This window comes from Pantoea wallisii, from assembly GCF_002095485.1.
In the GTDB taxonomy this organism is placed as follows: domain Bacteria; phylum Pseudomonadota; class Gammaproteobacteria; order Enterobacterales; family Enterobacteriaceae; genus Pantoea; species Pantoea wallisii.
The window spans coordinates 57,067-114,737 of sequence record NZ_MLFS01000005.1 but is presented as its reverse complement, the minus strand read 5'-3'; the positions used below and the strand labels follow the sequence as shown (position 1 = coordinate 114,737).

General features: G+C 54.7%; 40 protein-coding genes and 8 pseudogenes (2 of these 48 only partly in view). 19 read left to right on the top strand and 29 right to left on the bottom strand.

What is annotated here, in order from left to right:
* The 4 genes and pseudogenes from HA48_RS03245 to HA48_RS03230 all read right to left on the bottom strand — a co-directional run.
* A protein-coding gene (locus tag HA48_RS03245; protein ID WP_128599754.1) for an RHS repeat domain-containing protein crosses the window boundary here: on the bottom strand, positions 1–1,949 show its 5' portion. The gene continues 985 nt to the left of window position 1, outside the view; the window shows 1,949 of its 2,934 coding nt (coding positions 1–1,949); it begins with the start codon at positions 1,947–1,949; the stop codon falls past the left edge of the window.
* A 435-nt stretch (positions 1,950–2,384) separates the two neighbouring features.
* Positions 2,385–3,698, bottom strand: coding sequence for a c-type cytochrome (locus HA48_RS03240; protein ID WP_128599753.1), 1,314 nt, complete (start codon positions 3,696–3,698; stop codon positions 2,385–2,387).
* A 1-nt stretch (position 3,699) separates the two neighbouring features.
* A pseudogene (locus HA48_RS03235) lies at positions 3,700–5,471 on the bottom strand (GMC family oxidoreductase).
* Positions 5,472–5,486: 15 nt separating this feature from the next.
* Positions 5,487–6,206, bottom strand: coding sequence for a gluconate 2-dehydrogenase subunit 3 family protein (locus HA48_RS03230; RefSeq protein WP_128599752.1), 720 nt, complete (start codon positions 6,204–6,206; stop codon positions 5,487–5,489).
* A 445-nt stretch (positions 6,207–6,651) separates the two neighbouring features.
* Here HA48_RS03230 and HA48_RS03225 point away from each other — a divergent pair, with 445 nt between their 5' ends.
* Positions 6,652–7,671 (top strand): LacI family DNA-binding transcriptional regulator, encoded by a 1,020-nt coding sequence (locus HA48_RS03225; protein WP_128599751.1) that lies wholly within the window; start codon positions 6,652–6,654, stop codon positions 7,669–7,671.
* 70 nt (positions 7,672–7,741) lie between these two features.
* Positions 7,742–8,008 carry a DksA/TraR family C4-type zinc finger protein gene (locus tag HA48_RS03220; protein ID WP_128599750.1) on the top strand — a complete coding sequence of 89 codons (267 nt, stop codon included), beginning with the start codon at positions 7,742–7,744 and terminating at the stop codon, positions 8,006–8,008.
* On the opposite strand, the pseudogene HA48_RS03215 reads toward HA48_RS03220, so the two are convergent.
* The 3 genes and pseudogenes from HA48_RS03215 to treR all read right to left on the bottom strand — a co-directional run bounded on the left by HA48_RS03215 (position 8,005) and on the right by treR (position 12,178).
* Positions 8,005–9,068, bottom strand: a pseudogene (locus tag HA48_RS03215) (diguanylate cyclase). The gene HA48_RS03220 and the pseudogene HA48_RS03215 overlap by 4 nt on opposite strands.
* A 173-nt stretch (positions 9,069–9,241) precedes the next feature.
* Positions 9,242–11,077, bottom strand: a complete 1,836-nt coding sequence (locus tag HA48_RS03210) for a methyl-accepting chemotaxis protein (RefSeq protein ID WP_128599749.1) — start codon at positions 11,075–11,077, stop codon at positions 9,242–9,244.
* A 150-nt stretch (positions 11,078–11,227) separates the two neighbouring features.
* Positions 11,228–12,178 (bottom strand): trehalose operon repressor TreR, encoded by a 951-nt coding sequence (gene treR / locus HA48_RS03205; RefSeq protein WP_128599748.1) that lies wholly within the window; start codon positions 12,176–12,178, stop codon positions 11,228–11,230.
* Between the two features lie 206 nt (positions 12,179–12,384).
* On the opposite strand from treR, the gene treB reads away from it, so the two are divergent.
* Genes treB through HA48_RS03185 form a run of 5 tightly spaced genes read left to right on the top strand, consistent with a single transcriptional unit; the run spans position 12,385 to position 17,497 of the window.
* Positions 12,385–13,806 carry a PTS trehalose transporter subunit IIBC gene (gene treB / locus HA48_RS03200; RefSeq protein WP_128599747.1) on the top strand — a complete coding sequence of 474 codons (1,422 nt, stop codon included), beginning with the start codon at positions 12,385–12,387 and terminating at the stop codon, positions 13,804–13,806.
* Positions 13,807–13,825: 19 nt separating this feature from the next.
* On the top strand, positions 13,826–15,481 hold the full coding sequence (gene treC / locus HA48_RS03195) for an alpha,alpha-phosphotrehalase (protein WP_128599746.1): 1,656 nt from the start codon (positions 13,826–13,828) through the stop codon (positions 15,479–15,481).
* A 5-nt stretch (positions 15,482–15,486) separates the two neighbouring features.
* Positions 15,487–16,329, top strand: a complete 843-nt coding sequence (locus tag HA48_RS03190; protein ID WP_341864962.1) for an MFS transporter — start codon at positions 15,487–15,489, stop codon at positions 16,327–16,329.
* A complete protein-coding gene (locus HA48_RS22855) occupies positions 16,329–16,649 on the top strand; it encodes an MFS transporter (RefSeq protein WP_341864961.1) in 321 nt (106 codons plus the stop codon). Before HA48_RS03190 ends, HA48_RS22855 begins: the two co-directional genes overlap by 1 nt.
* Before the next feature lie 44 nt (positions 16,650–16,693).
* Entirely contained in the window at positions 16,694–17,497 is an 804-nt protein-coding gene (locus HA48_RS03185) for a hypothetical protein (RefSeq protein WP_128599745.1), read from the top strand.
* A gap of 56 nt (positions 17,498–17,553) precedes the next feature.
* Here the strand turns inward: HA48_RS03185 and HA48_RS03180 are convergent, their stop codons facing one another.
* Positions 17,554–18,603, bottom strand: coding sequence for an NAD(P)-dependent alcohol dehydrogenase (locus HA48_RS03180; RefSeq protein ID WP_128599744.1), 1,050 nt, complete (start codon positions 18,601–18,603; stop codon positions 17,554–17,556).
* A gap of 104 nt (positions 18,604–18,707) precedes the next feature.
* On the opposite strand from HA48_RS03180, the gene HA48_RS03175 reads away from it, so the two are divergent.
* Entirely contained in the window at positions 18,708–19,106 is a 399-nt protein-coding gene (locus HA48_RS03175; RefSeq protein WP_128599743.1) for a winged helix-turn-helix transcriptional regulator, read from the top strand.
* A gap of 69 nt (positions 19,107–19,175) precedes the next feature.
* On the opposite strand, the gene HA48_RS03170 is transcribed toward HA48_RS03175, so the two are convergent.
* Both HA48_RS03170 and HA48_RS03165 read right to left on the bottom strand, forming a co-directional pair.
* The gene (locus HA48_RS03170) at positions 19,176–19,997 is read right to left on the bottom strand and encodes a Cof-type HAD-IIB family hydrolase (RefSeq protein ID WP_128599742.1); all 822 of its coding nucleotides are present in this window, start codon (positions 19,995–19,997) and stop codon (positions 19,176–19,178) included.
* Positions 19,998–20,134: 137 nt separating this feature from the next.
* Positions 20,135–20,773 (bottom strand): TetR/AcrR family transcriptional regulator, encoded by a 639-nt coding sequence (locus tag HA48_RS03165; RefSeq protein ID WP_128599741.1) that lies wholly within the window; start codon positions 20,771–20,773, stop codon positions 20,135–20,137.
* Positions 20,774–20,865: 92 nt separating this feature from the next.
* Between HA48_RS03165 and HA48_RS03160 the strand changes: the two genes are divergently transcribed.
* Positions 20,866–21,558, top strand: coding sequence for an O-methyltransferase (locus HA48_RS03160; RefSeq protein WP_128599740.1), 693 nt, complete (start codon positions 20,866–20,868; stop codon positions 21,556–21,558).
* Positions 21,559–21,630: 72 nt separating this feature from the next.
* Here HA48_RS03160 and zigA read toward each other — a convergent pair whose 3' ends face one another.
* The 3 genes from zigA to HA48_RS03145 form a co-directional block, all read right to left on the bottom strand.
* On the bottom strand, positions 21,631–22,857 hold the full coding sequence (gene zigA / locus HA48_RS03155) for a zinc metallochaperone GTPase ZigA (RefSeq protein WP_128599739.1): 1,227 nt from the start codon (positions 22,855–22,857) through the stop codon (positions 21,631–21,633).
* A gap of 152 nt (positions 22,858–23,009) precedes the next feature.
* Positions 23,010–24,116, bottom strand: a complete 1,107-nt coding sequence (locus HA48_RS03150; RefSeq protein WP_128599738.1) for an ABC transporter substrate-binding protein — start codon at positions 24,114–24,116, stop codon at positions 23,010–23,012.
* 156 nt (positions 24,117–24,272) lie between these two features.
* The gene (locus tag HA48_RS03145) at positions 24,273–25,025 is read right to left on the bottom strand and encodes an IclR family transcriptional regulator (protein WP_128599737.1); all 753 of its coding nucleotides are present in this window, start codon (positions 25,023–25,025) and stop codon (positions 24,273–24,275) included.
* A 380-nt stretch (positions 25,026–25,405) separates the two neighbouring features.
* Here HA48_RS03145 and HA48_RS03140 point away from each other — a divergent pair, with 380 nt between their 5' ends.
* The 6 genes and pseudogenes from HA48_RS03140 to HA48_RS03115 all read left to right on the top strand — a co-directional run bounded on the left by HA48_RS03140 (position 25,406) and on the right by HA48_RS03115 (position 30,219).
* Positions 25,406–25,798 carry a RidA family protein gene (locus HA48_RS03140; protein ID WP_128599736.1) on the top strand — a complete coding sequence of 131 codons (393 nt, stop codon included), beginning with the start codon at positions 25,406–25,408 and terminating at the stop codon, positions 25,796–25,798.
* 140 nt (positions 25,799–25,938) lie between these two features.
* Entirely contained in the window at positions 25,939–26,775 is an 837-nt protein-coding gene (locus HA48_RS03135; protein ID WP_128599735.1) for an ABC transporter substrate-binding protein, read from the top strand.
* Positions 26,776–26,828: 53 nt separating this feature from the next.
* Positions 26,829–27,566 carry an amino acid ABC transporter permease gene (locus HA48_RS03130; RefSeq protein WP_128599734.1) on the top strand — a complete coding sequence of 246 codons (738 nt, stop codon included), beginning with the start codon at positions 26,829–26,831 and terminating at the stop codon, positions 27,564–27,566.
* Positions 27,563–28,206: pseudogene (locus HA48_RS03125) on the top strand (amino acid ABC transporter permease). Before HA48_RS03130 ends, HA48_RS03125 begins: the two are co-directional and overlap by 4 nt.
* Positions 28,203–28,938, top strand: a pseudogene (locus tag HA48_RS03120) (amino acid ABC transporter ATP-binding protein). The pseudogenes HA48_RS03125 and HA48_RS03120 overlap by 4 nt, the downstream one beginning before the upstream one ends.
* A gap of 9 nt (positions 28,939–28,947) precedes the next feature.
* Positions 28,948–30,219, top strand: a complete 1,272-nt coding sequence (locus HA48_RS03115; protein ID WP_128599733.1) for an alanine racemase — start codon at positions 28,948–28,950, stop codon at positions 30,217–30,219.
* 153 nt (positions 30,220–30,372) lie between these two features.
* On the opposite strand, the gene HA48_RS03110 is transcribed toward HA48_RS03115, so the two are convergent.
* The 3 genes from HA48_RS03110 to HA48_RS03100 form a co-directional block, all read right to left on the bottom strand.
* Positions 30,373–31,068 carry an aspartate/glutamate racemase family protein gene (locus tag HA48_RS03110; RefSeq protein ID WP_128599732.1) on the bottom strand — a complete coding sequence of 232 codons (696 nt, stop codon included), beginning with the start codon at positions 31,066–31,068 and terminating at the stop codon, positions 30,373–30,375.
* A 250-nt stretch (positions 31,069–31,318) separates the two neighbouring features.
* Positions 31,319–31,540, bottom strand: a complete 222-nt coding sequence (locus HA48_RS03105) for a YdgH/BhsA/McbA-like domain containing protein (protein ID WP_128599731.1) — start codon at positions 31,538–31,540, stop codon at positions 31,319–31,321.
* Between the two features lie 97 nt (positions 31,541–31,637).
* Positions 31,638–33,701, bottom strand: a complete 2,064-nt coding sequence (locus HA48_RS03100) for an FUSC family protein (RefSeq protein WP_128599730.1) — start codon at positions 33,699–33,701, stop codon at positions 31,638–31,640.
* 241 nt (positions 33,702–33,942) lie between these two features.
* Here HA48_RS03100 and HA48_RS03095 point away from each other — a divergent pair, with 241 nt between their 5' ends.
* Entirely contained in the window at positions 33,943–34,890 is a 948-nt protein-coding gene (locus HA48_RS03095) for a sulfonate ABC transporter substrate-binding protein (RefSeq protein WP_128599729.1), read from the top strand.
* A 107-nt stretch (positions 34,891–34,997) separates the two neighbouring features.
* Here HA48_RS03095 and HA48_RS03090 read toward each other — a convergent pair whose 3' ends face one another.
* The 5 genes and pseudogenes from HA48_RS03090 to ssuD form a co-directional block, all read right to left on the bottom strand.
* Positions 34,998–36,215: an acyl-CoA dehydrogenase family protein gene (locus HA48_RS03090; protein ID WP_128599728.1), complete on the bottom strand. Its 1,218-nt coding sequence runs from the start codon at positions 36,213–36,215 to the stop codon at positions 34,998–35,000.
* Positions 36,216–36,218: 3 nt separating this feature from the next.
* On the bottom strand, positions 36,219–37,649 hold the full coding sequence (locus HA48_RS03085) for an MFS transporter (RefSeq protein ID WP_128599727.1): 1,431 nt from the start codon (positions 37,647–37,649) through the stop codon (positions 36,219–36,221).
* Positions 37,650–37,873: 224 nt separating this feature from the next.
* Positions 37,874–39,267 (bottom strand): annotated as a pseudogene (locus tag HA48_RS03080) (LLM class flavin-dependent oxidoreductase).
* 72 nt (positions 39,268–39,339) lie between these two features.
* Positions 39,340–40,750 (bottom strand): annotated as a pseudogene (locus tag HA48_RS03075) (FAD/NAD(P)-binding protein).
* Between the two features lie 11 nt (positions 40,751–40,761).
* Positions 40,762–41,933: pseudogene (gene ssuD, locus HA48_RS03070) on the bottom strand (FMNH2-dependent alkanesulfonate monooxygenase).
* A gap of 271 nt (positions 41,934–42,204) precedes the next feature.
* Here ssuD and HA48_RS03065 point away from each other — a divergent pair.
* Positions 42,205–44,139, top strand: a complete 1,935-nt coding sequence (locus HA48_RS03065) for an aliphatic sulfonate ABC transporter substrate-binding protein (protein WP_128599726.1) — start codon at positions 42,205–42,207, stop codon at positions 44,137–44,139.
* Between the two features lie 436 nt (positions 44,140–44,575).
* Here the strand turns inward: HA48_RS03065 and HA48_RS03060 are convergent.
* From HA48_RS03060 to HA48_RS03050, 3 genes and pseudogenes are all read right to left on the bottom strand, one after another.
* Positions 44,576–45,546, bottom strand: a pseudogene (locus tag HA48_RS03060) (ParB family protein).
* 7 nt (positions 45,547–45,553) lie between these two features.
* Complete coding sequence (locus tag HA48_RS03055; RefSeq protein ID WP_128599725.1) at positions 45,554–46,753, bottom strand: AAA family ATPase; 1,200 nt, start codon at positions 46,751–46,753, stop codon at positions 45,554–45,556.
* 1,680 nt (positions 46,754–48,433) lie between these two features.
* Positions 48,434–49,363, bottom strand: a complete 930-nt coding sequence (locus tag HA48_RS03050) for a RepB family plasmid replication initiator protein (protein WP_128599724.1) — start codon at positions 49,361–49,363, stop codon at positions 48,434–48,436.
* 475 nt (positions 49,364–49,838) lie between these two features.
* On the opposite strand from HA48_RS03050, the gene HA48_RS03045 reads away from it, so the two are divergent.
* On the top strand, positions 49,839–51,215 hold the full coding sequence (locus HA48_RS03045) for an aldehyde dehydrogenase family protein (RefSeq protein ID WP_128599723.1): 1,377 nt from the start codon (positions 49,839–49,841) through the stop codon (positions 51,213–51,215).
* Positions 51,216–51,268: 53 nt separating this feature from the next.
* The gene (locus tag HA48_RS03040) at positions 51,269–51,856 is read left to right on the top strand and encodes a nucleotidyltransferase family protein (RefSeq protein ID WP_244182789.1); all 588 of its coding nucleotides are present in this window, start codon (positions 51,269–51,271) and stop codon (positions 51,854–51,856) included.
* On the opposite strand, the gene HA48_RS03035 is transcribed toward HA48_RS03040, so the two are convergent.
* From HA48_RS03035 to HA48_RS03015, 5 genes are all read right to left on the bottom strand, one after another.
* The gene (locus HA48_RS03035; protein WP_128599721.1) at positions 51,810–52,802 is read right to left on the bottom strand and encodes an XdhC family protein; all 993 of its coding nucleotides are present in this window, start codon (positions 52,800–52,802) and stop codon (positions 51,810–51,812) included. The two genes, HA48_RS03040 and HA48_RS03035, sit on opposite strands and share 47 nt — an antisense overlap.
* A gap of 14 nt (positions 52,803–52,816) precedes the next feature.
* A complete protein-coding gene (locus HA48_RS03030; RefSeq protein WP_128599720.1) occupies positions 52,817–56,389 on the bottom strand; it encodes a molybdopterin cofactor-binding domain-containing protein in 3,573 nt (1,190 codons plus the stop codon).
* Positions 56,386–56,919, bottom strand: coding sequence for a (2Fe-2S)-binding protein (locus HA48_RS03025; protein WP_128599719.1), 534 nt, complete (start codon positions 56,917–56,919; stop codon positions 56,386–56,388). Before HA48_RS03025 ends, HA48_RS03030 begins: the two co-directional genes overlap by 4 nt.
* A 38-nt stretch (positions 56,920–56,957) precedes the next feature.
* Positions 56,958–57,419, bottom strand: a complete 462-nt coding sequence (locus HA48_RS03020) for a MarR family winged helix-turn-helix transcriptional regulator (protein ID WP_128599718.1) — start codon at positions 57,417–57,419, stop codon at positions 56,958–56,960.
* 79 nt (positions 57,420–57,498) lie between these two features.
* A protein-coding gene (locus tag HA48_RS03015; RefSeq protein ID WP_128599717.1) for a 2,5-dihydroxypyridine 5,6-dioxygenase crosses the window boundary here: on the bottom strand, positions 57,499–57,671 show its final stretch. Its footprint extends 880 nt past the window's final position; 173 of the gene's 1,053 nt are visible here — the last part of the coding sequence; its start codon lies beyond the right edge, outside the window — the gene reads right to left on this strand; the stop codon is at positions 57,499–57,501.

Below are 57,671 nucleotides of genomic sequence, written 5' to 3'. Positions count from 1 at the left end.
CGGTACCCGTAGTAATATAGCCCTGTTGCGTCACGCTCTTTGCCTGAGTAGCGCACCGTTTTGTAGTCCGCTTCCACCGCACTGCGCGCCGTCCATACCGCAGTTCCGCCGTACGAGTAATATTCTTCCATGCTGATGACGTTTCCGTCGCCGTCCAGCTCCAGTTGGCTGCTGCCCGTCAGGTTATCGTAACTGTAACGAATCTGGTCATTGCCTATACCTTCCGGTATTCCACTCTCCCAGTGCATTACCCGCACCTGCGCCCGGCCAGCTTCACCTATTGTAATAACCTGCAAGCCTGCCGTTTGCGTAGCGCCGGCTTTTGTCGTGCGCAGCTCCAGACCAGGCAAGTACAGCGCATACTGTGACTGTATACTGTTACTTGTTTTCTGCGTGCTTACTTTGAGAATGCGCTGGCTGCCGGCGTCGTAGCGGTAGCTTTCCCGGTCTCCGGTATCACCCTCACGTACCACCGGCGTCACCTTCAGCAGTTCGTTGCGCACCGTCCAGACGAGACTCTGTCCCGGCTGCAGCTGTTTCTGCTGCCCGCTCACCGTGAACAGCGTGTCCACATCTGAGGGATTTTTTGTCAACGTGCTCAACACCCCCCGGTTGCTGCGATTGCTGATGGTGATGTCTGTGGTGTAACTGTTGCCTGTCGCCGGTGCGCTGTGACGAATTTGCGTCAGGTTGCCTCCTTCATCATAGGTATAGCTGCGGGTATACTTTGTAAACGCTGAGCTGTCGGTGGGGAGGGGAATAGTGGCGGTCGGTGAGCTGCTGTCCTGCTGTCCTGCATTTGCCATCTCGCGCCCGGTGGCGCTAACCAGCTGGTACAGGCTGTCATAGACGTACACGTTCTCCGGCACCACTTTCTGGTTGCGCCAGAAGCGGGTCTTTTCCGCGTCATTGCTGATTTTCAGGACATTACCTACCGGGTCATACTCATAGCGCAGGTCCTGCATCACCTTCGCACCTGAGGCGTGGCCGGCAGGTCGCTCCGTCCGGATGCCGGTCAGGCGCTGCGTCTCCGCTTCATACGTGTAAGTGGTCACCACGCCGTTGCCGTGCTCTTCGCGCAGCTTCTGCCCGGCGGCCGAATACGTTAGGGACCTGACGATAACCTGTTCCGCGCCGCCCTTCAGGGTCAGCCAGCTGCCAGACAACAGACCGGCTATATCGTACGCCACCCGCTGAAGGTTACTCTCTGCATCTGTGGTGGTCAGCACCGCCCCATTAGCGTCCGCAATGCTCAGGGTGGTGTATGTCTCATCGTGCAACAGGCCGTTCCAGTCAGAGGCATCTTCTCCTTGCCAGTCAGCCACGATGTCAGGATTATCCGCGTCCTTCAACAGGCGCCGGGTGACGGAGAACGGCACGCCCGTCAGCGCTATGCTGATAGTCTGCGTCAGGCCGGCAGTATCGTAGTGGCTGACAGGCTGCCCGGAGAGATTCAGCGCCTTCTCCTCAACAGAGTTACCGGCATAGACGAAAAGCTCCGTAATGCGGGCGGCTCCACCGTTCACCTGCTCCGTAATACTTAACGGACGTCCGGGAAGGGTTGTGTCCTCATACTGCCAGGTGCGGGTTACCGCCTGACTTCTGTCCTCCATGCCAACACCGGCAGTGCTGATGCTGCTGACAGCCAGAAACGGTCGGCCGGCAGTATCGTTCAGCGCCACAGTAATGCCATTATCTACACCCTGTGACCGCAGAACGTTACCAGTCAGATCGGTCTGGCTGCTGAAGTTCGCCAGTCCGGTGTCGTGCAGGCGCGGATCAGCACTCTGTGTCAGAAAGCCGCGGACGTCATACTGATGGCGCGTGATGCGTTCACTGGTAACGTCCGGGGAGCCGGGATGGCGGTGGTACGCGATATCGCGCACGGTCAGGCTGCGGTTATCGAGGACCGCGACCGTCGGGGTTTTGCTGAACAGCGATGTGCTCATGATATTCTCCTGTTTATGTTGTGCAGCCGTTCAGGCTGCAAAGAAAATCATACAGTAGTCAGGGTAATCTCACCTAAACAGGCGCTATACGGGTGGGATGAAGAAAGACGCTGATAGTTAAATTTTATTTGAAGTTATTGTGAGTCAATCGAAATGGATTACAAACCGGCCAGGATAAACGCGAGCTCAATATTACTTAATATGAGCCGGTGAGGTTTTTCAATGTCACTTAATCTGAACCGAAAATGACGCTGATTGCGATTCGGAGTGATTTCGATTGCGGGCCGCTACAGCTAAGGCACTATTTTAACTAAGGAAGCCGGTTTCAAATGAGAGAAAATTCGCTTTTAGTACAAGAGTATTGACGGCAGAAAGCGTTGGCAGATTAGGTAAGAAAACGGCCGCCCGAATGGGCGGCCCGTAGAGATCGGCAGTTTAGTGCGCCGCCATTTGCGGAGGCAGCTTCAATACGGCACGCTTGCCAGCCACTTCATCGGCCTTCACCGGTTTCGCCGCATTGCCCCAGCTGTTGCGCAGGTAGGTTGATACCGCCGCAACCTGCTCATCGGAAAGCTTCCACGCAAATGATGGCATAGCGCCACTGGTGGGGTTCCCGGCCGTTACCGCACCGCGACCGCCCTGCAACACGGTCGTGATGATTGATGAGGCATCATCTGCCAGCAGCCCTGAATTGCCGGCCAGGCTTGCCGCGAGGTTAGGAATGCCCTTGCCATCATAGTTATGGCAGGCAGTACAGTTGGCAGCATAGACGTTCTCGCCCATTTTCATCTGCGCACTGTCTGCTGCCTCGGGCTGCGGGCGTTGCACGTCGGAAGCCGGAACCTCCTTCAGATATGCAGCAATGGCACGCAGATCCGTATCGGTCAGATGCTGCGTGGAGTTAGTTACCGCTTCCGCCATCGGGCCTGAGGCTACCGCTACGTGGTTGCTGCCCAGTTTCAGGTAGTCCACCAGCTGCTGTTCCGTCCAGCGGCCAATACCGGTATGCGGATTGGGCGTGATGTCCGGCGCATGCCACTCGCTGAGGTTACTGCCCTGCAGATAAGCGTCAGTATCACCGCCGAGCAGGTTTTTCGCAGTGTGGCAGGCAGCACAGTGCTCCGGCCCCTCGACCAGATAGGCACCCCGGTTCCACGCGGCGGATTTCGTTGGATCGGCTTTGAAGCCCTCGTTTTTGAAGAACAGCAGGTTCCAGCCCATCATCGCCAGACGAATGTTGTAAGGGAAGCCCAGGTTGGTTTCCGGCACGTGATAGTGGATAGGCTTAACGGAACGGATATACATCCAGAGATCGTGCATATCCTGATCGGTCAGCTTAACGTAGGCGTTATAAGGCATAGCGGGATAGAGATGTTCACCCTGCTTACCTTTGCCGTGCCGTACCGCGCGAAAGAAGTCTCGCTCGGTCCAGCTGCCAATACCGGTTTCGCTGTCCGGCGTGATGTTGCTGGCGTAGATCCCGCCAAACGGCGTACTGATGGAGTAACCGCCCGCCAGGGATAACTTACTCTCCGGCATGGTATGGCAGGCCGTGCAGTCACTGGCGATGGCGACATACGCCCGCCCGCGCGCAACGGCGTCAGCGTCTGCTGCACCCGGCGGCTGGCTGGTCAGCACCGTGTGGCTGGCCACGTCATCCGCGGAGGTATCCCCGTTCATCCACAGCATACCTGCGGCCACGGCTGCGGCGATCGCTGCCACACCCGCTATAATTTTGCTCTTTTTCATCTCACACCTTCACCAGCGGACCCGGGTTCTTCAGGTACTGTTCGATAATGGCTTTCGCCGTCCACAAACTCAGCGCACCAATGGTGCCTGTCGGGTTGTACCCGGCATTATTCGGGAAGGACGAAGCGCCCAGCACAAAGACGTTATGGGCATCCCAGCACTGCTGATAGCGGTTCAGCACCGAGGTTTTAGGATCGGTGCCCATCACCGCGCCGCCGATAGTGTGATCGCTGGCGAAGTTGTACGGTGAATAGGCGCCAGACGCGGAGTTAGTGCCGATGACAATGTCAGCCCCCATCGCTTTACCAATCTCCACACTCTTCTCTTCGATAAACTTCGCCGAGCGGCGATCGTTATCGTTGTAATCAAAGGTGACGCGCAGCAGCGGATTACCGTTGTCATCTTTGTATTCCGGATCGAGATCGAGGTAGTAATCCTCGTGCGAGAAGCTGGTGCCCTGACCGAAGATAAACGTCGCGTTCTGGAAAGCGTGGGTGTAAGCCTTTTTCCACTCTTTGCCCCAGCGCGGCGTGCCAGGCGGCAGCGCATCAGCGTTTCCGATCGGTCGCGCACCGCGTGCGACCACCAGAATGCCCGCACCTCCGATGAAGCCAAGGCCGGTGTGATCGAAGTTGTCCCCGTTCCAGTCGTCTACCTGGGAAGAGAGCGCTCCGGCGCCGATATACTGGTTGAGGTTCTCATCTTTAAAGAACAGGCTGGCACCGGAAACGGTCTGGAAGCTGTAAGCGCGTCCGACTACGCCGGTTTTGGTCACCGGGTTATAAGGTACGCCAATTTTGGATAGCAGCAGCAGACGCACGTTTTGCATCTGGAATGCTGACAAAATCACGATATCCGCCGGTTGTACCCACTCTTTCTTGTTCTTGTCGATATAGGTAACGCCGGTCGCGGTTTTTCCGTCTTCCGCCTTATTGACCCGAACAACAGCAGAGTCCGTCAATACCGTGAAGTTCTCTCGCTGCATCAGCGCCGGGATGACACAGGCATTCGGGCTGGATTTAGAGAAGTTGCCGCAGCCGTAGTAGAGGCAATAGCCGCAGTAGGTGCAGGGGCCCATGCGCACGCCAAGCGGATTGACATACGCCCGTGACGCCTGGCCTGCGGGCACCATAAACGGGTTCAGGCCGATCTTCTTTGCGCCTTCGGTAAAGATGTCGGTCAGACGCATGCTCTCCAACGGTGGCAGCGGGTATTCGCTGCTGCGGTTCCCTTCAAACGGGTTACCGCCTGGCACCGTTTCGCCGTTCAGCTTGCCGGCTTTACCGGAGACGCCAGCGATCTTCTCGAAGCGATCGTAAAAGGGTTCCAGCTCGTTATAGGTTACACCCCAGTCCTGCAGAATGACCCCTTTGGCGATCTGTGACTTGCCATAGCGCTGCACGGTCTGGCTATAGGGCTCAAAATCGAACGGCGTAAAGCGCCACGCCATACCGGCCCAGTGCGTACCGGAGCCGCCTACGTTGTAGCCCAGCTCGTTCAGGTTCCATTCACGGGTTGGCAGCGCGGTTTGCGCGATGTTATTACGGAAAGTGGTGGTTTCGACGGCTGGCGGCAGCAGCATGCTGCGGCGCGTATCCCAGCGCAGTTCATCGGTATCTACCGAAGGCGGGAAGTCAGTGGCGGTTTCAAACCATGGGCCACGTTCAATGGCAACGACATTCAAACCTGCACGGGTCAGCTCTTCCGCAATCAAAGAACCGCACCAGCCAGGCCGACGATGGCGACATCAGCTTTTGGACGGACGTTATTCATAATAAGGCTCTGGTGTTAAAGGGTGTTATCGATCAGGCTGGTTGGAATAATGTTGAGTTTCTGGCCCTTTTTCGGCAGCAGATCGCGGAAGTCATAGCGCGCGCCCGGGAAGCCGATCATTTTCCAGCTGGTCATCTCTTTATTGCCGCCGTAAATCGGATCGGAGAGGAAACCTTCTCGCACATTCTGGAGCAGCAGCTCAAAGAACACTTTTGTCTCCACGTCGGCACCCAGATCGAGACTGTTCTTCTCCATGGCCATCAATACCTGATCCTGCTGCTCGCCGCTCAGCGCAACAAAATCTTTGCCGTACTGCTTCTGCATGGCGTTATCCAGCGCCGCCAGCCCAAGCCGATATCGCTGCGCAGGGGTGAGCGGAGATTGCGGCCCCTGCTCAGGCGTACCCTTAACAAATTTACCCAGGCGATAGACTGCAACCGCATTGCCGTAATCCCCGGCCAGCTGGCGATCGATGAAAATTGCGCAGCCGGCGTCTTTACCGCTCAGGCTGGTTTCATCTGCCGGGATAAAGCGTTCGGCGATAGCGCCCACGGTGTCAAACTCATGCTGATTGAGGTACTGCAAACCACCTTTTTTTGGCGGCGCGGGCGGGGTCTGGATCGTGCCGGGTTCCCACGGCTGACCACCGTTTACCACCTCTGCTTTGCTCAGCCCGGGGATCGTGGTTGCCACGCCCAGCGCAGTGATGGAGGTGAGAAATTCTCTGCGTTTCATGTTTTCCCTGCCAATGAATTTTCACATTGCAAACCGGGCCAAATAACAGACGTATTTGTGCCTGGCGATTAATTAGCCAAATGAATAAGTATTTAAAAATACAGATGATGCCTTTTGGGCAATATTTATTATCTGATAAACAACGAGGTAAGATTCTTTACATTCAAATCATGGGATTAATTAAATTTTAACAACGGCGCAAAGAGTAAAGTCTCACCCTGCGCTTTAAAAGGTTTTTTTTGATGGTTTCCCATCATGGAATTTTTTAAGGATGGAAGAGAACGCGTGTAGAGTCGCGTTGCGTCTCGCAACATTTAACATCTTGTCAGCAGCGAGTACGTGCGCATAATACGGCGAAAAATAGCGCCCTTCTGTGATGTAAAACGCAAACAGCGTGGCTGGTTTAATCGGCAGGTTTTGATACCGGGGCTTAGAAGCAAAAAATATGAAGAAACTCACCCTGATAAAAGTGGCCGAACTGGCCGGGGTTGGGATCGCGACGGTGGATCGGGTACTTAACGAACGTGGCGGAGTGCGGCCGGAAACCGTACGTAAGGTGCTGCGCGCCGCACGTCAGGCGGGTTTGCAGCGTCTGCTGCCGGATGATACGCAGCATCCGTGGCGGATTGAGGTATTCCTCAGCAATAACGGCACCTGGTTTTTTCAGCAGCTCGCTGATGAATTTGCCCACATTGCCGACCGACTTGGCTATCGTAAAATTAAACTGTTTCGTACGCTGGTGGCGGAAAACCCGCCAGATAAACTGGCGGAAAAGATTAAAAAAAGTAGTGAATTGCGTGACGGAATAATTGTTTACGGCCATGACTATCCACTTATTCATGATGCGCTTAAACATTGCCGGGAAAAAGGGATTCCGGTTGTTACGCTGGTCTCAGATTTAGCCGAGGCCAGCCGATTTTGCCATGTCGGCATTAATCAGTATCAGGCCGGACGCACCGCTGGCTTATTAATGAGCCAGAGTATGGCTGCACCAGGTGACGTGATAATGGTTAGCGGCCGTTTTGATTTCAGAGCACATATTGACCGTATTTCCGGCTTTCGCGATGCCATCACGCAACGGGCACCCTGGCTTAATTTACGTGAAGTGCTGGCAGGTGAAGATGAGCAACATAAAATACGTTCGCTGCTTAATCGTACACTCCAACAAGCTCAAAATGTCGTGGGGCTGTATAACTCCGGCGATAATAACCGCGATATCAGCGCACTGTTGCAGCAGCATAAATTAAGCGGACGCTGCTGCTATATCACACATGAGCTGTATGACGTGACGCGCCAGCTGTTGCAGGACGGTTCGCTCTCCTACACCCTGGATCAAAATGCGCGTCAGCATGCTGTACTGGCTACCGATCTGCTTATCCGCCATCTTGAACACGGCTATCAGCCCGATATCTATCAGGATGGACGGGTTGAACTGCGTATCGTTACGGCGGAGAACATCGATTAGCGCACTCACCGCTCAACCCTTCGATGATGACGATCTATAGTTATAACCAGGCTCAGATATGGAGGCAGTTATGGCTGGCGGCTGGTCAGAAGATGGGGCAGTACAGAAACAGATAGACGCCACGGTAGACGACGCTATCGCCCGGGCACGCAGCCATCTGCGGCACGGGGAGAGCGCGGAGTTCTGCGAGGAGTGCGGCGAACCGATTCCGGAAGCGCGCCGCGTGGCCCTGCCCGGCGTACGCTACTGTGTGCAGTGCCAGAGCGCGCTGGATAAGAAAGAAGCGGCGCACAGCGGCTATAACCGTCGTGGCAGTAAGGACAGTCAGCTGCGCTAGGCGCAGGCTGACCACAGTTTTACCCCGTTACGGCCCGCGCGCTTGACGTCGTAGAGTGCCTCATCGGCGTAGCATAACCAGTCGCGTAGTGTCTCAGCACTGGCGGCTGGTGCAATACCAATACTGACCGAGCAACGAAAATCTGCCGATGCCGGCAAACGCACATGGGCAATTCGCGCTCTTAGCTGTTCTGCCAGCCGTATCACCGAATCGTCGGTGGCATCATGGACGATCACCCCCAGTTCATCACCGCCGAAGCGCGCCGGTATATCCAGCAGACCAACGTGATTGCGCAGCAATGCAGAGATTTCAGCCAGTAAGAAATCCCCGGCTTCGTGGCCCCAGGTATCATTGACCGATTTGAAGTGATCGACATCCAGTAACAGTAGATATCCCTGCTGTCGCCACGCCGCGTACTGAGAAACTCGCTCTCCAGACGGCGTTCAAACAGGCGCCGGTTTGGAATTTCCAGCCCGGGGTCCATCAGGGCAATGCGCTCCAGTTCGCGGTTACGCGTGCGCAGCTGCCAGGTCAGGTTATACGACGTAACACTTAACACCAGCATATAGCAGGTCGCGAGCGGCAATGTCAGCCAGACGGTCTGAAGTGAAAAGGAGAGGCGCACACCTGCGCCATCGGGCAGCCACACCAGAATAAACGCACACGTGAACGCTTTAATCGCGGCGACCAGCTGCGTTCCGCCACCTGCTGCATAACGATCCGACGCCAGCACGGCCATGATGATCAAGGACGGCATCGGGCTAAGCGCCATCAGCGCCACCCAGATGCCACCGAAGGCGGCGTCCAGCGTCAGATTTTGCCGCTCAATCGTTGTCGAATCTTCAGCACGCAGCGCGCGCTGATACGCCAGCCATGGCCAGAGAAACGCATTGAAAAATAACACGGCACTGAATGCCAGCCCGCGCTGCATCTCCAGCAACACCGACAGAATCGGGAAAAAACAGAGAATGGTACCAAGCTGACGCATGATGAACATACGGCGCACGAAACGCTGCGAACGCCGCTTCAGATGCTTATCATCGGGAGAGTAATAATTCATTCGGAAGAAAATTCAGATCGACAAGAGGCGCAGTGTATCGGGAAAAAGTAGCGTAGCGGCGAAATTTTTAAGAATTTTCTCGTTGTTCGGATACAACGGCGTAAAAATTAACGTTGGTACTCTCAGCCGCAGCGCTAACGCGACAGGTGCGTTAGCGCTGCGGCTGGCTGGTTTTAGCTGCCAGCACCTTGCAGACGGAACTGAGCAACCAGCCGCTCCAGCATGACGGCCTGCTCTTCAAGCGAGTGCGCTGAATGCGATGATGCACTGACCAGTGAGGCGTTTTGCTGCGTGGTGGTGTCCAGCTCCCCCACTGCCCGGGCGATCTGCTCAATGCCGCGGCTCTGCTCATCTGACGCGGCTGAAATCTCCTCCATGATCTCATTAACCCGCGCAATGCTGCTGAGAATGTGCTCCATGGTTTCACCAGCCCGCGCTACCTGCTGATGCCCGTTGCTGATACGTCCGACAGACTCGTTAATCAGCTGTTCAATGTCTTTTGCCGCGCCGGCACTTCGCTGCGCCAGATTGCGTACTTCACTGGCGACCACGGCAAACCCACGCCCCTGCTCGCCGGCACGCGCCGCTTCGACCGCCGCGTTCAGCGCCAGGATGTTGGTCTGGAAAGCGATACTGTTGATTACAGCGGTAATATCAGCAATTTTTTTCGAGCTATCGGAGATCTCACCCATAGTGCTCACCACATCGCGCACGGCGATTCCACCTTTGCTGGCGTTGCGTGTCGCTTCGGCAGCAATCTGGCTGGCCTGACGCGCATTGGCTGCATTATTTTTCACCGTAGCCGTCAGCTGTTCCATACTGGCTGCGGTCTCGACGACGGCAGCAGCCTGCTGTTCAGTGCGTGATGAGAGATCCAGATTGCCCTGGTTAATTGTACTGGCCGCCTGCGAGACGCTGCCAACGCTGCGCAAAACATCACCAATGACACTACGAAGCCGTTCATTCATGCGCCCCATTGCCGAGGTCAGCTGGCCCAACTCATCATGACGATCGGTCGCAAACTGCGAACTGAGATCGCCGCTGGCAATGCGCTCCGCCAATGCCAGATTGTGAAGAACCGGACGCGTAATCTGCCGGATGATGTACCACGCCACCAGCACGCCAAACAGAATGGCCAGCCCGCCAATCAGCAGAGAGAGCGCGGCAGATCCGTTAGCCAGTTCATTGTTGCGCGTTTTAACCAGCGCGATGATTTTTTTAATTGCCGCGCTGCTTTTATCACCCGCAACTTTTACCGTCTCTTCAGCTGCACGCAGCTGACCATAGGCGGTGGCCGCCTGCAGGCTGAGATCGTTAAATCGCTGAGTATCCTGCCACAGCGCAACAAACTCGCCCTGCTGCTCTATGGGCAGTTGTGCCAGCAGCGCTTTCATGCCCTGCTCCGCCTGCTGAACGTGCTTCTCAAGCTGGGTGCGCAGTGCATCAGAGACGTTAAAGCGGAGCGCCCACGCCTCTTCGCGCACGTTACTGATTGCAAACAGCTGTTCATAAATTTGATTCGTCAGTTCCGGTGCGGTCACTGGCGTACGGATGAGTTGGGTGTAACGCGCGGTCATGTCCTGTTGGCTCAGGGAATCCAGCTGCGCACGCAGACCGTTCAGCTGTTGCGTTGCCTGCGTCATGGCGCCAATACTTTGCCGGAAGCTTTCAAGATGCGTTGCGACTTCATTGACGAGATCGTTTGCGCCTGCGGTCCATGAAAGCTGTTGCGCTTCATGGGTAAGTTGCTGCGCGTGGGTGACATAATCCGCCATTACTTTGCCGGATTTGTCATCGCCATACAGATACTTCAGGCGGTTGATCTTGGCCTGAAACACTTCAATGTTGATGTCGTAAATCAGGTTGGTTTTTTGGTAGATATCATGAATCTGATTGAAGCGTTGTACGCTGAGCACGGTAGCCAGCGCGACTAAGAAGAGTACGATGCCAAATCCTGCCGATAATTTGCGGGTAATACGCATATTCCGTAACCGGGATACCAGTCCCATGTTTCCCTCACTTACTATTGTCGTTTTAGTTAAGTTGCAGAGGGGGTTATCGGAGCGAAACGCAAATTGTTTATTGGTGATTGCACAAAAAGTGATTGCAGAGTGTAACATGCTGCCGCTGAGCAGCACGTTATAGCGGGTAGCAAGCGATTACGCGGTGAAACTGCAGGGTAAAACGGTCTGGCGGATAGCCGTCGGGTCGGTCTGCATCGCCAGCAGCATCTCCAGTGCGGTCTTTCCTGCTGCCTCAAATCCCAGCCGGACCGAAGTCACTTCGGGATGCAGAAAGGTCATCAGCGGCGTGCTGCCGATACTCGCGACATCAATGTCCAGGCCGCGCTCTTTGATTAATTTCATGGCCCCCAGGGCAAGGGTATCGGTGGCACATACCAGCGCTTCGCTCTCTGGGGTGAGCAATTTTTCTGCCAGCGCATAACCGCTCTGATAACTCAAATCACCCAGCAGAGCCTGCGGACGCAATCCGTACTGCTGGCAACAGGCCAGATACGCCTGATAGCGCGCGCGTCCGGTGGTGAGATCCCCCTCTTCCACCCCGATAAAGCTCACGCTTTTTTTACCGCTGGCGTGTAACTGCTCCATCAGCAACGCGACCGCGCCCTGATCATCATACGTGATGGAGGCAAAACCCGGCCGCTGGCTGGCGATCATCACCAGACGATGCTGCCACTGCTCCAGTGAGATCGTCTCCATGCCGCTGAAGCCAAACAGGATGATCCCCTCAACGCGGCGGCTCTCCAGCACGCGCAGATGCTCCTCCAGCAGCTGCGGATTAAGCAGAGACTCCTGCAAAATCGCGTCATAACCCTGTTGATATGCAGAGGCCAGAATGGCACGGATGGCACGGTTTTCCGCCGCCGAGTCAAGGCGGGTCATGATGATGCCAATGATCTTTTCACGCTGAGAACGGAGTGCTCTGGCGGTCAGCGACGGCGTATAGCCATACTCCCGGATCACCGCTTCCACATGCTCACGCGTGGCCTGCTTCACCTTTGGACTTTTATTAATAACCAGCGAAACCGTTGACTTACCAACGCCACATAACGCCGCAATATCCTTTAGCGTGAGGTTCTTTCTTTTCATCGTGAGCCGTCAGATTAAGTGACTTCAATTAAAAACAGCATCTTAGCATGAGTTGCCTTTTTGTGAGGCCCGCAGGCAGGCTACACCCGGATGATTTAGTGTGATCGTAATCATTAATTGGAACGTTCCCTGTTTACAGTTTCACCACCTGATCACTACTATCTGCGCAAATTGGAACGATCCTATTTTTAAGCAAGGTGAAACTGATGGCCAGCAAAGTCAATGCAGGTGATGTGGAACAACTCATTAAACTGGTGGGCGGGCGAGAGAATATATGCGCAGTAACCCACTGTATAACAAGACTAAGATTCGTTTTATCCGATACAGAAAAGGCTGATATAAAAGGCATTGCTGATTTACCCATGGTGAAGGGATGCTTCAACAATGCTGGACAATTCCAGGTGGTCATCGGGCCGGATGTCGACAAGTGGTATGCGCTGTTATTACAGCAAACTGCGCTGCAGGCGGTAGATAAAGAGCAGGCTAAAATTGCCGCCCGTAAACAGATGAAGTGGCATGAGAGCCTGATTTCTCACTTCGCTGAAATTTTCTTCCCTTTACTGCCCGCGCTGATCAGCGGTGGCCTGATTCTGGGGTTTCGTAATGTTATTGGTGAACTCCCGCTGGATAATGGTCAGCCTCTTACCGCCAGCTCTGAAACCTGGAAAAGCATCAACGATTTTCTCTGGCTGATTGGTGAAGCAATATTCTTCTATTTACCGGTAGGCATTTGCTGGTCAGTGGTGAAGAAGATGGGCGGGACGCCTGTTCTCGGCATCGTATTGGGTATCACGCTGGTGTCGCCACAGCTGATGAACGCTTATCAGCTTGGTCAGCACCTGCCTGAGGTGTGGAATTTTGGCCTGTTCAGCGTGGCTAAGGTGGGCTATCAGGCTCAGGTGGTGCCTTCGCTGCTGGCAGGTATGACGCTCGCCTGGATTGAACGCTTCCTGAAGCGGGTAGTGCCGGATTATCTGACCCTGATCGTCGTGCCTGTGGTTTCGCTGTTACTGGCAACACTGCTGGCGCATGCGCTGATTGGTCCGTTTGGTCGTCTGATTGGTCAGGGCATTGCCTGGGCGGTGAGCTACCTGATGACCGGTTCGCTCGCACCATTAGGCGGCGCGCTGTTTGGCTTCCTCTATGCACCGCTGGTTATCACCGGCGTTCATCAGACCACGCTGGCGATTGATCTTCAGCTGATTCAGAGCAACGGCGGGACGCCGGTTTGGCCCATCATCGCGCTCTCCAATATCGCGCAGGCCTCTGCCGTACTCGGTATCATCATTGTGAGCCGTAAGGAGAAAGAGCGGGAGCTTTCAGTGCCAGCAGCCATCTCCGCGTATCTCGGCGTAACTGAGCCAGCCATGTACGGCATCAACATGAAGTATCGCTTTCCTATGCTGTGCGCCATGATTGGCGCCGCCTGTGCAGGGTTGATTTGCGGCCTGTCCGGGGTTATCGCAGGCGGCATTAGCGTGGGCGGTTTACCCGCTATTCTGGCCATTAAGCCCGCATTCTGGTCGGTCTACGCCAGCGCCATGCTGACAGCCATTGTAGTGCCACTGTTCTTAACAATCGCAGTGTACAAACGTAAACAGCTGGCTGGCCGTTTACAGGTTATCTGAAGCAAAGGAGGCAGTATCTATGCAGGAAGTACAATGGTGGCGTCAGGGCGTAATTTACCAGATCTATCCGCGCAGCTTTCAGGACAGCACGGGGAGTGGCATAGGTGATTTGCACGGTATTCTCCGCCGCATGGATTACCTTCAGTGGCTGGGCGTGGATGCTATCTGGCTTACCCCCGTCTACCCTTCTCCGCAGATTGATAATGGCTATGACGTGGCGGACTACTGTGCCATCGACCCGTTATTTGGTGACATCGCGGCCTTTGACGCGCTGATTGCCAGTGCGAAGCAGCGCGGCATTCGCGTGGTAATGGATATGGTATTCAACCATACCTCCACGCACCACCGCTGGTTTATCGATGCAGCCAGCAGCCGCGACAGCCAGTACCGCGATTTCTATATCTGGCGCGATGGTAAAGAAGGCACGCCGCCCAACAACTGGCAGTCAAAATTTGGTGGCAGTGCCTGGCAGTGGCATGCCGCCACACAGCAGTACTATCTGCACACCTTTGCGCCGGAACAGGCTGACCTTAACTGGGAAAATCCGCGCGTGCGTCAGGCGCTCAAAGAGGTGTGTCACTTCTGGGCTGATAAAGGGGTGGAAGGATTACGTCTGGATGTCATTAATCTGGTTTCCAAGCACCCGGGCTATCCGGATGATACGGAAGGGGATGGTCGCCGCTTTTACACTGATGGCCCGGCAATCCATGATTTTCTGGAAGAGATGAGCCGCGATGTTTTTCAGCCGCGTGGTTTGATGACCGTGGGCGAAATGTCATCCACCTCGTTAGAGCATTGCCAGCGCTACGCCCGGCTTGATGGTCGGGAGCTCTCAATGACCTTTAACTTCCACCATCTGAAAGTGGACTATCCAAACGGCAATAAATGGCAGCAGGGTGAACCGGACTGGCTGGCGCTCAAAGCGATCTTCACCGCCTGGCAGCGCGGCATGCATGGCCTGGCGTGGAATGCCCTGTTCTGGTGTAACCACGATCAGCCGCGCGTAGTTTCGCGGTTCGGCAATGACGGGCAGTACCGCGTCGCCTCAGCCAAAATGCTGGCGATGCTGTTACACGGTATGCAAGGCACTCCGTTTATCTACCAGGGCGAAGAGTTCGGCATGACCAATCCGCATTTTACCGCCATTGAACAGTATCGGGATGTGGAGAGCCTCAATGCATGGCAGCTGCTGCGTCAGCAGGGCGTTGAAGCGCGGGCCATTCTCGCCGTGCTGGCGGACAAATCCCGTGATAACGGCCGTACGCCGGTACAGTGGGATAGCAGCCACAACAGCGGTTTTACCACAGGCGAAAGCTGGATCGATCTGGCAGACAATGCAGCTGAAATTACGGTAGAGAAACAGCGTGACGACAGTGACTCAGTACTGCACTGCTATCGGCACCTGATTAAGCTGCGCAAAACGCTGCCGGTATTGCGGGACGGTGATTATCAGGATTTAACTGCGCAAAACAGAACCCTGTGGTGCTATCAGCGTCAGGCTGAGGGAGAGACGCTGCGCGTGATGGCTAATATCACGGCGGATACCCTTCCGGTGCCTGCGGAGATGGCCGCTGACGCAAATCAGTGGCGCTGGCTATATGGTAATTACCCTCAAATCCCGGAGGCCGGAACGGTGTTGCGGCCTTATGAATGTATCTGGTGGTTAAAAGGATAACGTATATGGCATTCATGGATGAATGCTTACACCGGGCGCGGCAGCAACGCGCTACGCGCACGGTATTTTTTATTGCCGGACTGGCAATGTCTGGCTGGGCACCGCTCATTCCCTTTGTTAAAGCACAGCACGCTGCCAGCGATGCAATGCTGGGGCTGCTGCTGTTCTGCATCGCTGCCGGTTCGATGTCGATGATGCCTTTCACCGGCAGACTGATACAGCGCTACGGCTATCGTCGCCTGATTCTGCTCAGCTGTGCCGGTTTTTGCTTTGACCTGCCATTAATTATTGCCGCCGATACGCTTGCCGTTACCGTCCTGGCCCTGCTGCTGTTTGGGGCGCTGAACGGTGTGCTGGATGTGACAATGAACGCTCAGGCAGTCGTGGTAGAGCGTGAGAGCGGCAGTGCAAAAATGTCCGGCTTTCATGGCTTTTATAGCATTGGCACTATTGCTGGCGCCGGGCTGGTCAGTTTTTTACTGAGCATGAACGTGGCTCCCCTGCTCGCGCTGGCGCTGATTGTCGTGCTGATCGTGATACTTAGCATAATTGCTGCGCCTGCGCTGCAGGTCCCCGTGCTGGCGACTGCCGATCAGGGCGGTACGCTGCTGGCGCTGCGTCATCCACCCGTGCTGATTATCGCCCTGCTGTGCTTTTGCCTGTTTCTGTGTGAAGGGGCGATGCTCGACTGGTCTGCCGTGCTGATGCATAACGTGCATCACATCCCATTAGAGCAAGCCGGCATCGGTTTCACCTGCTATTCACTCGCCGTTACGCTGAGTCGCCTGACAGGGGATCGCCTGATCGCCCGCTGGGGAAAACAGCCGGTGCTGCTTTCGGGCGCCTGATGGCTGCGATCGGTCTGCTGCTGGCGACATGGGGTGACCTGTTCTGGCTCAACCTGCTGGGGTTCATGCTTACCGGCCTCGGTATCGCTAACCTGGTGCCGGTGCTGTTCAGCGCGGCGGGTAATCTCTCACTGGCCGCTGCTGAGTACGCTATTCCCGCCGTCACGCTAATTGGCTACGCCGGTCTGCTTACCGGTCCGGCTCTGATTGGCTTCAGTGCCCAGTGGGCAGGACTGGCTCAGGTGTTCAGCCTGCTCGCTCTGCTGCTATTGGTAACGGGTACTGCGACCAGCCTGTTACTGCATTCGCTAAAGAAGTGACTCAGCGAGTGACTTCTGGATTTTCTCATCACAAGGAGTGATTTATGACGCAGTTATCGCAACCGGTGTTTAGCCTGCACTATGTTGGCCTCAATTTGAAAAAAGGGGTTACCGAAGCCGATTTTGAGCACTTTGTCCGCCAGCAAGGCGTGCATATTCCGGCCTATCCCGGCTGGAAGTGGAGCTTGTTAAAAGGTCTGCGCGGCGAGCGTAAAGCGCAATATCTCATGCTATATGAGGCGGAAAGCCAGCAGGCATGGGATATGTATATGGATAGCGAAGGTGCATTGACTCCCGCGGCACACGCATTCTGGCAGCAGCATCCGCAGGCACAATCGCTCATCAGCACATGGCGAAGCTTTGCCACGTTTGGGGAGTTGCCTGTGCTCTACTCCACTTTCCGTTTACTGGCTGAAAACCAGCATCGCTCACTGCCTGCAGGGGCTAATTTTCAGCGTATCGCCGATCGACCAGACGTACAGCGCGTGGTGGGCTTCCATCACCTGGCACTAAAAGCCGGCGTGCGGGCCGCCGAATTTGATGCTTTTATGCGGGATAATGTTCATCGCATTGATGACTATCCTGGCTGGAAGTTTCATATGCTTAAAGGCACTGGCGGTAGCCGCAGTGAGCAGTATGTGGTCATGCTGATTATTGAAAGTCTGGCTTCGCTCAACGCCTTTCATCCGGAGCTGGATGTCGCTACCGAACGTTCACTGCAATTTGTACGTGAACATCAGGAGAGCGAGCGTATGTATGACGAGTGGCGTGAACTGGCCTCGTTTTCGGGCGCGCCACAGATGTATACCGATTACCTGACGCTTGCTGGCAACCTTAATCAGGGGTAATACGCGCAAATATATCTGGCGATTTCAGCCTGAAATCGCCAGCCTGTAATGCTGCTTTACCAGCGTGTAGCCTGCATATCGATCACAAAACGATACTTAATGTCGCCTCTGAGCATGCGGGCAAAAGCCTGCTCAATCTTTTCGCCTGCAATCAGTTCGATATCTGCTGTGATGTTGTGCTTGCCGCAAAAATCCAGCATCTCCTGTGTTTCCTGAATACTGCCAATCGACGAGCCGCTAATGCTAAGACGACGGAAGACCATCGGCGTGACGTTCGGCGATTGATGAGGACGATCGGGAATGCCCACCAGCACCAGACGACCATTGGTTTTCAGCGTGGCGAGATAGGGGTCCAGATCGTGTGGCGCAGCCACGCAGTCGATAATGAAATCCAGCGAGGTCTGGCAGGCCGCCATCTGTGCGGCATCCCGCGAGACGACAACACGTGTCGCCCCAAGACGGCGAGCATCCGCGCCCTTCTCCGGCGAAGTTGTGAATAGCGTAACTTCTGCGCCCAGCGCACTTGCCAGCTTCACCGCCATATGGCCGAGCCCACCCAAACCGACCACGCCTACTTTATCGCCTGCCTGAACGTTAAAATGGCGCAGCGGTGACCAGACGGTCACGCCGGCGCACAGCAGAGGCGCAACGCCCGCCAGCGGCAGCGTTTCCGGTACTGAAACCACAAAATGCTGATCGACCACCACATGCTGCGCGTAACCGCCCCAGGTGCTATCACCGGTATACTTATCAATGCCGTTGTAGGTCGCGGTAAAGCCCGCTTCGCAATACTGCTCTTCCTGTTGCTGGCAGAAGTGGCACTCGCGACAGGAATCGACCATCACCCCAACCCCGACAATATCGCCCGTTTTAAAACTGCTGACATCTGCGCCGGTCTCTGTAACACGTCCAACGATCTCATGACCGGGCACCAGCGGATAACGGCTGACCGCCCACTCGTTACGTGCCATATGCAGGTCTGAGTGGCACACGCCACAGTAGAGAATTTCGATCTTCACATCCTGCGGCTGTACGGCACGCAGCGCGATGTGGCCGGATGAGAGTGGTTGTGCGGCATCATGCGCCACCAGAGCATTAATTTGCATGGAATCTCCAACGTAGACGGGGATAACGTAAGGCGGCAGACTATAGTGAACGCAGTGCAAAAATGATAGTAGTCACCATTTGGTAACCACAACAGGAGATCGCCATGCCAGCCTGGGTTGACGGCAAGTTATTCTTTTACGCGGATTCCCCCCCGCGCCGCCTGATGGACCTTTTCTCAGTAAAGTGGAGCACCATGGTGCTGCATGCGCTCTATCACTGGCCGGGCCACCGCGCACGTACCGGTGAGCTGCAGCGTAGCCTGCAGGGGATCTCAAAAAAGATGCTGTTTCAGACGCTGAAAGCGCTGGAGCAGCGCGGACTGATCGCGCGGCATGTTTACGATGTCATCCCACCGAAAGTCGATTATCGTCTGACGGAACTCGGAATGACCTTCGCGCAGCCGATTGAGCATATGTATCAGTGGGGACTGGAGAATCAGGCGGCGCTGGATGCGATGGAGGCGAGTTATCGCCTGGCAACGGAGGCACCAGACGAGGCATAACGGCGAAGAAGATGCTATCCGCGACGTGAGTGAAAGTTTATTCAGTCACGCCGCGGCAGGGATTGGTGCTTAACCAAAGGGCGTTTCACGCGCCAGCAGACGTGAGATGACGTTCAGTGCACCTTCGTCATTGTTACTTTCCGTTCTGTAGCGCGCGACTGCCGTAACCGGCGCAGCCGCATTGGCCATTGCGAAGCTGTAACAGGCCTGACGCAGCATTTCGAGGTCATTCGCGCTGTCGCCAATCGCCAGCACTTCACAATCGTCAATTCCCCACTTCTCCTGCAAGAGCGCAATGCCGTGCGCTTTGTGACAGCCGGGGATAATCAGATCGACAAAGCCAAAACCGCTCGAGACCGGATGCATGATGTTTTCGATCGCGCTGAGTTCACTGTGTAAACGCGTCATCAGCGCTTCGACGCCTTCATGCGCCAGATTAAGCGAAAATTTAAAGATGGTGTCATCGATATCATAAAGATTGTCGCGCTTTTCCAGCCGGCGATAGTGGTTTGCCAGCATAGCGACCACCTCGTCCGGCATTGAGGTGTGGACATAAGCGCCGTTACGTCCGCACACCACGGTGCTGATATCAGGCTCTTTTGCCAGAATATCGAGAATCTGGTGCACGCGTTCCTGAGCCAGCTCACCACAGAAAATCTCTTCATTGCTATCCGAGACCCAGGCGCCATTTTCGGCGACAAAAGCGATCTCATCTTTAATGTCGGGAAAGTAGTGCTGCAACTGGTAATACTGATTGCCGCTGGCGACCACAAAGCGGATACCCTTCTCTTTCAACAACGCGTACTGGCGCGAGAAGCGCTGCGTATTGTACTGCTTATTGTCATCAAGAAACGTTCCATCCATATCCACCGCAATCATCTTTACTGCCATTGTGCTCTCCCATCTCTGTTTGCCGTCAATCCATCCGGCGCTGCAAAAGGTTTTTATAAAGCTTACTCGCGGTGGGGATTATTGAGAATGTGAATAGTGAATTTGTTCACCGCTTTCAGAGCTTTCCAGTCCGTTTTTTACTGCAAATCCGCACCCTTTTCCCTGATCCAGGCACAGAACATCTCAGCCATATCGCTGGCATAGTCCTGGATCTCGGCTGCGCTGCGCGGTGATTCTGAAAAATGTTTGCCCACATTGCCCAGCGTACTGTTAATCAGATCCGCCGCACGCGCCAGGTCAGCGGCACTGCACTGCGGTAATAATTGCTGCAAAAACTCGCTGACTACGTTCTCTCCTGATGCGCGGGCTTCCTGCACTTCCGGCGCATCGCGGTACAGCGGTGCCGCATCGTTCAGTGCGGTGCGCATCGCCGCTTCTTCACATTCAGAGTGTAAAAATGCCAGCGTCAGCTGATGCAAACGCCGGCGCGGCGTCTCTTCAGCGTTGCGCAGGATCGAACCCAGTAGATCGCTGGTGCGCTCCCACTCTTCACGCTGTAGCCGAAAAAGAATAGCGGCCTTGTTAGGAAAATATTGGTAAAGCGAGCCAATGCTGACGCCGGCCCGCTCCGCGACGCGCGCGGTGGTGAAGCGGTTAGCTCCCTCCTGCTCTAAAACCTGAGTCGCTGCCTGCAAAATCGCGCTAACCAGCTCGCTCGATCGCGCCTGCTGCGGTTTTTTTCTTTGTGAAATCTTGGGGTTATGCTCTTCAGCCACTGCCGACTCCGGAATACGAATAGTGAAATGCGAATAATTAATCGTATTCTGTGTACAGAAAAAAAGCCACCGCCTTTACCGGAGAAAAATTGATGAATACCTTAACTTCAGCCCCGCTGGCACCGCTGCTGAACTACCTGTTTGAACTGGCTGACAACATGGCGCATCCAACCAACGAAGCGTTTCGCACCCTGTCCGATCAGGATCAGACGCGCCTGCTGCAGAGCAAAACTGACTATATTGCGCTTTATAGCCAGCTGAAGCATGTGCCACTGGCTGTCTCGCGGGAGACCGGTAAGTTGCTCTATATGCTGGCCCGCAGCAGTCGCGCGCGCAATATCATTGAGTTTGGCACTTCGTTTGGTCTCTCCACACTGCATCTGGCTGCTGCGGTACGGGACAACGGCGGCGGCCGGATCATTACCAGCGAGTTTGAACCGGGAAAAATTGCGCTTGCCCGTAATCATTTTGCCGATGCGGGCGTAAGTGATCTGATCGAAGTGCGCGCGGGTGATGCGATCGATACCCTGAGCTGCGATCTGCCCGCCAGCATTGATATGCTGGTGCTGGATGGCGCAAAAGCGATCTATCCGGAGATTCTGCAACAGGTACAGCCCTATTTACGCGCAGGGGCAGTGATTGTTGCCGACGATGCCGATTTCAGTCCGGAGTATCTGGAACGGGTGCACGGCAGCAGCAACTTCATCTCTCTGCCGTTTCATGATGGGGTGGAAGTCTCGATCTGGCTGGGATCGCAAGAGCGTTTGCTGCGCGCCGATGCGTAAAATCAGGGATGTTGCAGTGACGACCCTGTCGGGTCGCCACTCTGGCCGCTTTCACTTCGGGCAGCAATAAAATCAGGCCTGTGACTCAAACCACGGCTGGAACGGATCGGGCAACTGCGCCCAGCCATCTGGCCCCAGCGCCATCTCATCATCCGTCAATAACGCGTGCTCCAGCTGCTGGCGCAATGCGGTCTCATCCATTTCAATACCGATGATCACCATCTCCTGACGCGCGTCGCCGGTACTTTCATCCCAGTTTTCCAGGATGTACTGTACCGTCTCTGCATCCTGCGGCCAGCGATCTTTTGGCACGCCGGCCCACCACATTCCCGCCAGCCCATGGCGCGTCACGCCACCTGCCTGTGACCAGGAACCGGCATGGCGCGGGCGCGTGGCGAGCCAGAAGTAGCCTTTTGAACGTACGACACCCTGCATATGGTGGGTAATCACCTCGAAGAATCGCATGGGGTGAAACGGGCGACGGGCGCGAAAAACAAAGTTACGGATACCGTACTCTTCGGTCTCCGGGGTGTGCTCGCCGCTAAGCTCTTTCAGCCAGCCCGGTGCCTGAGCTGCCGCGTCAAAATCGAACAGCCCGGTGTTTAGCACCCGGGATAACGGGACCCTGCCGAATTCTGAGGTGATGATGTTGGCACGCGGATTGAGAGAGTGCAGCGTCGCCATCAGCCGCGCTTTCTCCTCTTCATTTATCAGGTCAGTTTTATTGAGAATCAGTACATCACAGAACTCAATCTGATCGACCAGAAGGTCCACCACCGTCCGTTCATCTTCCTCTCCTAAAGATTCGCCACGCGACTGAATGCTGTCGCTTGAGTCGTAATCGCGCAGAAAATTATAGCCATCAACCACGGTTACCATGGTATCGAGCGTCGCCACTTCAGCCAGGCTGTGCCCCTCTTCATCAGCAAATGTAAAGGTCTCCGCGACCGGCAGGGGCTCAGATATGCCGGTCGATTCAATCACCAGATTATCGAAGCGACCCTCTTTCGCCAGACGGTTGACCTCAAGCAGCAGATCTTCGCGCAGCGTGCAGCAGATGCAGCCGTTACTCATCTCCACCAGCTTCTCATCGGTACGTGACAGCTCTGCCCCACCCTCACGCACCAGCGCGGCATCAATATTGACTTCAGACATATCGTTGACGATAACCGCAACACGTAACCCTTCCCGGTTATTGAGGATGTGATTTAGCAGCGTGGTTTTTCCGGCCCCGAGAAAGCCAGACAGTACGGTAACGGGCAGTTTTTTAACGCCGTGACGGGCGACAGACAGTGACATTGCGACTCCTTAAATAATAACGTGCAGGCGTCAAATGACGCATTTGTTATGTTATAACATAACAATTACCGCTGTCATGAAAAGAGATCACAGTGATTGTGGGGATGATAAGCAGAATCGCGGTAAAGCGGGCCATTTGGCCCGCAGCGTGTTTATTGATTGTCCGGGTAACTCAGCGCGATAGCGTCGTCCGGTAAGTGAGTGAATGTCTTCACAATGGTATGGAAGTCATCCACCGGCCTGAGATCGGCAAACTGCTGTGGATAGAGGTCCTTCGCCAGAATCTCCATACCAATGATGTTGTAAGGGTGATTATAGAAGTGATGATACACACCATAGACGCGACCTTGTTTCACCGGCTCAATTTGAGCCAGCCCGGTGCGTTTAAGCAGGGTCTGGAAGACCGGCGTAATCGCCTGTGATGAAACACCGTAGCCAAACGGCAGAACATTACCGTTCGGACGTTTTGAACCGGTCATAATATAGACATCAGGCTTCATGGCGATGATCTTCTCCAGTGCGACAAAACCCGCATTGCCTGGCAGCAGTTCAGACCCGATGTTTTTACCGCCAACCGCTTCCACCAGTCCGCCCCAGCCGTTGTGGCTGTGGGTGAAGCAGCAATTATCACTGTTACCGGCAATCGGTTCGATAAACACCCGGGGTTTATCCGGCACGGCCGCCACCGCTTTCGTGATGCGATCAAACTTCTGCTGATAGAAATCCGTGTAGGCTTTCGCTTCACTTTCGCGGTTCAGCACTTTACCCAGTAGCGTGACGCTGGGCGCGGTATTTTGCGCCGGATGCAGTTCGTAGTCGACGAACACCACCGGAATATGCAGGCTGGTGAGTGTGTTCAGCACGCCGGACTGCTGCAGTGCCGGTTTAGCCCGCAGCTGCGCGATCATTAAGTCCGGTTTTTGTGCAAGTACACTTTCAAGGTTGACCTGCCCCTGATCGCTGAACCCCATATCAACGATTTTACTGGCCTGCGGCCAGCGGCTTTTCAGCAGATCCCAGGTTTGGGTGTCCTGCTTTTTGGGCAGATTATTCCACGCCACGACACGCCGGAAGGGGTTATCGCGATCGAGCAGCGCCAGCGTCAAGACGTCGCGGCCATCCTGCAGGATAACGTGTTGCGGCTCTTGCCTGATGGTTTGCGTATGGCCATCCATATCAGTAATAGTCAGCGGATAGGTGGTGGCTGCCGCCGCAGTGGAAGCCAGTAGTGCCATGGCCAGTAACAGGCGCGTTTTCATGCCAAAACTCCGTGGTAAAAATAATAGTTATTATTATTACTTACCTTAACACAGCCTCAACCCGTGAAGATTAAACGCGAAAACAACCGGTTGTAACGGAATACTACGAGCCAGCAGCTGAAAGAGATGTGCTAAGCGCAGCAAGCTGCGCCCGATTCAGGTAAAGTCGGATAACTTCTGCCCGGAAGTGATCAGCTCCTGCAATAGCATCTGTCGCCGTTCCTGCGGTGTATCGCGACTGACCATAAAGCAGATCGCCGCCACGGCTTGTCCACTGCGCGAGCGAATAGGCGCAGCCATACAGCAGGTAAAACTCTCCGATAAGCCTTCCGTCATGCAGTATCCCAGCTTGCCGGCAAGATGGATCTCATCAAGAAAGCGCTGTTTATCCAGTATCTGTCCACTGGCCAGTCGATAATCCTCTTCCGGGATCAAATCAAGAATAGCGCTGTCGGACCAGTTACTGAGCAGGAGACGGCCCGTCGCCGTCCAGGTGATGGGGACGCGTACACCGATATCAGAGGTAATTTTAAACGGATGCGCATTGCTCTCAGAGAGCACAACCGTGTATTTATTGCCCTCCAGCATGCACAGCTGCACGGTTTCACCATGACGCGCCACGATCTCAACCATTAGCTGATGCGCACGACGGATCAGATCGTTGTGCGCCATGTAATCCGCACCGTAATAGTGCATTTCACGGCCAAAGAACACGGCACCGTCGGCGTCCAGCTCTACCAGCCCGGCTTCACTGAGCAAACTGACCAGTTCGTAAATGCTGGATCGCGGTGCGCCAGTGGCGTCGATCAAATCGCGCATCGCCATCGGCTGACGTGCAATGTGCAGCTGACGGAAAATATCGATAACCCGATCAACGCCACGCGCACGTGAAGGTTTCTCTTCCGGCATACGATTACTCCCCTGTTACATTCATGCAAGTGGAATACGGTAAAAAGAGAAGCATCATACACCCGACACTCTGAATTACCCATCACAGATTTAATAAAAGCCAGTGTGTAAATGAATAACATCAACGCCCTGGTTTGGGGCTTCATTTTGGCGCACTGGTGGCTAATGCGAAAAATAAAAGTCTTATCCCGGTCACACTTTTATTTAAAAAAACGAAACAGGCAGATCTATTTTGCGATCCCGACGACATCGCAAAAAATTAATTGACCTGTCGCATATTGCAAATGCTTATCGCCTGTGCAAATCTTGCCCTATCCGGTATTGCAGATAGCAGTCTGGTATATCAGACAAACAGTCACACTGTTAAGGGGCAGGATTACATGACGATTACACGTTATGGCATTGAAGGCGGCACCGGCACCGGCGGGCAGAAGTTACCGTTTGCCCGAGCGGTAGAAGCGGATGGCTGGCTCTATATCTCAGGCCAGACGCCGATGCGCGAAGGTGAAGTAGTTGAAGGCGGTATCATTGAACAGACACGACTGGCATTTGATAACTGCCTCACCATCATGCGTGAAGCGGGTTACGAAGTAGAGGATGTGGTACACGTTACGGCAGTATTAACGGATGCACGCTACTTCAGCTCATTCAATAAAGTATTCAGTGAGATATTCAGCGGTAATCCACCGGCACGTATCTGTAGCGTGCAGGATTTAGTGGTCGACTGCAAAGTAGAAGTCGATATGAAATGTTTCCGTGCCGATCGCAAATAACTATTACCGTTAAAACAGGCTGCTAATTTCCGATCTTTTCGCCAACACCAGGGCAGCCCGTTATTAATTAGTGCTTTTCATTATGCTGTGAAATATCAGTTTCATATTATCTCGTTTACATCTTATAAGAGAGCATATAAATGAACGCGACATTGCTAAAAATAGGTGCCAACGCTATGGCGGGTGCACTGGTTTTACTGGCTGTGGCAGGCTGTACCCCAACTGAAGAGAAAAAAGAGGCGGGTGCAGCGCCGCAATCAGCTCTGCAGAACGTGTTGCAACGCGGCACGCTGCGTGTTGGTGACTGCCTGAGCTTTGCGCCGTTTGGATTTTACGATAAAGACGGCAATCCGGATGGCTATGACGTCGATCTGGCAAAAGCGCTGGCGAAAGAGATGGGTGTGAAACTGGAGATGGTGAATACCACCAGCGCCAACCGAATTCCTAACCTGCAGACCAATAAAGTGGATGTGGTGTTCTGTAACTTCACCCGCAACCTTGAACGTGCCAAAGAGATTGGCTTTACCCAACCGTATGTTGTGGCGAGTGAAGCTATGCTGGTGCGCAAAAACAGCGGTATTCAGTCTGCACACGATATGGCAGGAAAAACCATCGCCACGGTGAAAGGATCAACCAACGGCGATGAAGTGCGCAACCTTGGCATCGACGTGAAGATTCAGGAGTATGACTCTTCGCAGGCGGCCATTCTGGCGGTGAAACAGGGCCAGGCCGATGCGATGATTGAGGACAATAACTTCCTCGCTTATCAGGCCAGTCTTGACGCTTCCCTTGCCGTAACCAATGAAGCGCTGGTTCCGCTGGAATACAACGCATTTGGCGTGAAACAGGGCGACCAGATCTGGACCAACTACCTCAACGAATTCCTCTTCGAGATCAACGCATCAGGTGAAAACGCCCGCCTGTATCAGAAGTGGTTTGGCAGCAAGCCGCGTTATCCGCTGAATCCACAATATTGATTGTTCGCTCGCGGCGCAGGCGTTCTGGCTGCGCCGCCAGAAGGAGTCAAATCATGAGTTATCAATGGCTAACCCTGTGGCGCTATGCCGACACATTCCTCGCGGCCGCCTGGCTGACGCTACAGGTAACACTGCTGGCGTTTGTACTGGCCGTTGTGCTGGGTCTGCTTTCGGCGCTGGCGAAAGCATCGCCGCTGGCCCCGCTGCGCTGGCTCAGCCACTGTTATGTTGAATTTATCCGCAATACACCCGTGCTATTGCAGATTTTCATCATTTTCTTTGGCCTGCCCTCGCTGGGTATCACCATGAGCGCGTTTACGGCCGGTGTGCTGGCACTGGGCATTAACGTAGGTGCCTATCTTTCAGAAACCTTCCGTGCCGGTATGCAGTCGGTGCCAAAAGGTCAGCTGGAAGCCGCATATATCCTTGGCATTCCGCGCCAGCAGATCTTTCTCAGCGTGGTGTTGCCTCAGGCCGCCCGCGCGGTCTGGCCGGCCATCATCAATAACCTGATTCAGCTGCTACTGGGCACCTCGCTGCTGTCAGCAATTGCCTTACCGGAGCTAACCGGTACCGCCACGGTCATCAACGCGCGCACGCTGCTCTATATCCAGACATTTAGCGTGGTCGCGCTGGTGTATCTGGTGCTGAGCAATCTCTTCTCCTGGCTGGGAAGCGTAGCAGGACGCCGGATGTTTCATCCGCCGCTGGTGACGCCGGTAAAAAAGTCCGCCTGGCGATGGGTAAAAAAAGGGCTGACTAGTCCGGTGAAACGGGAGAACGCGTTATGAGCGAACTTATCATCAGCGCTTTACCTATTCTGCTTAAAGGATTAGGGGTTACTTTACTGCTCTCTGTCGCGGCCATTATCGGCAGTACGCTACTGGGATTGCTGGCGGCGGTATTGCGTACCAGCCGGTTACCGATCCTGAAACAGATTGCCGTGATATACACCGAGCTGTTTCGCGGGACGCCCGTGTTAATCACCCTGATGTTTATCTACTTTGGCGTGGCCTATTTTGGCTATGAGATCAACCTGTTTGCCGCAGGCATTTTGGGGCTGAGCATCTATCAGGCGCCTATATCGCTGAGGTTTTCCGTGCCGGCATTGAGGCAGTGCCAAAAGGCCAGTGGGAAGTGTCGTGGATTCTCGGGCTGTCTAAACGTCAGACATTTTTGAGCGTTGTGTTGCCACAAACGCGGGGCATCGTGCTGCCGCCGCTGGCCGGACAGTATCTGTCGCTGATTAAAGATACCTCAATCGTCAGCATGATCGGCATGTCTGAGTTGATGCATCAGGGCCAGGCGATTGTCGACCGTATCGGCCAGCCGGTAGTGGTCTATGCACTGGTCGCCCTGCTCTACTTCGCCGTCTGCTTCCCGCTTTCCCGTTGGGTTCAACATCATCAAACCAGGAGCCAGTTATCATGAGCAAATCGGCCATTACGCTGAGTCGGATCACCAAATCCTTTGGTTCCACTCAGGTGCTGAAAGAGATCAGCCTGGACGTTTCCCCCGGCGAAGTGCTGGTGCTCATCGGCGCATCCGGCTCCGGAAAGAGTACCGTGTTACGCATCATGAGCGGTCTGGAAACCGCCGACGGCGGTGAGATTTGGGTCAATGATGTGCCGCTGCATAATCGCAAACGCAGCAGTGAAATTTGCGGCCATGTGGGCATGGTATTCCAGCAGTTCAATCTGTTTCCGCATAAAACTGCCTGGTAACGTTACCCTGGCGTTGATCAAAGCGCAGAAGTTATCTGAGGCAGAAGCCAGTAAACGCGGGATGGCGGCCCTGACCCGCGTCGGACTCGCCGAGCGCGCCCATCACTATCCGGCACAGCTCTCCGGAGGCCAGCAGCAGCGCGTAGCAATTGCCCGCGCACTGGCAGTTGAACCCAAAATTATGTTCTTTGATGAAGCGACCTCTGCGCTGGACCCGGAGCTGGTGGGTGAAGTGATGGAGGTCATGCGCAGCCTGGCGCGCGAAGGCATGACCATGGTGGTGGTCACCCATGAGATGGGCTTCGCCCGAAAAACGGCCGACCGGGTCGTGTTTATGGATCAGGGCGTGATCGCTGAGCAGGGCTCGCCGGAGCAGATTTTTGTTAATCCACAAAACCCGCGGACCCAACAGTTTTTGTCCCGCGTGCTTGAACACTAAGGAGCGGCTATGTCGATGCATTTCCCGCTACGGGCGGATGGATTACTGGATACTCAGCATCCTGCACCGCGGTTCAAATCGGTTGCCGGCGCAGGTGATGCGCCGCTGGCAAACGGCACAAGGATATTTGACGGCGATGCGGTATTTTCGCCGCTGATGGTCATGAAGCAGTCGGCGCTGGAGAACAATTTGCAGCAGCTGGCGGCATTTTGCCAGGAGCATGGCGTCATGCTGGCAGCGCACGGTAAAACCTCTATGTCACCTGCCATTCTGCGTCGTGCCGTGAGCGAAGGCGGTGCATGGGGATTAAGCGCGGCAACGCCGGCACAGGTGCGCGCGCTGCGGCAATTCGGTATCCGCAATGTGTTTCTGGCTAATCAGCTGGTGGATCCGGCTGGCATTCGCTGGATAGCACAGTGGCAGCGGCAGCACCCTGAGCAGGGTTTCCTGTGCTATGTCGATTCACTGCAGGGCGTTGAGCTATTGCAGCGGCATCTCGCCGGCACGCAGATTTCGGTGCTGCTGGAGATGTCAGTCAGCGGCGGCCGCACCGGTTGCCGTTCACTACAGGAAGCAGTGAAGATTGCTGAAGCCATCAAAGCCAGTTCATCATTACAGTTAACGGGCGTGGCCGGATATGAAGGAGCATTGGGTGCCGGTCGTGATGCCGCCGGGATTGCGCGCGTTGAAGCCTATTGTCAGATGATGATCGCCACGGCATCACAGCTGGCAGAAAAACAGCTTTTCAGCAGCCCGTCGATCATCCTGAGCGCCGGTGGCGGCGCCTGGTTTGATGTCGTCACAACGTGCTTTACCGCCGCCACTCTGCCGCTGCCGGTTACGCCGTTGATCCGTTCCGGCGCCTATATGGCGCATGACAACGGTCTGTATTCGCGTATCGCGCCGTTTGCTCAGCCCGGCGCGCATCACCACTTTACCCCAGCGCTGGAGATTTGGGGCCGCGTATTATCACGCCCCGAGCCGGGATTAGCCTTTGTTGATTTTGGTCGCCGCGATGTGCCTTTCGATCAGGATCTGCCCAATCCATTATGGATGCGCAAGGCCGATGGCACTGACCCGCGTGATGCCTCACATCTGCGCATTACCGACGTGAACGATCAGCACGCTTACCTGCAGTTGCCGGATGACGAAGTGTTAGCACCGGGGGATTGGGTGGGCTGCGGTATATCGCACCCCTGCACCGCCTTTGATAAATGGCGCTATCTGCCGCTGGTGGATGATGAATATTGCGTCACAGATTCACTGGAAACAGCGTTTTGAGTGATTTTGCGGCACAAAAAAGGCTGCCAGTATCGGCAGCCTGTTCTGGCACATCCCTGTACGACCATTGCGGGTCCGGCTAAGTGCCTTCAATAAACACATAGTAACACACAGAATAATTAGCGTGCTAGTTATTTATTACGTTCTGCCCTGCTATTCAGGCTGTAGCGCCCGCTTTACCGCGTCCTCTGCGTGAATCAGGGTCGTATCAAACAGCGGTACGGCAGAATCGTCTGCATTAACCAGCAACGTAATTTCAGTACAGCCCAGAATGATCGCTTCTGCGCTCTGCTCAACCAGCTGCGCAATAATTTCGCGATAGCGCGCCCGCGACTCATCACGAATCACACCCAGGCATAACTCCTGGTAGATGATGTCATGCACGGTTTTGCGTCCCGGCACATCCGGCACCATCACCTCTAACCCGTATTGCTGCAATCGTCCTTTATAGAATGCCTGCTCCATCGTAAACGCCGTCGCCAGCAGGCCTACCTTTTTGACACCTGCCTGGCGGATACGCTCTGCAGTCGCATCGGCGATATGCAGTAGAGGAATATTTACGGCATCGGTAATCTGATCGGCAACCTTATGCATGGTATTGGTACAGAGCACCATGAAATCCGCCCCGCCCTGCTCCAGACTGCGCGCGGCTTCTGCCAGAATTTCACCCGCCTTTTGCCACTCTCCTGCAACCTGTAACTTTTCGATCTCCTGAAAATCGACGCTGTACATCAGGCTGCGGGCCGAGTGCAATCCGCCTAACTGCTGTTTTACCTGTTCATTGATAATGCGGTAGTAGAGCGCAGTAGATTCCCAGCTCATTCCGCCAATCAGACCAATCATTTTCATCGGTATCTATCCATAGGGTATATAAACGCATTGAAACTGCTCTCTCCACCTGCTGAAGTCAAAGCCTTAATACATGATAAGCGTGAAAGAGAGCGAGAAAACCACCTGCCAACTAGTAGGTCATTATTGAGAATTTATACTGCCATCAAAGCGGTGTTATCACAAGGAGAGCCATGGAACGGCTGGATCGCAGGCACAAAAAAGCCCGGTATTAACCGGGCTAAACACGCTAACGGAGAAAGGAGCGTTATTATTTGTACAGTTCAGCGGTCATGTTCACGCCATTGTCAGCGCGGGCGCTGGTGATTTTGTAACTGTCAGCACCCACGGCTTTAGCCTGTGCCGCCACCTGTGCTTCTGCACCTTCCAGCGTACTGGCGCGAACGGAGATGCTCTCTGCCGCGAAGCTGCCAAAGGAGATCATAGAGAGTGCAGCAACAGCGGCGATCGTCAGAGTTTTTACGTTTTTCATGGTCATATTCCTTCAATGTTTGGGCCAGAGCAGTGTGCTCTGCATGGGAGTTATAGTAACCATTGTTATTATTGCGCACCTAACATGAAGTGCGATCTTAGTCACACTTTGTGCTGTCATGCTGCAGTGACTTATCCGGCCAGCGCAGCGCCGGAAACAGGGACAGACGAATATTGAACAGATGAAACATCGGCGTAAATAGCGCCTCCTGCTCCCGCGCTGCTACGTCCAGCTGCAGCAACAGCGTATTCAGCTCCAGCAGCAGCTGCGGTTGCGGCGCGGCTTCCAGCGATTTCAGGCGCAGCTTAAGAAACTGGCTCAGTTCATGAAACATCGCTGCGCTTTCAATGTGATTCGCCAGCAGCAGCTCACGATGACGCGTGTAATAGTCGTAGCAATTTGCGCCCAGCCAGGCTTCGGCAATCAGGTTACCGCCAGAAACCAGATCCGGAGCAGGATCCACCCGCTTACGCGGCAGGATAATATTCACCTTATCCAGCGTGCGTGCCACAAACTGCTGGCGTGCCGTCAGGGTAGCCGTGTTCATGCGCACCGACGCGATAAACTGCAGTAAATCCCGAATGCCTTTCCGCAGCGCCCGTTTGGCGGTCCAGGAGGGGCGTTTATTGCGGATCAGCAATGTGAGCACCAGCGCGACAACAATGCCTACCAACGTCGACAGCATGGCATTCACTATAAGCAGCAGATCGGGTTTGAAGTGGTGACTCATGCCTATCAGCCCTGGAATTTGCGTAGCGACGATCAGCCCAATCAGGTTGGTGGCCGGATTCGCGATCACCAGCCCAAGCGCAAACAGCCCGGGCGCCAGGCACATGACTAACGCTTCAAAGGTTATCGCCTGGGGAATCAGCAGCGTTACATAGATCAGGCTGATACCCATTGAGATCAGCACCCCTTTAAGGAACAGCTTCATCGGCGCAATCGGGCTGTCGAGCCCGGCGAAAAATGAGCACAGTACGGCGGCCATCATCGGCGCCGTTGAGCCATCTTTCCAGCCGCTGCCAATCCAGAACAGGCAAGTCATAAACGTGGCGCTAAATGCCGTGAAGCAGGAGAGCAGCAGCAGGCCTTTGTCGACATGCTTATGCGCCCGGGCCGTTTTACCGGGTCTGACCGCGGGCGTCCATTCGCTTACGCGCTCACTCACGCTGTGGTAAGCATCAGCAATGCGCACAAAGTTGAGCAGACGCTCCAGCAAGCCCATCAGCAGGATACTCTCTTCACTGCATAAACGACCCTCACGCCACGTCTGCTGCAACTGCCGTTGCGTCTCACTTAGCGTGTGGCGCACCGCCAGCGTGTCATCACCATTGAGCCACAGCAGGAAGTGCTGAAATGCCACCGCAACGTAGTCGGGGAAGCGAATATGCTGTTGCGCCAGCATCGTCAGGCGCGATTCAATCGCGGTGAGGGTCGGGATCAGATAGGAGAGATGCTGATACTGCACGCTGACCAGCCGCACCAGCCTGCGTGCAGCATCCCCTTCATATACGCAGTGAGTGATCAGCGTTTCAACATTGAGCGGATAGTTCGCCATCTGAACCAGTATGTCCTCGCGCGCCAGCGACTTCTCTGCTGGCATCACCGTCATCAGTTCGCTACACAAGGTGCGGGCGTTTTGGTACCAAAGCCTGACGCTCTGCTCCAGCAGATGGCGCATAGAGACTGGCATAATTAGCCGATGCACCAGACTGCTGCAAACAATCGCGACGGTAATCTCCTCAATACGCGAAATCACCGTATAGGTAATGGCGGAAGGGGATACTACGTCAGGAAATCCCATGATCGCCGCGCTGTAGCCCGCCAGCATAAATACGTAACTTTTGGGCGTGCGGTCATGCAGTGAAAGGTAGAGACAACCAGCAACCCATAATGAAATGCACAAGCTAAAAAGCAGCGGCGATTGCACGGTAGCCGGATAGATCAACAGCGTAAACAGCCCGCCGAGGAGAGTGCCGAAGAAGCGAAAAACCGACTTGGATATAGTGGAAGCCGAATAGAGTTGTGAGGCAACGTACACTGTAGTCAGTGACCAGGCCGGTTTATCGAGATTCAGCGCCAGAGCAATAAAAAAAGCCAGAAAAGCGGCGAGACAGGTTTTAGCAGAGAACAGCACTGCGCTTCGGGAAAACCACTTCATAGAACGCGTGAAACCTTTGTAAGGCGAGGAGAGCGCTTATCCTGTCATAAGCCTGGCGGGATGGCATTTTGATTTGTTATACAAATTATTACCGTGCTAATTATCCGGGTAGCAATGTAAATTGCTGACTACAGTGAACGATGTGAATGACGGAGAAACAGGTTATAAGCAGTCAAAATTAGTTATTTAATAGTTATATAAACGGTTTGCTAAGGTGGCAAAAAACCACGAGGGAATTCCCATGCAAACAAAAACGTCTGTACTAAGCGCACTGGCCATCAGCGTTGGTCTGTTTTCAGCGCACGCGCTTGCCGCAAGCCCGGAAACGGTTACCGTTGGGTATCAGAAAGCCAACATCTTTGCCCTGTTGAAGTACCGCGGCACGCTGGATGAAACCCTAAAAAAAGAGGGCATCAGCGTACGCTGGGTTGAGTTCCCGGCCGGTCCGCAGATGCTGGAAGGATTGAATGTCGGCAGTATTGACCTGGCCGCAACCGGCGATGCCCCGCCCACTTTTGCTCAGGCTGCCAAAGCCGATCTGGTCTATCTGGGGCACTCACCGGCAAACCCGCAAACCGAGGCCATTGTGGTGCCCGGGAACTCACCAATTAAAAAAGTCGCCGATCTGAAAGGCAAACGCGTTGGCCTGAATAAGGGGTCGGACGTGAACTATCTGCTGGTGAAAGCGCTGGAAGAGGCCGGGCTGACCTATAAAGATGTGACGCCGGTGTATCTGCCGCCTGCCGATGCACGCGCGGCGTTTCAGAAAGGGGCGATTGATGCCTGGGTTATCTGGGATCCCTATCTCGCTGAAGTGGAAGCCAACGCCGATGCGCGCGAGATCCGCAACGCCGAAGGCTTAGCGCCCCATTACACTTTCTATCTCGCCAGCCGCCCGTTTGCTGAAAATCATCCGGAAACCGCGAAGCAGGTGATTGACGAGCTGAGTAAGCTGAGCGACTGGGCTAACCAGCATCAGGATGAGGCCGCCGCAATTTTAGCGAAATCGACCGGGCTGGAGAAATCGATCTGGCAAACCACGCTGAAGCGCCTGCCCTATGGCGCATCACGCATGACAGCAAAAGTATTTGATGAGCAGCAGGCGCTGGCCGATACCTTCACCCGCGTAGGTTTGCTGCCGGTGAAAGTTGATGTGCGCAGCGCAACCTGGTCGCTGGATAAGCGATAATTTTGCCTGACGATCATTCACAGCAACGCGTCCTGGGGGATGTTTAATCCGTAAGGCGGTTAGTGGGCGTTTCACACAAGCCCACTGACCCGCCATCCCCGCCCTGGCTATTCCGTCTTTGACTGGCCGATCTGCCAGATACCCGTTGGTGTCTTACCGTTCACCTTCCAGTCGCCGATATCACGCGCTTTATATATCACCGGATTGTGAGAGGAGACGGTACGCGCATTACGCCAGTGCCGATCCAGCGCTTTACTGACGCGCGTATCCGACGCACCCAGCGCATTAAACAGCTCTGTCGCCGCACGCGGAATCAATTCGCTGGCAACCACCTGCGCCTGGCCGGCTTCCGCTTCTGCCTGTGCGTTAATCGCGATGATGGCAGCTTCGTCATTACTGAGGTGCGCCTCATAGGCTGATTGCAGTGAATGTGCTGCGCGGATGACCGTTGCCTCAACCGCAAATGCCAGGCTGGTGATCTCGCCGATAACCTGCAGCACTTGTGCATCCTGACGTGGTACATTCGCATTGCCGTGGCTGTAAACGCGGTTACGCGTCGCCACCACTTCTGCACCGTCACGCGCTACCGCCCGACCAATACCCGCCAGCGTGGCTAAAAGCACATGCTGGTAATAGGCGGTCTGATAACGGAAACGGGTGGCAAAATCGTACACGTGCGCCTGTTCAATCCGTGCGTTATCAAAGCGCGTAGTACCGCTGCCGGTAAGACGCTGACCAAATCCATCCCAGTCATCCAGACGCGTCACTCCCGGTTGATGGGTATTCACCAAAACAATCACATCACCCTGAGTATCTTCACGCCGGGCGAAGACATCGATCCAGTCGGCATACAGGCTACCGGTGCTGTAAAACTTCTCACCGTTAAGCACCCAGCCGCCGTCTGCCGGCGTTACGCGCGTCAACACATCACCTGATTTCACATTACCGATTTCCGTCCAGCCGCTCCCGACCAACTCGCCATCGCTAAAGCGGCGGAACCAGCTATCGCGCGCCGGGCTATCAGACTGATTCAGCCGATCCTCAACAAATGCGAAGTGCGCGCGCAGCGCCTGCGGCAGATTAGAGTCAGCTTCAGCCAGTTCAACCAGCAGCTGGAAGAGTTGCGGTAACGATGCGCCCCAGCCGCCCTTCTCTTTTGGAATGCGCACCGTGCCAAAACCGGCCTCTTTAAGCCACCGCAGTGCGTCATGCGGTAACGTGCGCGTACGTTCGCGTTCTGCGGCACCCGCAGCAATACGGGCAAACAGCGGACGGAAATGGGCCGCCAGTGCAGTGTAATCAGTGCCTGTTGATAATGCGCTCATGGTTTACTCCTGAGAGAGATCGTCGATGTCGTGGCGGGTAGGCTCATGGCGCACTACCAGCAGGAAAAAGATCGGGATAATCGCGGCAAGCGAGACGACCCAAAACATATTGGTACCAAGGGCTGCCTGCAGAATCGGCAGGATAAACAGCGCCAGTGCGCTGCCGATGCCAGAGAGCGCCCGACTGAAACCTACACCGGTAGCGCGAATGGAAGTGGGATAAGAGAGCGCCGGATAGACCATCAGTTGCGCGCCAGGGCCAAAGCCCTCGGCAAACAGCCATAATCCGAGCATCAGCACAGCAAAAACTGTGCCTGCCAGCGCCTGCGGATGGCCAATCAGCGCCAGCGCCGTCAGGGCGAAAAATTGCAGAGCGAAGCCGGCAATCGCTACGTGACGCGATGGATATCTCCACGCCAGGCGCATACCCAATAAGCCTCCCGTAAAGGCGAAAAGCGCATTCAGGCCGAGCGAAGCGGAAATGGTTTCGAACACGCCCGCGCCAAGAAACTGCGCAAGAATCGAAGGCAGAAAGAAGGCGATAGCGGTGTACTCAAATGAGATACAGATATTCATTACGCCCGCCACAATGGTGCGTTCCCGCCACGGTTTTTGAAACAGTACGCGGAAACTCACCCTGGGTGCAGCGGCGACCGGAGATGCTTCCGGTTCGGCTTCATGGGCGTGAATACCGTAAGAGTCACGCAGAATGCGCACCGCCGATTTGAGATCGCCCTGATTTGCTGCCCACAGCGGGGATTCATTCATAAATTTACTGCGTACGGCGATAATCAGCAGCGCCGGTACGGCACCAAACAGGAGTGACGCACGCCACAGCCAGTCGGCGTGCTGCGCAGGCAGCAGAAAGTAGAGGCCGAAGATCAACAGGAAGCAGACGGTGGATGCCGCATACCACATCGGGCACCAGGCCGCGAGACGCGCCGCTTTATTGCCCTTGCCGGCAAATTTTGAAAACTCCGCCAGGTAAGACATCGCTACCGGGAGATCGATACCGACACCAATGCCCATCAGGAAACGGGCGCCGATCAGCACCCAGACATTGGGTGCCAGGCCGGCAGCAATGGCTGATACGACAAAAAACAGCATGTCCGCCATGAATACCGAATAGCGCCCATATTTATCCGTGAGCCAGCCGCCAATCAGGTTACCCACGATAGTGCCTACCATAATTGATGACGTTACCAGCCCGGTGGTAAACGGTGAGAGGCGGAATTCGCGCACCACATCATCAATACCGTAAGAGAGTGTGGTTAAGTCATAGGCATCAAGAAAAACGCCGCCCAGCGCGAGAAACACAATCATTCGGGCATAGTTGTTTTTACTGCTACGGGTATTGATCAGTCTTGCCACATCACTGACCGAACGGACCGGCTCCGATACCGGCAGGGTGTTTTCTAAAGGAATTGAGCTCATAACATCTCACGTGTTTAGTTGTACAGGTGAAGTGGTTATAAGCGTTCCCCGCACCGGACCAAAGCAACAATAAAAGCTATAAAATTGCGATAAATCAATAATATAAACTCAGAAAACGGCAAAGCCCGGATACGCATAACGCATCCGGTCATGTTATTAAAGCGATCTTCTGTTGGCAGCCCGCTAAGGCGCGCGCAGCGATATACGTGAGCTTTTACCCTGCATCATATAACCGCCTGTTTTAGGTTACTGCGCACGCGATAGCCGGCACCGGGGTGCGGTATCTCAAGCTGTGGACCGGCATTAAACAGTTTTTCGCGCAGCGTGCCGGCGGCATACTCTTGCTTATAAACACCACGCTTTTGCAGTTCAGGGATGAGCAGCTCAACCACATCGGTAAAGGTTTCGTGCGTTAGCGCATAGGCGAGGTTGAAGCCATCCACATCGGTCTCTTCCACCCAGCTTTGCAACTCATCAGCTACCGTTTGCGCGCTGCCAACCAGCAGCGGACCAAAGCCGCCAATGCCCACCCAATCAGCTAACGCTTTCACCGTCCACTGGCGATCGGGATCGGCAGTGGAAAAGGTCTCAACCGCAGACTGGATGGCGTTGGTATGCAGGTACTTCAGTACCTGATCCGGTTGATACTGACCGAAGTCGATACCGGTCCAGCCGGAAACCAATGCTAATGCCCCTTCATAACTGACCCACTGTTGGTACTCTTTCCACTTCTCCTGCGCAGCCCGATCGGACTCGCCCACAATTACCGTCTGCAGATTGAAGATCAGAATGCTGCGCGGATCGCGTCCAACCGCTTCAGCGCGGCGGCGGATATCCGCTACCGCTCTTTTCAGCAATACTTTCGACGGTGCGGCAACAAACACGCACTCCGCGTGTTCAGCGGCAAACTGTTTACCACGGCTGGATGCGCCAGCCTGATACAGCACCGGCGTACGCTGCGGTGAGGGTTCACAAAGGTGGATTCCGGGCACGTTAAAAAACGTCCCTGATGATTGATTGGATGGATTTTTTGCGGATCGCTAAAGATACGACGTTCACGGTCACGAAGCACGGCGTCCTGCTCCCAGCTGCCCTCCAGCAGTTTATAGACCACCTGTAAGTACTCATCGGCGTAATCGTAGCGACTGTCGTGATCGGTCTGCGTCTTGTGCCCGATATTGCGTGCGCCGCTCTCCAGATAGGATGTCACAATGTTCCAGCCAATGCGCCCTTTGGTGAGATGATCCAGCGTGGACAGGCGACGGGCAAACGGATAGGGATGTTCGAAGGAGAGTGAAGCCGTCAGGCCAAAACCCAGATGCTCGGTGACTAACGCCATAGGCGTAATCAGCGCCAGGGGATCATTAACCGGTACCTGCGTCGCCTGGCGAATCGCTGCATCCCCGCTGCCGTTCAGCACATCATAGATGCCCAGTACATCGGCAATAAACAGGCCATCAAACTTGCCGCGCTCCAGCAGACGCGCTAAATCAACCCAATACTCCAGATCTTTATACTGCCAGGAGCGGTCACGCGGATGCGCCCACAGTCCCGGTGACTGATGTCCGACACAGTTCATATCAAATGCATTAAGGCGTATTTCACGTTGCGATGGCATAGCAATCTCCATAGCGCGGCTGTAGTCATGCTACGACCGGGCGTTCGTCAGATTAAGGTGGATGTTAAGCGATTAGGGTGCAGAAGAGGGACATCGCTCAGCCTGAGCGATGTGGAGTTCGGTAAGAATATGCTGCGCAACGTCGGCGGCGTGATCGGCTACCTGTGGCAGCCCCATCAGTTCTCCAAAGCGGGCGCGGGCGGCCGGTCCGACCACAAACAGGCGTGAATTGGGTGAGCTTTGCTGATCCAGCGCGCGCGACCGGCTATCGACATCGATGCCGAAACCCAGCGCATCCGCGCGAATGTATCCCTGCTGACTCAACGACTGTAAGAGCGGCTGACTGCGCGTCAGTGCGGCATGCGCCGGCCCGGTTGTCACAATAAGATGATCCAGTACCCGCGTCTGCAACGCGCCGTTGCGTAGACGCAGCGTAATTGCCAGCTGCGATCCATGCGGGCTAACCGCAGCCAGACGCGCCGGCAGCACCTGTAAACTGCCCTGCTGCTGACGCCGCGAAATAACGTCTGCCACTTGAGGCGCAATACGATATCGGTGCACATCCCACCACGAACGCAGATGACGCGCAAAGCGCTGCTGTTCACGCAGCGGCAGCGATTGCCAGATCTGCTGCCCCTGCACCCGCACTTCATCCAGCACGCGTTGCCAGGGTAATTGCATGGCAGCTGCACGCGCAACCTCAGCGCGGATGTGATGCAGCCACAATCGCGCACTGGCCGCATTCTGAGGCGCCAGTGCCCACTCTGGCCATTCACCCTTGAGATTCTCACGTGAGAGCTGCCCACGGCGCGAGAAGGCGACTAACGGGCCGTAATGCTCGCGCGCGTCCAGCGATGCCACCGCATCCGCCATACTCAAGCCCGTGCCAACGATGCCGACACTCGCCTGCGGCGCAATCACCTCCAGAGCCCCCTGTTGCCAGGGGTTGGCAATTAACGCCGGATGAGCAGCAACGGCGCGTACTGCAGCAGGTAGCGACGGTGGGGGGATGGCTGATAGCAAGCACCAGCACATCGCCGCGTAACGCTGTGCCGTCGCTCAGCTGCAGCTGCTGGCCTTCCCATGCTACCGCGCTGGCCTGAATATGGCGCAGCTGTACATGTGTAGAGCTCTCCGCTGCGCGGACAAACTGATGTGCCAGGTAGCGACCAAACATGTTGCGCTGCGGATATACCGTGCCGTCTGCACAGTGGGCTGCTGAATCCAGTGAACACTCTGGCTGCTGCCGGTACCAGCGATCAAAAGCGCCTGGCTCCTCTCCGCTGAGCTGCATACGTGCAGCCGGCACATTGATACGGTGCGCCGGGTCCAGCGTGGAATAGGCCACGCCACAGCCCGGCATGGCACGCGGCTCAACCACTGTAATCAGTAACGGGGCCGACGACGTTCGGGCAAGATGAATCGCGAGGGCAGTGCCACTAAAACCCCCACCAGCGATAATGATCTGCGCTGCTGCCATCACTTTCTCCTGCTTCAGCGGGTGCCGGTCTGTTTTGAAGGGCGTTTGTCACCGCCGATGGTTTCGCCGAACGGCCCGGTATTGAGTGTACGCGCGCGCTGCTGCTGACCCTGTGAAACGGGTAATAACGGCAGCAGTAGCTCAGCAACACGATGCGCCTCTTCCAGATGCGGATAACCCGACAGGATGAAGTTGGTCACACCCAATGCCTGATATTCACGAATGCGCGCGGCAACCTGCTCAGGGCTTCCCACCAGTGCAGTGCCGGCACCGCCACGCACTAACCCAACGCCGGCCCATAAGTTTTGCGAAATGTAGAGATTATCACGCGAGCCATTGTGCAGTGCGCTCATGCGGGCTTGTCCCGCCGAGTCCATCCGCGCAAATATCTTTTGTGCCTGTGCAATGGTCTCGTCATCCAGATGAGCAATTAATTTATCCGCCGCCGCTTTTGCCTCCTCTTCCGTCTCACGCACTATCACATGCAGGCGAATCCCGTACTCCAGAGTACGTCCTCTCTCTTCGGCGCGGCGACGCACCACGGCCAGTTTTTCTGCTACCTGCTCAGGCGGCTCGCCCCAGGTCAGATAGGTATCGATCTGCTCTGCGGCAACATCAATAGCCGCGTCGGATGAACGCCAAAATAGAGTGGCGGACCTTTTTCCTGAACCGGCGGGAACAGTACCTCAGCGCCTTCAACGCGGATATGCTGCCCCTCATAATCCACCTTTTCACCGCGCATTAAACGACGATATACATCCAGGAACTCTTTAGTAACTTCATAGCGTTCACGATGCTCAAGAAAGATGCCGTCACCTCTGTTCTCTACCGGATCGCCGCCCGTTACCACGTTAATCAGCAAACGGCCCTCTGACAGGCGGTCAAGCGTTGTCGCCATGCGGGCAGCCAGCGTAGGCGGCTGTAAACCCGGTCGTACGGCCACCAGATAACGCAAACGGCGGGTGACAGGCGCTAACGCAGCCGCTACCAGCCAGGCGTCCTCGCAGCTTTTTCCGGTGGGGATAAGGACGCCGTAAAAACCGAGATTATCGGCGGCCAACGCTATCTGCTGCAAATAGCCCAGATCAACCGGACGGCCTCCCTCCGTGGTTCCCAGATAACGCCCGTCGCCGTGGGTTGGCAGAAACCAAAAGACATTGATGCTCTCATTACTGACGTCGGCCATGATTCTTTTCCTATATAACCGTATTTAAAAATGATTAATTTGCAGCATTTATTTGGTTATATAGCGGTAAGCGAAAAGCGTGCCACCTCTCAAAATTTTTTCTGTGTAGTTATTTCAGGGAGTTGCCCTTAATGTCATTATCAGCGAGTTGCCTTTGCAACTCCCGCACAACAGCATTTGCTGCATATGCAACTACTTATGCTTTTTTCCTGCTATCCATAGTGTTCTGGCACGTTTAGCCTGAGGTAAAGCTCACTACCGGATTACTGCCATGCTGAACCCTTATGCTAACCATACGGATTCCCCTCGTTTAGTGGACCCTGCCTCACTGGCGTTTCAATCTTTGCTGGATAAATTCGCGCCCACCGATGCCACGGTGTTGATCGTCGGCGAGACAGGCACAGGTAAAGAGGTCGTCGCCCGCTATTTACATCACCATAGCCTGCGTCGGAATGGCCCTTTTTTAGCGGTGAACTGTGGGGCGTTAACCGAGAGTCTGTCTGAGGCTGAGCTATTTGGACATGAGAAAGGCGCCTTCACTGGCGCGATCCAGGCGCATCCCGGCTGGTTTGAATCTGCTGAAGGGGGCACATTACTTCTGGATGAGATAGGCGAGTTAAGTCTGCCCCTGCAGGTAAAGCTGCTGCGGGTATTGCAGGAGCGGGAAGTTACTCGTGTGGGTTCACGTAAGCCCGTTAAGATTAACGTGCGCGTCATTGCGGCAACGCACGTTGACCTCGCCCAGGCTATTCGTGAACGCCGCTTTCGTGAAGATCTCTTCTATCGCCTTAATATTGCCGTGGTGCCTTTGCCGCCGCTGCGTCAGCGCCGTGAGGACATTCCTCTACTGGCGCGACATTTTCTTTCGCTATATGCCCGCCGGCTCGGCAGGCCGGCGCGATATCTTTCTGCAGATGCGCTGGAGTCGTTACGCGAATATAGCTGGCCGGGTAATATTCGGGAGCTGGAAAATACGCTGCATAACGCAGTTCTGCTTAGCCGTGATGAAACCTTAACGTCACAGCATTTGCGGTTAGCAGGCGGGAATTGGGCCTCGCCAGTGGACGCGGAAGATACGACGCTGGATAATTTTTTGCGTCATCAATTAGTGCACGAACCGCAGCAACTTTTCGACCGGGTTGTTCACAGCCTAATCGACAATGCGCTGACCTTGACCGGCAGTAATCAGACGCAGGCGGCTGCCCTGTTGGGGATCAGCCGTCATACGCTTCGCACCCACCTGGCTAATCAGGGCGTAATAAAAGGGCGCCGTAAAACCGCTCAATCTTCACCTTTCATCGATGCTGGCGATCGCATGTATGAGCGTGAATTGCGTATCGGCTATCAAAAGTTTGGCAACCTTGGTGTGCTAAAGGCGAGGCAAACTCTTGAGCAGTGTTTTGCAGAGCAACATATCAGCGTGTTATGGAGTGAGTTCCCTGCCGGCCCGCAACTCCTTCAGGCCTTACAAAATAATGAGATCGATTTTGGCACTACAGGCGAAGTCCCGCCTATCTTTGCCCAGGCCAGCGGCAATGCCGTCACTTATATTGCATGGGAGCCGCCCGCGCCCGGCAGTGTGGGCATCGTTGTTCCGCACGCCAGTGACATCGTCACCGTAATGGATCTGCGAGGTAAACGCATCGCTGTAAACAAGGGCTCGAATGTTCACTGGCTGCTGTTACAGCTGCTGGAGGAGGCGGAGATTGCTCTGGATGAGATTAAAATTGTCTATACGCCGCCAAAGTATCCTCTTACCGCCAGCGATTTATTAGCTGCTGATGCCTGGATGATGTGGGATCCGCTGCTTAGCGTAGCGGAAAGCAATCCGGAACTGCGTATATTAGTAAACGGCGAGGGGCGCGTTCGTAATCACCAGTTTTATCTTGCCCGTCGCGATTATGCCTGGCAGCACGAAGAGATTATTCAACAGCTGATTGAGAATCTGCAGCATACCGGGTCTTTCATTGATAACAGACGGCAGCAGGCAGCGATTCTGCTGGCACACGAATTAAGCCTTGAGCCCGAAGCCGTTGAACGGGCGTTGTCACGCCGAAGTCATAAAACACGTGCAATGGCGTTTGACGTTATTAAAGAGCAACAAACAATAGCCGACCGTTTTTATGCGTTAGGCCTTATCAGTAAACCGGTGCGAATACGTGATGCTGTCTGGCAATCTGTGCCTGCCCGCGCATTTCAAAACTAAGTGTTCTGAAAGAAAGTTATCCACGTTTTCTGTGGATAAATCACTGAATATCATCTGGCTAAGCACTACTGCATAATCATTTTATCAGCCTGATGCTGATGAAAACGCGGCGATTTCAGCCTGAAATTTCTCATAAAACATGTTTAATTTCATATGATTAATAATGAAATCGCTGCGGCGAGGCCATAAAATTTCAGGGGCTTAATTCCTGATATTTTTATGTGATTTTCTGGATGCTGATTTCGCACGCAGTCGGTTAAATTAGCGACACCGTATACTCTGCATTTAGATCATCCGGGATGAAAACAGAAGAGAAAATTGGCGATTTCAGCCTGAAATTTTTACAGCCTCTATCGATATTTCATAGGGTTAGCCGTGAAATCACACTGGCGAACTGAATCAGCATAAAAAAACCGCCATAAGGCGGTATTTTAAATTATTGGTTGAGATATTTTTTTAGGGTTTCATTAATCACTCTATCCAGCTCTTCCTGTAGCTCCCGGGATTGCCGGTTAAACTCATAGCTGAACATACGCCCACGCATCTTTTTACGTGCAAAGCGGTCTTTGTCGGCAAAGTCCCATAGCGGTGTTGATACGGTTTTATCTTTAGCCGGAGATTGCATTAAGGTCTGGCTACCATTGCGAACCAGACGCAGGATACCGTTTTTAACTTCATCCTCGGCCAGCCCATCTCGCGCGCAGACGCTATCGACATCCATCCCAATGGTATCAATAAGCGCATCCACTGTCTGGCCGGTCTCCTGCAGTTTCTCGTAAGACTGTAAGAGCGTTTTATAGTCCGGATAGTCAGTTCATAGTGATTCGGGAACAGGGTAACGAGTTCAGATGGCACGCTGGCTGCCTGCAGCGCGCGCGTCACTTTTGCCTGAGATAACCCTTCGCTCTGAGCAATCTCTTTCTGCGTCAGGCCGCTCTCCTTTAGAGACATCAGGCGCATGCCCACTTCACGCAGGTTATGTTCGCGTGCTGTCTGGATATCCTGTGCCAGACGACGAGCTTCATCTGCGGAAATAGCGACATCGGTGACCAGTACATCCAGGCCGGTTTTGCAGTGAAGGGCGGCAGCGCGGCGGCGCGATCCATCGAGAATCTCAATACGCTCATCGCGCTTCACACCAATCGCAGGGAAGAACTGCTGCAGTTTGATAGTACGAATAATGTCGCGCAGGGACTCGGGTGTTAGCCCGGACTGATCGCGCCCGTTGGTTTCCATCACAACATAGGTTTTCTCTTCAACTTCTTTCGCCGCGATGTGCTCCAGTCTGAACTGAGCCCGTTTGCCGGTTGCGAGAATAAAAGTCTGCGAATGGCCATCTGCGCTGGCATCATTTTGTAGCGGGCTCTGGCTGAAGGTACGGCCAATAGTAATTCTTTTTGCGCTCATAATAACCTCAGTTCAGGCGAATAAATTCAATACGATCAAAGACAGCTTTGGCAAAATCTTCTGCCGCTGAACGCGCGTTCTTCAACGCTTCGCTGCTGCCAACATAGGTTGAAGGGTTTGCAGAAATGACTGTATCAAATGACTCGCCGCAGCGTTCAAAACCATCCAGACGTGGCAGGGCAGCATCCAGCATATCGCCACCAAAGATCTCTTTAGCCAGGCTATGGCACATCTTGTGATCGGCTTTATTCGAAAGCTTCGACATAAAACCAATGTTGCCCTGTATGCGGCAGGGTGCACCAGACTCTTCAATAATGCCGATAAGCTCAGGCAGGCGCGTCAGGTATTTCAGCGTGGAGTGGAAATCAACCTGAGCAGGTGGAACCGGCGTCATCAGCAGATCAGACGCTGCAATAGCATTCTTCAGGAAAGCATCCAGGTGTGGGCCGCTGTCGATAAAGATAAAGTCGTAATCTTTCTTTAGTTTGGCGACAACATTCTCATAAAGCACAGCGTGTACGTTCTGCTCAGGCAGATGTTCAGCGCATAGCTCTTCCCAGCGCGATGCAATAAAAGCGTCATCAATTGAGGCTGGCAGCACATCCACACCGGGAATGATGGAAGGTACAATAAATTCGCTTTTTAGCTCTTCACGGCTGACATTTTGTAACATTGCCTGGGCTGCGGTAGCTTCCACCAGACCCACAGAACGCTCGTGGTTCAGGAACATGGTGGCAGAGGATTGCGGATCGAGGTCAATCACCAGAATACGCAGATCTTCAAACAGTAGATGTGGATGCGCCCGCAAGGCATGTGCCAGTGAGACTGTCGAAACGGTCTTCGAAACGCCGCCTTTGAGATTCCCCACAAACAGTGTGAAGGCTTCAGCATGACGATCGCGGTATTTAGGTACACCGCGATGATGATAGATATCGATGATATTTTGAATCGACATCGCATATTTGGTTGAGCTGCCTGCAGCGCGCTTATCGAACGGATAGCCATTCTCTTCCATCTCGTTAACAGCGTAATCCACGCTGGCGCGTGTAAGCTTAGGCAGTTTGGCTAACGCCGCTTTCGCATAAACCTGATAAAAAGTATTCTCCTTTAACTCTGCTTTTTGCGCCTGAATCTGCTCAGTCAAACTCATCAGCATCTTCTCTGAGCGTTGAGCGACCTTCAAAACCTGCTTATCATCGTTAGCCATACTTGCTCCACACATGTAGGATTTCTGCCTTTATACCGAAATCCTGCACATGAGGCAAATCTAACTCATCTGCTCAGTAAGGTTTAATAATGAGAAAATGCGTGTAACGGAAATGGCTCATCTGCAATGTTCACTGTAATCAGTGCGTGTACTGTAAGCACATCAAGTGGTTGTTCAGGAAGTAAGCACCCGTTGAGCATTTACCATGCAAAGATTCACTGTAATCAGTTATCGATAGACTTACATTCCCGTGAAAATCATGCAGGTAAGGGTAAAAATCCATAAGGCGTAAAGATTTGTGCGTAATGTTCACTGTAATCAGTAGACGCCTTTACTCCGCATCATTCACCAGAATAAGCGAAACGTTTACTGTAATCAGTGCGGGGTTCACTGTAGTGAGTAGACGACTCTTCGCGATGTGCGATTTGACATGCGAGAAATGTGATGTGCATCTCAAAACGTTCACTGTAAACAGTACAGCAAATGATAAAAGCTTAGCCATGGATTTACGTTCACTGTAATCAGTAAAACTCTCTGTGCGTTCTCCCTGGCGTTCACTGTAATCAGCAATTTTATACTTATCAGCTCAGATCGATCACTGTAATCAGTAAGCAACGCGCATTGAGCTCAGATCGTTCACTGTAATCAGTAAGCAACGCGCATTGAGCTTAAACGTTCACTGTAATCAGTAACGTAAACGGGGCCGCATGCAAATATGCTGCACTGTACTTAATAGATTCACTGTACTCAGTAGCTCAATATTCGCTTATTGCAAGCCTGCCCAATGACTATCCAAACAAACATTCACTGTAATCAGTAAGTATTAAAGTGCGCTACTTCAACGAGTCAGCAGCACTGAACGTGCGCGTGGAAAGTTATCTGACGCTTAGTGTTCACTGTAATCAGTAGTCTGTGCTTCGCCGTCCAGCCGCTATTGCACTCAGTCAATGACGTTCACTGTAATGAGCAAGGCACTGTGCAAGTACGCGTACAGGATGTTCACTGTAATCAGTAGAGCAGGGTGGATTGTGTAAACAGAGAGCAGACTGGAAGGAAGCAGAGCAGGGTGACAGGAGTTAACATTCACTGTAATCAGCTGCTGTGGCAGGGTCTGATGCTCCTCGAAGCATTACGTAGTCATAAGCCGGGTGTACGTTCACTGTAAGCAGTACAAGCGTGAATATTCACTATACGCAGTAATCCATTTTACCCTGTCACTTTTACTGGTTATTTTTACAGCAGCCATGCTGATTACAGTAAATAATTCTCACCGGTTAAGTTTTTCCCTTTAAAAATAGCGGATTAACGACAGACATTCACTATAGTGAGTTAATATGGAGGCGATAATGTTCACTGTAAACAGCATTGATAGAAGGTGGTGCGCAACGTTCACTATAATCAGCTAACAGCCCGTTAAAAAGGTTAAACAGAGCAGCTCTTATCAACCCAGTAAGCACTTACTATCAATATAAGCCTGTAAAAACGGGTGCATTAATCAAAATGAAGAAATGTACACCAAGGATGGATTAACGAAGCGCTGATTACAGTGAACATTACTGATTGCAGTGAATAGCTTGAGATTGACTGATTACAGTGAACGTTATGAAGAGAAGTGGATGTCACTTTTTTAGCCAAAAGTGACACCTTTTCGCCGTTTGAGCTGATTACAGTGAATGCTTGTCAGTCTTCAAAGTCGAGATCTTCCAAAGACTCAATACTCTCCAGATTACTGATACCATCGAGTTTAGGCGTGCGGCTATGAATGATGAAAAACACCGAGCGGCCGCGTTTCACTTCTGAATAATCCAGATAGCCAATCTCTTTAAGCTGCTCCATTGCGCGGCGTACCACATGATTCTGCGTTGTGGTTTTTGAGCCCAGGTTAAGGCGCATACGCAAACGAGCAAGAGAGATAGGGGCGGGGTTGGTCGGCAGACTTTCCAGATAAGTATACAGCGCCTGCGCCGACTCTTTACGCTTCAACCGCGAGATAGCCCTGAGCTGTAACAGCACCTTGTGGTCGAAATTATACAGCTCGAACAATTTAGGATCGGCCTGAATACGCACCAGATCTTTCTCACGATCGTAATAAGCCGATTGCACGAGGTGCGTATGGTAGGCTTTGCCATTGCCTTCAAAGGAGAGCGTGTTGGTGGCGATACGTCGCAGTGACGCATCCAGACGCTTACGCAGCGCTGCAGAGGAGTTAGCCGAAGGGATGCCACACATCTTCACGAAATCGATGAATGGCAGCGTGACGGTATCGCCCTTTGACGGATAGCGGGAGAACGACTGGATGATGCCAGCCCAGGTTTTGAAATCATTGTCCATATCCAGCCTGGCACCGGTAATGGTAATCTTTTCATAACCTTCTGCTTTTACCAGCGACAGGTTTTTCAGCTCTTTCGTGGCGTCAGTTGAGGCCATTGCTCCCGATTTACCACGCGCAGTGGATTTCAGGGTAGGAACAAACAGACCCAGGCGCATCAACGCGACCGGTTGTACGGTGTTATTTTTATTTGGATGAAGTTGAATAACTTCACCACTGTTTTTTGTCACCGACAGAAAAGGTTCAAGTAACGCCTTGTTTTCACTCTCTTTATCTGCCATAGCCTGAGATCTTCATTCTGTGGATGAAAAGGATCAATTCCTGATTACAGTGAACATTAGCACTGTTTATAGTGAACATTCTACTCCCTATAGTGAATAAAGTACTGACTACAGTGGACACTTTGCTGATTATAGTGAACACGATCACCTTCTTAGCCCTTGTGCGGTGCGGCCTGCGACGATCGGGGATCTCTTAGGATCTCTTTAAGATCTCCTTATGATCTTCTTTTAAGATCTAATCACTGTATAAGTGGATAACGTGCTGATGAATCAGTGCGGGTCAGTGAAAACCTGCAGAAAAAGACGTCAGGCGCATTAATCGGCGCAAACAGCCTCAATGCCATAAATCCATGCCGGAGAACTCATACCTTCTTTATCTGAGAAGAACTTCCTTATTAATATTCATTTTTCATCAATTGCTGTCAGGCGTAAGGTTAATTCCATTATAAATTCTACCCGGTAACGAAGGTATCCTATGACTGACCATGTGATTTCCCGCAATCCAACTACAGGTGACGTGATCGCGACATATCCGCTGCAGGACAAAGCTGAACTGGACGCTGCACTTCAACAGAGTGCCAATGCTTTCGTTCAATGGCGATCAACCGCAATGGAGCAACGCGTACTGGTATTGCGCCAGCTGGCAGAGCAGATTCGTCAACGTCAGGATCAACTGGCAACAATGGCCACACTCGAGATGGGCAAGCCCATTGCGCAGGCACGTGCAGAAGTCCTGAAGTGCGCCAACCTGTGTGACTGGTATGCGGAGCAGGGTCCGGCGATGCTGGCTGACAAGCCGACGCTGGTGGAGGATCAGCAGGCATGGCAATCATTCCGCCCGTTAGGCGTGATCCTTGCGGTGATGCCGTGGAACTTCCCGTACTGGCAGGTGCTGCGTGGCGCAGTGAGCATGCTGCTGGCCGGCAACACTTATCTGCTCAAACACGCACCAAGCGTAATGGGCTCGGCCCATCTGATGAGCGAACTGTTTGATGCAACCGATCTGCCAAAAGGCGGCTTTACGGTGATCAACGTTGATAACGAGGGTGTCTCTACAGCGATCAAGGATCCGCGGGTTGCTGCTGTCGCCGTTACCGGCAGCGTGCGTGCCGGTGGGGCGATCGCCGCACAGGCGGGGGCAGTGCTGAAGAAAACGGTACTCGAATTAGGTGGTGCAGATCCGTTTATTGTATTAGCAGACGCCGATCTTGACGCTGCGGTGGCTTCAGCCGTCGCAGGACGCTATCAGAACACCGGACAGGTATGTATGGCGGCAAAGCGCTTCATTATCGAAGAGAGCGTCGCAGAAGCGTTTGAGGCGCGTTTTAGCGCAGCTGTTCAGGCTCTGAAGATCGGCGATCCTCTGCAGGAAGAGACCTATATCGGTCCGATGGCCCGATACGATCTGCGCGATGAGCTGGATCGTCAGGTACAGCAGACCTTGGCAGAAGGGGCTCGCCTGGTACTGGGCGGCCACAAAATTGAGGGCGTGGGTAACTACTATGCGCCAACTATTCTGGCAGACGTCACACCTGATATGACCGCCTTCCAACAGGAGATCTTCGGCCCGGTAGCGGCAATCACGGTGGCTCGTGATGCTGAACATGCCCTGGCGCTGGCAAATGACAGTGAGTTCGGCCTGAGCGCGACGGTCTGGAGCGGTAACGAAGCGTTGGCACAGGATCTGGCAGAGCGACTGGAGACCGGTGCGGTATTCATCAATGGCAACGGCGCATCTGATCCTCGCGTTGCGATTGGCGGCGTGAAAAAGAGCGGCTATGGCCGTGAACTCTCCAGCTTTGGTGTGCATGAGTTCTGTAACATCCAGACGGTGTGGAAAAACCGTCGCTAACGCATCCGGGGCGCGCAATAATGTGCGCCTCTACTCCTTTCAGCGATCCTCACATGCACTCTCCAGGTATTATCATCCTTGCCGCAGGTTTGGGTACGCGTTTTCAGCAGGCGGGCGGGCAGGGCAATAAGCTGCTGGCACCTTATCCGGATGCGTTCGGTGTGGCACAGCCGCTACTGAAATTCACGATCGATCAGGCAAAGCGCAGCGGATTACCGCTGATTCTGGTAACCCGCCCGGGCTATCATGCAATACATCAGCTGGCGCAGCAGGCCGGCATCCGGATAATTTGCCTTGAGAGCGCCGGCAGCGGTGAAAGCATTGCCGCTGCCGTGCGTGAAACGCCACACTGGCGCGGCTGGCTGATTCAGCCGGGTGATATGGCTTGGGTGACAGCAGAAGATCATCTGCGCGTTGCCAGGGCGCTGCAGCAGGGTGCCAGTCAAGTCAGGCTAACCTGGCAGCAACAGCCAGGACATCCGGTCGGCTTTGCTGCCAGCTGGTACGCCACGCTGAGCATGCTGCAGGGCGATACGGGCGCGCGAACGCTTCTGAATACCGCGCAGCTTACCCTGCTGGAGGGGCATGCGGGCGTCACGCGTGATGCCGATCTTCCTGCATCTGCGCCACGCCATTTTTGACACGCACGATATCGGCCAGCGTTGCCAGCGCGATCTCCGCCGGTGTCTTACTGCCAATCGGCAATCCCACCGGCGCATGAATACGCGCCAGATCCTGCGCAGAGAGCTCTTCAATAGCCGCCAGGCGCTGCAACCTGCGCTGGCTGTTCTTTACGGAACCCATCGCGCCAATATAGAACGCCTCGGTATGTACGGCTTCCATCAGGGTGAGATCGTCAACGCGGGGATCGTGGGTCAGACAGAGAATTGCCGTTGCAGCGGATGCTCCGTGCTGCGCCAGATAACGCGCCGGATGCAGCTGAACACATAACAAATTATCACTGGCCGTTACGCTACGGCAAAGCTGGGCAAATTCTGCTTCGCGATGCTCACAGACCACGACGTTGAACCCGAGCATCAGGGCAAAGCGGATGCTATCCGCTGCGACAGATGAGTAGCCGGCAATGATCACGGTATGCACTGCGCCAACCGGCACAACTACGCTGTCATCGTCATAACGAAGTACCGGCAACGCAGGGACATGCTGCCACTCATGGCTGATGCCGGGAGAGACATAGCGCGCCAGTAGCGGACCGCCTTGTAAAGCGCTCTGCATCGCCCCGAACAGGGCCAGCGCATCCGGCTGCGCTGTAAAACGCTCCACCAGCACGTCCAGCACGCCGCCACAGGGCAGTTGTACCGGTGAGGTGAGGCCATCCCCGCCATAGCGTACGCGCTCGCTACAGCGCTGCCAGGCGCCCTGACGCAGCCTCATCAGAAAGTCCTCTTCGATACAGCCCCCGGAGAGCGATCCCTGCCAGTTTCCTTCTCCATCCGCCACCAGCATCGCGCCCGGCGCGCGCGGGGCCGATCCCCAGCTGTGCAATACCGTGCACAGCCATACTGTTTTGCCGCGTTGCAGCCAGTTCAGCGCCTGTTCGATCACCTGTTGATCAAGCGAGTGCATGGCGATCCTCCAATTCAGTGACTGCCTGGGTTTGCGCGCACCTGCGCAACTTTTTGCGTCAGATCTCTCCACGCGGGTTCATTGGGTGCATAGCGCTGACGCAGCCAGGCGGCGATATCGGCCACCTGCTTATCCGACAGGCTGGCGGAAAAGCCAGGCATATAGCCCAGCGCATCCGTTGCAGGTTTATCAATCCCGTGTAGCACTACCTGTAACAGGTTATCCGGCGTTGCGCTGGTCAGGCTGCTACTGTTCGCCATTGAGGGACTCACACCAAACAGCGTGGGTCCACCTTCGCTGGCGCTGTGGCACGCCTGACACGCGCCTTTAAACAGACGTTCCCCCGCCGCACTACTCCCCGCCGGTGGCTGTACAGCGGGCGCGGGCGTGACCTCTACCGCGGATTGACCGTTGATATCCGCCAGATAGTGCGCCATCGCTCGCACATCCGCTTCCGGCAGCGTCGCGAGGTGGCTGACCACCGGCGCCATCGGGCCGGCAGCAACGCCATGTTTGTCGTCATAGCCGGTGCGCAGATAATTGTAGAGCGTTTCTGCGCTCCATGGCTGCGGAGATTTGCTCAGCTGATTCAGCGCGGGCGCTTCCCAGCCATCAACCCAGCCTCCGGCCAGGAATTGCGGCCCGCCTTTTTCCGCCCCCAGCGCGTTACGTGGCGAGTGACAGGCCCCGCAGTGCCCGGCGCCATTCACCAGGTAAGCGCCACGGTTCCACTGCGCGCTTTTACCTGGATCGGACTGATATTCACCGGTTGCCAGAAACAGGGTATTCCAGCCCGCCATCAGGAAACGCAGATTAAAGGGAAAGCGCATCTGGTTTTCCGGCTGCGTCTGCGCCACTGCCGGCTGTGACATCAGATAGGCATAGAGCGCCTGCATATCGCCTTCATTAAGCTGACGGAAGCTGGTGTAAGGGAATGCCGGATAGAGATGGTGGCCATCGCGGCTGATGCCCTGGCGCATAGCGCGGTCAAACGCGTTAAACGACCAGCTGCCGATGCCGGTTTTTTTATCCGGCGTAATATTTGTGGTGTAGAGCGTGCCAAACGGCGTGTCCATCTTCAGACCACCGGCATTGATCGCGCCGCCTTCAGTGGTGTGACACACCGCGCAGTCGCCAGCCGCCGCGACCTGGCGACCCCGCTCCAGCATCTCCGCAGACCAGCTGCCAGCGGCAGGCGGCGTGACGGGCGCAATGGGCGCACGCCACGGCAGGGCATTGATAGCAACGCCTACCGCCGCGCCGATTAAGCCGACTGCGCCGCCGGCCAGCCACTTTTTACTGCTGCGGCGTGAGGAGGGCGCGGGCGCAGCCAGTTGCGGCTCCGGCTGGGGATCCGGACCGTTCAGGGCCTGGCGCAGTTTGTCCGAGGTGATAGGCAGTTCGCGGAAGCGTATACCGGTGGCATCAAACACCGCGTTAGCAATCGCAGCAGCGCTGGGTACCGCAGCGGACTCCCCGGCTCCAAGCGGTGGTTCAGAAGGGCGCGGCACCATCATCACATCGATATCCGGGACCTCCGGAAACGTCAGAATCGGGTAGCTGCCCCACTCCTGACTGGCGATCAGGTTGCTCTCAATCGTCACCTGCTCTTTCAGTACGCGGCTGGTGGATTGGATAACGTTGCCGTGAATCTGATGCTTTACCCCTTCAGGGTTCACCATCATGCCGGCATCATGGCCCACGGTAATCCGCGTGACGGCAATTTCCCCGCTCTGTTTATCAATCGCGACATCCGCAACCCAGGCCGCCCAGGCCGCGCCAAAGCCGGGGAACTTACTGTGAATATAGCGCGCATAGGCAAATCCACGTCCGCGCAAAATGCCGGGCTCACAAGGGGTTTGCTGAATCTCGCTGCGCGGCGTCCAGTCGGCCCGCGCTGCCGTAGATCGAATCAGTTCGGCGGCCCGCTCATCCTGGATATAGCGCAGGCGGTAGTCGACCGGATCGACGCCCGCCGCATGCGCCAGCTCATCCATATAGGATTCATGAGCAAAGGTATTGGGCAGCGCCGAAACGCCGCGCATCCAGGAGGCGCGCACGATCGGCGCCATATCCTCGATGGTGACGCGCATATGCGGGAAATCGTACGGTGGGATCGAGGTGCGATCGCCCATCTCATAGGCCAGTGCCACGGGATCGACGCGCCCGGTGAGCAGCAGCGCTAACGTGGGCGCCCCGTTTGAGGGATAAGAGGTCGTGAAATCGTACACCTGTGGATGGCCATTCGCGTCCAGCCCGCCATCCACATCCATCAGTTGCGCCGTGCCTTTAGGCTCCCAGACATGCTCCTGCGCGCGCGTTAGCTGAACACGCACCGGACGGCCAACGGCGCGTGAGAGCAGTGCGGCATCGGCTGCCACATCATCCGCACAGTTGCGACCATAGCAGCCGGCCGCCTCCATACGGTTAACGTTAATGGCCTCTTCGGGGTACGTCAGCAGCCAGGCCAGATCGGCCCGCAGCAGATGCGGGTTCTGCGTACCGCTCCAGACCTGCAGGGCGTGCGGCTGATAATCGGCCACTGCGCAGGAGGGCCCGATGGAGCCATGCAGCTGATAGGGCCAGACGTAGCTGCGGGTGAACCGCTGCGCGAGGTTTTCCAGCGCTGCATCTACGTCGCCCGTGTCATGTACGACGCGCGACGATCGCGGGTTATCACGAATGGCTGTCTCAATATCGCGCAGATCGGGCAGGTTGTGTTCCCACGGTTTCCAGCGCACCTGAAGGGCTTCCATGGCGGCAATCGCCTGCTCCTCGCGCTCCGCTACCACGCCGACAAAATCGGCGATTTGTACCACTTTAACGATGCCTTCCAGATGCGCGATGGAGTCCTCATCCACGCTCAGTAACGAGGTCCCGACAAAGCTGCCGGTATCATATCCGGCATACGGCGGGCGGATAACGCGGCCGTGCAACATATCGGGAACGCGCAAATCGTGAACCCAGGTTAGCTCACCGGTGGCTTTAGCGGGGATGTCGACACGCGGTGAGCTGGTGCCCACTAACCGGTATTCGCTGGCGGGTTTCAGTGCCACTTCATGATCAAGCGTGAGCTGCGTGCGCTGACCGTTTACCAGCGCACTGAACGGCAACTGTGCGCCGTCAGGATGGCACACACAGCCATCGTTCATTTTGAGCGTGTCGGTCGCTATCTGCCAGTGCGCGGCGGCCTGCTGCTGTAACCAGTGACGCGCGGTAGCTGCCGCTTTACGCAGCGGTATGGCAGAGATCTGTAGCGTGGCGCTGGCAATCGTTGCGCCCTGATTAGGGGTACGCAGCGTGTCGCCCAGCACCATCTGCACCTGGTCCATACGCAGATTCAGCTCTTCGGCGACGATTTGCGTCAGCGCGGTTTTAACGCCGGTGCCGAGATCGACATGACCATTAAATGCCAGCACCTCGCCCGTTTCATCTATTGCCACAAACAGCGCCAGCTCTTTGGCTTTGAGCCTGGGCGTCTGGCCTTTAGGCACCAGACCGGGCGGCGGCTGTATCTCATCGACAACCAGCAGCACATTGTCAGCCGTCATCAGCTGTTGCCGGGTGGGCAGTGCAGCACGGCTCATGGCGCCGCCTCCGTCTGTTGCAGACAGAGCGTAATGGCGCGTCTGACCGCACAGAGGATCTCCTGATGGGTACCGCAACGGCACAGATTACCGCTCAGTGCGGCGCGAATCTGTTGATCGTCAGGGCAGGGGTGCGCGCGTAGCAGCGCGGCGGTGGTCATGATCATGCCATTAAGGCAGTATCCGCACTGCGCTGCCTGCGCCTCGATAAAAGCCTGCTGTACCGGATGTAACGCATCGCGTGTGCCCAGACCTTCCAGCGTAGTAATAGCGCGCTGGCGCACGCCATACGCCGGAATCACGCAGGATCGCGCGGCAACGCCTTCGATCAGCACAGTGCAGGCGCCGCACTCACCCAAGCCACAGCCATATTTCGGGCCATTAAGCTGGAGTTCATTACGGAGCACCAGCAGCAGCGACGTATCGCGATAGCTGGTGACCTGATGGGTTTTGCCGTTAACCTCAAGCGGGTAAGCGTGCAGATGTGCAGGTGAAACCGGTGTGGCAGAGTGTGGTGCCAGCATTTTCATTGTTAACCGCCTTACCGAGGCGGCTCATGCGCCCCGGACTATGGCTGGCTCGTATCGTCCAGCATTTTCTTCAGCAGATAAATCAGCGCAACGCGTTCGGCTGGATTCAGCTGCCCGTAAGTCATCTCGGTGATGTGCATGGCGTTGTCAGTGGTACTGTTGATCAGGCTGTGGCCTGCTTCTGTCAGCATCACGATCACTTTGCGTTTGTCGGTGGGATCGGGCCCCAGACTGACTAAATCGCGTGCCTTAAGGCGCTCCACCACGCCACGAATGGTGGCCTGATCGACAGCGGTATAGCGCACCAGATCGTTCTGGGCGCTCGCACCGTGATCGCGCAGCGCACAAAGGGTAATGAATTGCACGGCGGTAATCTGTGCGTCACCCATGTGTTGCTGAAAGATCGCCACATGGCGCTGATACACTTTGCGCAGCAGATGGCCAACCTGCTCGGTGTAGTCGTAGTTCTCATCTGCTGGCGTAACCTGCTGTTGCGGCATGCGCTGGTCCTTTTTCCCGGAAACTGCCAGGCAGTGTAATGCATTGTCACTGCGCTGACAGCCGTTCCCTGCGTAACTTTTAACGCGCGCGTGACGCTTCCGGGGCCACCACTTCGCCTTCTGCTACCACCAGCAAATCATCCACTTTGATGTCGCAACGGCGCAGAGCGATATCCATGTGGCACGGCGTTTTACGCTTGCCGCCGACTTCGGTATTCGGTCCGGTGGAGAACAGGAAGTTGCCGTAAAAGG

Excerpts from the sequence above, each read along its gene's own strand:
- HA48_RS03020 (WP_128599718.1), bottom strand. The coding sequence starts at position 57,419 with ATGCCGCAACAGCAGGTTACGCCAGCAGATGAGAACTACGACTACACC.
- zigA (WP_128599739.1), bottom strand. The coding sequence starts at position 22,857 with ATGTCACTGTCTGTCGCCCGTCACGGCGTTAAAAAACTGCCCGTTACC.
- HA48_RS22855 (WP_341864961.1), top strand. The coding sequence starts at position 16,329 with ATGGCTGCGATCGGTCTGCTGCTGGCGACATGGGGTGACCTGTTCTGG.
- HA48_RS03065 (WP_128599726.1), top strand. The coding sequence starts at position 42,205 with ATGCTGAACCCTTATGCTAACCATACGGATTCCCCTCGTTTAGTGGAC.
- HA48_RS03170 (WP_128599742.1), bottom strand. The coding sequence starts at position 19,997 with ATGGCAGTAAAGATGATTGCGGTGGATATGGATGGAACGTTTCTTGAT.
- HA48_RS03160 (WP_128599740.1), top strand. The coding sequence starts at position 20,866 with ATGAATACCTTAACTTCAGCCCCGCTGGCACCGCTGCTGAACTACCTG.
- HA48_RS03105 (WP_128599731.1), bottom strand. The coding sequence starts at position 31,540 with ATGAAAAACGTAAAAACTCTGACGATCGCCGCTGTTGCTGCACTCTCT.
- HA48_RS03025 (WP_128599719.1), bottom strand. The coding sequence starts at position 56,919 with ATGAAAATGCTGGCACCACACTCTGCCACACCGGTTTCACCTGCACAT.
- HA48_RS03220 (WP_128599750.1), top strand. The coding sequence starts at position 7,742 with ATGGCTGGCGGCTGGTCAGAAGATGGGGCAGTACAGAAACAGATAGAC.
- treB (WP_128599747.1), top strand. The coding sequence starts at position 12,385 with ATGGCCAGCAAAGTCAATGCAGGTGATGTGGAACAACTCATTAAACTG.
- HA48_RS03130 (WP_128599734.1), top strand. The coding sequence starts at position 26,829 with ATGAGTTATCAATGGCTAACCCTGTGGCGCTATGCCGACACATTCCTC.
- HA48_RS03045 (WP_128599723.1), top strand. The coding sequence starts at position 49,839 with ATGACTGACCATGTGATTTCCCGCAATCCAACTACAGGTGACGTGATC.
- HA48_RS03190 (WP_341864962.1), top strand. The coding sequence starts at position 15,487 with ATGGCATTCATGGATGAATGCTTACACCGGGCGCGGCAGCAACGCGCT.
- HA48_RS03135 (WP_128599735.1), top strand. The coding sequence starts at position 25,939 with ATGAACGCGACATTGCTAAAAATAGGTGCCAACGCTATGGCGGGTGCA.
- HA48_RS03110 (WP_128599732.1), bottom strand. The coding sequence starts at position 31,068 with ATGAAAATGATTGGTCTGATTGGCGGAATGAGCTGGGAATCTACTGCG.
- HA48_RS03145 (WP_128599737.1), bottom strand. The coding sequence starts at position 25,025 with ATGCCGGAAGAGAAACCTTCACGTGCGCGTGGCGTTGATCGGGTTATC.
- HA48_RS03175 (WP_128599743.1), top strand. The coding sequence starts at position 18,708 with ATGCCAGCCTGGGTTGACGGCAAGTTATTCTTTTACGCGGATTCCCCC.
- HA48_RS03055 (WP_128599725.1), bottom strand. The coding sequence starts at position 46,753 with ATGGCTAACGATGATAAGCAGGTTTTGAAGGTCGCTCAACGCTCAGAG.
- HA48_RS03090 (WP_128599728.1), bottom strand. The coding sequence starts at position 36,215 with ATGAGCGCATTATCAACAGGCACTGATTACACTGCACTGGCGGCCCAT.
- HA48_RS03085 (WP_128599727.1), bottom strand. The coding sequence starts at position 37,649 with ATGAGCTCAATTCCTTTAGAAAACACCCTGCCGGTATCGGAGCCGGTC.
- HA48_RS03035 (WP_128599721.1), bottom strand. The coding sequence starts at position 52,802 with ATGCACTCGCTTGATCAACAGGTGATCGAACAGGCGCTGAACTGGCTG.
- treR (WP_128599748.1), bottom strand. The coding sequence starts at position 12,178 with ATGAAAAGAAAGAACCTCACGCTAAAGGATATTGCGGCGTTATGTGGC.
- HA48_RS03240 (WP_128599753.1), bottom strand. The coding sequence starts at position 3,698 with ATGAAAAAGAGCAAAATTATAGCGGGTGTGGCAGCGATCGCCGCAGCC.
- HA48_RS03030 (WP_128599720.1), bottom strand. The coding sequence starts at position 56,389 with ATGAGCCGTGCTGCACTGCCCACCCGGCAACAGCTGATGACGGCTGAC.
- HA48_RS03140 (WP_128599736.1), top strand. The coding sequence starts at position 25,406 with ATGACGATTACACGTTATGGCATTGAAGGCGGCACCGGCACCGGCGGG.
- HA48_RS03230 (WP_128599752.1), bottom strand. The coding sequence starts at position 6,206 with ATGAAACGCAGAGAATTTCTCACCTCCATCACTGCGCTGGGCGTGGCA.
- HA48_RS03100 (WP_128599730.1), bottom strand. The coding sequence starts at position 33,701 with ATGAAGTGGTTTTCCCGAAGCGCAGTGCTGTTCTCTGCTAAAACCTGT.
- HA48_RS03185 (WP_128599745.1), top strand. The coding sequence starts at position 16,694 with ATGACGCAGTTATCGCAACCGGTGTTTAGCCTGCACTATGTTGGCCTC.
- HA48_RS03115 (WP_128599733.1), top strand. The coding sequence starts at position 28,948 with ATGTCGATGCATTTCCCGCTACGGGCGGATGGATTACTGGATACTCAG.
- HA48_RS03225 (WP_128599751.1), top strand. The coding sequence starts at position 6,652 with ATGAAGAAACTCACCCTGATAAAAGTGGCCGAACTGGCCGGGGTTGGG.
- HA48_RS03040 (WP_244182789.1), top strand. The coding sequence starts at position 51,269 with ATGCACTCTCCAGGTATTATCATCCTTGCCGCAGGTTTGGGTACGCGT.
- HA48_RS03210 (WP_128599749.1), bottom strand. The coding sequence starts at position 11,077 with ATGGGACTGGTATCCCGGTTACGGAATATGCGTATTACCCGCAAATTA.
- HA48_RS03050 (WP_128599724.1), bottom strand. The coding sequence starts at position 49,363 with ATGGCAGATAAAGAGAGTGAAAACAAGGCGTTACTTGAACCTTTTCTG.
- HA48_RS03150 (WP_128599738.1), bottom strand. The coding sequence starts at position 24,116 with ATGAAAACGCGCCTGTTACTGGCCATGGCACTACTGGCTTCCACTGCG.
- HA48_RS03095 (WP_128599729.1), top strand. The coding sequence starts at position 33,943 with ATGCAAACAAAAACGTCTGTACTAAGCGCACTGGCCATCAGCGTTGGT.
- HA48_RS03180 (WP_128599744.1), bottom strand. The coding sequence starts at position 18,603 with ATGCAAATTAATGCTCTGGTGGCGCATGATGCCGCACAACCACTCTCA.
- treC (WP_128599746.1), top strand. The coding sequence starts at position 13,826 with ATGCAGGAAGTACAATGGTGGCGTCAGGGCGTAATTTACCAGATCTAT.